Source organism: Nostoc sp. DedSLP03 (genome assembly GCF_034530815.1).
Taxonomy (GTDB): Bacteria; Cyanobacteriota; Cyanobacteriia; order Cyanobacteriales; family Nostocaceae; genus Nostoc.
Genome location: NZ_JAVRCK010000010.1, coordinates 57,672 through 115,342 on the forward strand (window position 1 = coordinate 57,672; position 57,671 = coordinate 115,342).

A 57,671-nucleotide genomic window follows, 5' to 3' on the forward strand; every position below is an offset into this window, starting at 1 on the left:
TATAAGCCCACTCACCTGCAAAGTTGTACATCCCGCAGGTATACATCACACTCAGAATATCTTTAATATAACGCTTATCTACCGCCTGTTCTTTGTTAATCGGGTTAATACCTCTGTTAGCCAGAGTAGCCGCCATCACTGCTAAGTCTTGACAATTCACCATCACAGCACACTGCTGGAAATAAAGATCCAGCGCCTCTTCAATGTTTCGGTCAATCATGCCAAAGTTGAGCATCAAATGTGCCATTGCGCGGTTGCGATGTCCTGTACTCCGTTCTGAGGTAAAAACTGAAATATCAACGAACACGTCGCGGCTAATATATCGGCGAAACATATCCAGCATCCGGTTGAGGCGTTCGGTTGGGCCAGAACCTTTGATTAAACTAGTGGTGGCGATCGCACCTGCATTTACCATTGGATTATAAGGTCGCTTCGATTGCTCATCCAAAACAATCGCGTTGAATGCATCTCCCGTCGGTTCAACGCCAACTCTAGTTAAAACATAATCCAGTCCATGATCTTCTAAGGCAAGTCCATAAGCAAACACCTTAGAAATTGACTGAATGGTAAAAAGTTGCTCGTAGTCCCCAACTTTATAAACCTGACCGTCTACTGTCACAATGCAAATGCTGAACAACTCCGGGTTTGCCTTTGCCAGTTCGGGAATGTATTTCGCTACTGCACCTTCTTGCAGAGACTTGTACTGGGAATGTAACTCGTTGAGAACAGCTTTTAATGGCGATGGTTCTATTTCTATATCTCCTGGATGTGCTTGGTTTGTCATTAGGCTGATGGCATTTCCCAAAATACTTACTATATATAGAAGAGGTGCAGCTGTACATACCTACAGTTACAAAGATTTTGTCAATAACAGCTTGCTCTCAAAAATCATACTTGAGCAATTACTGAAATTAAACGAAATGCAATGTATTTTTTATTACAAGCAATATTTGTTGTTTAAGCGATCGCAAAGTTTTATTAATTTTTAAGTTATTAATCCTGAAAAATATTTCTTTGGGTATTATCCTTTTTTTTATACTCAGCAATACGGTTACGTAAAGTTATATTTATTACCAGCATCAGTCTAGTTATGGAGAATAAAAGTAATGATTGATGTAAGTAGAAAAAACTTTGAAAAAAGATATCAGACTCAAACTAATTTGCATAATTTTTTAAGATGTAACTCAGCTCGTGACTTATTCATAGTTAAATCTAAATATTTCCTTAAATAAATGATTTTAGGTATTTATGCCGATGCTATTTAATTAAAGTTGTATTACCTTCTTATAGGAAATAGCCAATACGAATGTAATCTAGAATACACGAATAGTTGCGAGCCTTTAGGAGTGATGTGAATAGGGTATCGCTACTTTAGTGTGAAATAAACGTAAAGTTTTTTTAAGAAATTTTTGACTTACACAAAAAAGCGTTACATAGCCAAAGTCCTCTTTTGAGAAAGGTTTCGACCTTCAAATTGGAATGGGAATTTGAGAAAGTGGCCCATAGTTACGCTAAAACCCTGATCCCCAAGCTAAAAGGTTCGTGTTAGTCTGTTGCAGTTATAAAGAACAAAGTGAAAACGGAACGAGTTCGAGTTTTTCAAAAGGGAAATCACTTTCATTAGCGATCGATCCCGCAAGTTATAAAACTTTAAGTTCTACAGTCGCTTTCAAAAACGGACGCATGAATCAAAGACATTTGTGGACTATTGTTGCCCTGTTTATGGCTGTTTTGGGAGTACCCTCAGTCGGTTGCACTCAAACCACCAAAGGAAATGCGCTAGCATCCCAAAAATCACCCGCTCCTGATGTGGTTAAGGTGGGAGAGTACCAATCAACAGCAGGGAAACAAACCTTGGATGCTGTGATTACAGAAATTCATCCTCACAACATTAAAGGACGTAAGGCGGCAACCCTTTTTATCAAAAATATACCTGTTCTCACCTTTTTGAGTTCTGTATCAAATACGAATCTTGAGACTAAAAAAGTTGGTGCAATTGACAATACTGGGGGCGTACAAGGGTACGCCCTTATTGCTAGCAATTCATCAAATGCATTGAATACTGGGAACGCAACAGATGCGAGTAACCAGATTAGCTCCACTGACAACGATCCGGTTCAGATAGCTGGTGTAGTAGCAGCTAAGATCAACCAGTTGAATCGAGAAAACGTGGACGGGAGTAAGATTACCGTCAGTTGGAAAGCAGGGGAAAAATCTACTGCCAATCAAGCGCAAAACAAAAGCGTCCCTGTCCAGCAAGATGGCGATCGCTATGTAATTAAAATTAATGGCGAAGAGTTGGTCGAAATCAGCGAAGGTACGCGATTAGCAGGTAGTACCAACGATCTAGCGCAAGATGCATTGCAAGCAACCAATCGCTTGCGGAGACTATTAGGCAATGCATCTCCCCTAAAAGAGATTGCAAATTTACCAGTTCGTCAACAAATATCAATACCAAAGCTGCCTCAACAGGTTGCTGTCGGAGTAGTACAAGCCACCCTCAGAGGCATAGCTTCTTATTACGGCTATGACGGTTCTGGTAATCGCACTGCTAGCGGCCAGAGATTTAATCCAGAAGGAATGACTGCCGCTCATCGCAGTTTACCCTTTGGCACAAAAGTTCGTGTAACCAATACCCGCAATGGTCGTTCTGTAGTGCTGCGAATTAATGACCGGGGTCCATACATTCGTGGTCGAGTCATTGACGTGTCTGCCGGCGCGGCTCGAATTTTGGGAATGATGGGCAGTGGCGTAGCGCCAGTGCATATTGAAGTATTGGGGAAATAATCTAGGGACTGGGGACTGGGAATTAGGGGCTGGGGACTAGGAAAAAGTATTTTCAATCCCCAATACCCAATACCCAATACCCAATCCCCATTAGCCAATCCCAGTTCCGTATCACTTAATTCCCCTAGTTCAATCAACTCTTCCCTCTATTTCGGATATAAACTAACGGGGGAGGGATCGATAAGAACTAGGGGTATTTTTGTGCGCCTGCTGACAACAGTCGCAGCTTTACGCTGCTATTTAACTAAACGCTGCTCAGAAAACAAGCTAATTGCGATTGCTGAGGATCTGAGATTAGATGAAATGACTGGCTGGTATCAGACGGCAGTCGGTCTGGTGCCAACGATGGGAAATTTGCATCAAGGTCATTTAAGCTTGATCCAACGGGCGCGGCACGAAAATTCTACGGTGATTGTGAGTATTTTCGTCAATCCCCTGCAATTTGCTCCTAACGAGGATTATCAACGCTATCCTCGCACTTTAGAGCAAGACCAACAACTTTGCGAACAAGCTGGGGTAGATGCCATTTTTGCACCGACTCCGGAAGAAATGGCTGTTCCTCAGAAGAGTATACAAGAATCAAAGGTTACACAAGTTATCCCTCCATCTGCTATGATGACAGGCTTGTGTGGTCGTTCTCGGCAAGGTCACTTTCAGGGTGTCGCTACGATTGTTACCAAACTTTTCAATTTGGTACAGCCTGACCGTGCCTACTTTGGTGAAAAGGATGGTCAGCAACTAGCAATTATTAAACGCTTAGTAGCTGACTTAAATTTGCCAGTAGAAATTGTTGCTTGTCCAACAGTACGGGAAGCGTCGGGTCTGGCGTTCAGTTCTCGCAATCAATATTTGACTGCAACGGCAAAAGAGCAAGCAGCAGTCTTATATCGTGGCTTGCAACGAGCTGAAGCTGCATTCATTGCAGGCGATCGCAATAGCAACAAGTTGATAGCAGTGGTACAGCAAGAAGTGGCAATGGTCAGCACGGTCTCAGTGGAATATATTGAATTGGTTGAACCGACTACGTTGATGTCTTTAGAAAAAGTTGAGGAGGAAGGAATGTTGGCGATCGCAGCTCGTTTTGGTGCTACACGTTTGATTGACAATATCATATTGCGCGATCGTCAACCCATTATCGCCATTGATGGCCCAGCCGGGGCTGGAAAATCCACAGTGGCGCGGCAAGTGGCAGCAAACCTGAGTTTAGTGTATTTAGATACAGGAGCGATGTACCGTGCTGTCACTTGGTTAGTACTGCAAAAGGGTATTGCGATTGACGATGAGTGTGCGATCGCCGAATTAGCTAATCAGTGTAAAATTGAACTGATTCCCACCCAGGATTTACATTCGTCCGTGCAGGTTTGGATTGATGGTGCTGATGTTACCCAGGCAATTCGCACGATTGAGGTAACTTCTCTTGTATCTGCGATCGCAGCACAAAGCGCTGTCCGTCAAGCACTGGTTAAACAACAGCAAAGTTGGGGTAAAAGAGGTGGTTTAGTTGCTGAAGGTCGGGATATTGGTACTCACGTATTTCCCGATGCCGAAGTTAAAATCTTCTTAACTGCTTCTGTTAGCGAACGCGCCCGTCGCCGCCAGCAAGACTTTAACACCCAAGGTCAACCGGAAGTGAGTTTAGAGCAGTTGGAACACGACATCGCCGAACGTGACTGGAAAGATAGTACACGCAAGGTTTCTCCTTTGCAGAAAGCAGCAGATGCGATCGAACTTCAAACTGATGGTTTGGACGTGTCTGAAGTCACGGCACAAATCGTTAACTATTACCAACAGCGTTTATCTCAGTATTAATTGCTGCTATTTGCTGTTAGTTTTTTAGTTTCAAAGGGTGGTGAGTGATTATTCACTTACCATCCTTAAAACTGTATTTAAAAATAAATATAGATAAGTTAACTATCGGTTATTTTAATTTGAAAATTAACACTATAGTAGTAAGTGTAAATATTTATTAAATTAACTTACACTTCTTTAAAGACTAAATCATCTCGCTTTCGACTGATTTTTCAAATCGTAATTAATCTTACTAAAGATAGAAGTATTAAAGTTTTAATTGCTAAATGCTATTTAGTTATTAGCCCTTCGTTATAAGATATTAGTCATTTTTATTTATAGTCAGGAATCGCTAGCGATTTGACTTATCAACAAAGTACTTTGTTTCTGTCTTCACTTTGGTAGTAGAATGACGATGTTAAGTTTTATGTTTCACTAATCAAAGGCATAAAACCACTAAAAATAAAAGCTATTAATTTCCCAAACTTCTGCAATAGCTTACAAACTAGAAACCGGTAAAGAGAGGATTTGACACAATGGCATTTGTACAGCCCCCACTACCCTTTGAAAAAGATGCTCTAGAGCCTTTTGGCATGAAAGCTGAAACTTTTGAGTATCACTATGGCAAGCATCACAAAGCTTATGTAGACAACCTCAACAAGCTTACTGAAGGTACAGAACTTGCTGATAAGTCCCTAGAAGAAGTAATCAAAATTTCTTTCCAAGACTCCTCTAAGGTGGGAATCTTCAACAACGCTGCCCAAGTTTGGAACCACACCTTCTTCTGGAATTCTTTAAAACCACAAGGTGGTGGTACACCCACAGGTGAACTCGCAGCCAAAATCGATAAAGATTTTGGTAGCTTTGACAAATTCAAGGAAGAGTTCTCTAACGCGGCTGCAACTCAATTCGGCAGTGGGTGGTCTTGGCTGATCGATGATGGTGGTACGCTAAAGGTGATCAAAACACCAAATGCAGAAAATCCCCTAGCTCATGGTAAGAAGGCACTCTTAACCTTGGATGTTTGGGAACACGCCTACTACATCGACTATAAAAACGCCCGTCCAGCGTTCATCAAGAATTTCCTAGAAAACTTGGTCAACTGGGACTTTGCTGCTGAAAACTTGGCTAAAGCTTAATTACTTGCCAGTTTTGAACTGGCTGCGATGTCTTTTAGTTAGCTAATTTGCGGCTACGTAGTTTGTGCCAGATATCTAAAGTAGAAATAATTCACTTAACACCTTTGTCAGCAGTCACGACAGTAGTCAGTCAAGTTTAAATTGATGGGTAAATGAGTTCGTAGTAAGGACTTTAGTCCTTATTTTCTAAGCACTAAAATGCTGACTACAAACCCTGAAAACTAGCTTGACATTATACTAATGTCGTGACTGTTTTTGGTTAGGTGTTGAGGAGGATGGTAGAGAAAGCAAAATATAAAATATATGGATAGCAAAGAACTAGCGCAATACATCGAAGCAACGAATAGCATCTCTAAACCTTGGGTATTGATACAACTGCGTCTCAAAAAATTGCAAGAGCGTCGAGCCACTCTGACAAATGATGTTTATACCAAAGAATTAGAAGATATTTACCAAGACTTGATGAAATTAGGTGAATGGTGGCGCGGTATTGAAGATGAGGTATTTTAAAGTGAGGAGTTATGAGTTATGAGTTTTGCTAACTTTTAACTCCTAACTCCTAACTCTTAACTTAAAACACAACCTGATGGCTCAAGCTCTCGATCAAGTCGATTACGATACTCTCGATGCTGCAAAACGACGCTTCATCGATGCTGCAAAACGCACACTTGGCTTTGCAAGCACTTATGGCATCGTCCCCGCATCAGGTCTGGGAGCAAGTGCTAACGCTTTCAGCTTCAACCTCGCTCCATTTCTAGAGGCGGGGGCTAGAGAACTTTCGATGACACTTGTGCCGGAAGGACTAGGCACAGCAGACGATACCCGTCCTGACGATCTTTCTGAAGAAGAACTTCGACGATTCTGGTGGAATATTGGGATTAAGATCATCTCGTGTCTGACGAACGATGCCGCAACTTCAGGTATGCAGACTATACTTCTCGGTCTTTATCTGCCTTCGAGTACTCCTGAAACAATTTTTACCCCCGCTTTCCTTGATGGATTTCTTGATGGAGTAGTTGAGGGGTGCAAACGAGTCGGGTGTGTGTATCTCTCAGGGGAAACTCCTCAACTAAAAACTAAGATGATTCCAGGGCGGCTCGACATCGCCGGCTCGGTTTTTGGGGTTATGCCTGCTGGTGTCGTTCCTATTGATAGCTCGCGTCTGGATGCCGGAAATACTATTGTTCTGGTTGAAAGTTCGGGCCCCCATGAGAACGGTTTTACCCCACTGCGAAAGCTTGCTGAGTCTCTTCCTGATGGCTATAGAACAAAACTTCCGAGTGGGCAGGAGTTCTGGGAAGCGATGAATGCTGCTTCGTATCTTTACACGCCCCTTGTACAGGCGGTGCTGGGCGAAGGAATTCGTCCCACGGCGATGGAGAATATTACTGGTCATGGTTGGCAAAAGCTGATGCGATCGGTAAAGCCGCTTCGGTACGTTATCGAAACAATGCTCCCAGTACCAGAGATATTTACATTTGTTGAGAGTCATCTTGAGGGCGGGGCCGAGACGATGCTTTCGGTGTTCAATTACGGTGCAGGATTCGCATTCTATACAGAATCAAAGCAGGATGCAGAGAGAATTGTCCTACTTGCAAGAGAACATCAACTTTCGGCTGCGATCGCTGGAAGAGTTGAAGCGTCTCTTTCCCGCGAGGTAGTGATAGAACCCCTTGGAGTCACCTTGAAGGGAGATTCTTTTGGAATTGCGCGAGGGGTATAATACGGGACTTCCAAGTAAAAAAATATTCCATAGCAGAGGGACAAGGAAGACAAGGGGGACAAGGGGGACAAGGAAGAAAGAAGTCTAGTTGAGTACACAAATTGGATAATTTATTTTTTGGAGTTCCCTACAACCCAAATGTAGGCATAGCCCGTCGTAGACATCGCTAGTTTTCTCGAAGCTATTTTAGACTCACTTATGCGGTCGCTAAAATCATTATTGGTTAGAAAAAAGCTGTAATTACTGAGAAAAGTAATAGTTTTTACACACCAAATCAATTTGTATTTCCGGCTTCTTCGAGATAATTACTCTACTAAACCTTTATTTATTAAGCCATTTAACACAGATGTTATAGGCGCATTGATGAAAGTTTAGATGTAATATTTACTACTAATTGAGGTTAAAGTAGTGCAAATTACCCATGACTACTGAGATTAAGATTTGCTAACGTAGTCTTAACATATTGAAAAATTTGCTGAGAAAGCTGAGAAAGTAGCAACTGATACTAATTTTTAGTGTTGGTTCTTTCTCATCCAGAGATGTGGCATTTTGGTGTGTTAAAAAAATATGTTTTTCTTCAGAGGGGGTTATGGTTGTAAATTTGGCCCGTACTACAACTTCAGCAGAGCTTTTAAAGCAAGTATTCCGTAACATTGATGCGCATAGTTGTCCAAAGTTATTCAACTTTCACATGCACACTGTCTTCTCGGATGGCAAGTTGCAGCCGAGTGCATTGATGGAGCAGGCGATCGCTATTGGGTTAAAAGGGTTAGCCATCACCGATCATCATGGTATTATCGGCTATCAAGCGGCCCTTGCTTGGTTAGAAGATTGGAAGTGGAATAATCCTCATGTAACCACTCCTCACCTGTGGAGTGGCGTGGAAATCAATGCCAACCTTTTGAATATAGAAGTTCACATTTTGGCTTACGCTTTTGCAACAGAACATCCTAGTATGAAACCTTATCTGCAAAGAAGGCCGACTACAGGGCAAGAATATCAGGCAAGTAACGTGATTGCCGCTATTCATGAAGCTGGGGGATTGGCAGTTCTGGCTCATCCAGCTCGTTACAAGCGATCGCATTTTGACTTAATTCCAGCTGCGGCACAAAAGGGCATCGATGGTGTGGAAACTTTCTACGCCTACAATAACCCTAACCCTTGGAAACCCAGCGTATTGGAATCAGAACAAGTGCAAAAGTTGGCTGATGAATACTTTCTTTTCAATACCTGTGGTACTGATAGCCACGGTTTGAGTCTGCTACAACGCTTGTAAAGATGAATCAATTTGTTTCAATCTCCTGGTTCAATCTGCCAGGAGGTTATCTTTTTTTGGATGTTCAATATCGAGTAGTTGTAAATTTTTTATTTACAGACTCAATTAATTGAGTGACCCGTTCTTTGATTTCATCGCGGACTCTCGGAAAAATTTCTGGTTGTTCTGCTGGATCGTCTAATTGCCAGTCTTCAAATACTTCCCGCACAACCCATTCAGGCGGCAAATTCACCCCACAGCCACACAAAGAAATCACTACATCAAAGTCTTGTGCTTGGAAATCACTGAGGGGTTTGGAGTGTTGATCGGTAATGTCGATACCAATTTCTTTCATGGTTGCGATTGCTTCTGGTCTAACTTGACTTGCTTCCAACCCAGAGCTAATCACTGCAATCTTTCCCTTACCAAGAGTTTTAGCAAAACCTTCCGCCATTTGGGAACGGGCAGAATTCTTTTTGCAAACAAACATCACACGTTTCATGGTTCAACTCCTTTGAATAATTTGGCTAAATTTAAAAGATTTTCGATTCAGATGGCAGAAAATAACGTTTTTCAAACCAGAAAGCCACATTAACCAGACCAATCAATACAGGCACTTCCACTAGAGGCCCGACGACGGCGGCAAAAGCAACACCCGAATTAATGCCAAATACTGCGATCGCCACTGCGATCGCTAATTCAAAATTATTTCCTGCCGATGTAAACGCGACACTTGCGGCTCTAGAATAGTCTGTTTTAACGCGCCAAGCCATGTAAAAGCTGACCAAAAACATGATGATGAAGTAGACGATCGACGGAATTGCAATCTTCACCACATCGAAGGGGATCTGAACAATCAAATTCCCTTTCAAGCTGAACATCACGACGATTGTAAATAATAAAGCAATCAGTGTGATGGGGCTGATTTTAGGCACAAATTCCTCGTGATACCACTGTTTACTTTTCACTTTTACTAAGAAGTAACGAGTGAAAAATCCAGCTAAAAAGGGAATACCGAGATAGATAAACACACTTTTGGCAATCTCAGCAATGCTGACATTAACAACACTGCCTTGTAACCCAAACAGTGGCGGCAGTACAGTAATGAAAAACCAAGCATAAGGACTATAAAAGATGACTTGAAAGATGCTGTTAAAGGCAACCAATCCAGCCGTATATTCTGTATTGCCTCGTGCCAAGTCACTCCACACCACTACCATTGCAATACACCGGGCTAATCCAATCAAAATCAATCCCGTCATGTATTCTGGATAACCATGTAAGAAGATAGCTGCCAGAGCAAACATCAAAATTGGCCCAATAATCCAATTTTGAATTAGTGAAACACCAAGAATTTTTCCGTTGCGAAATACATCCCCTAATTCTTCATACCGCACCTTGGCTAAGGGCGGATACATCATCAAAATTAACCCGATGGCGATCGGTATATTGGTTGCTCCCACCTGGAACTGATTGATAAAGGCTTCTACTCCAGGAAAGAAATAGCCTAGACCTACACCGATCGCCATTGCTAAAAAAATCCATAAGGTTAGGAAGCGGTCAATAAAGGAGAGGCGTTTTGAAGTATTTTTGTTCATTACAATTAACCCCATACATAAATGCAGGAGCTTCGAGCAGGAATTTCAGATTATTCAATCCAACATCCAAAATTTAAAATCTAAAATTCGTGAGTTATATCAAGAGTATATCTCCATCATTTCAAAAAAAATTGATTTTTTAATGCCTATAAAACTAAAATTAGACAAAATATTACAAAAAAAATTAATGAATATTTAAGGAGCGCAGGGGGGACGAATGGTTGATATGGGGCTAAAGCGGCGGAATTCTGCTAAATACTGCTCTAAGACAGCAAACTGCGGTAGATTGAGGCTGTAGTAAATCCAGCGCCCTTCTTGACGAGCGCGAACTAAACCCGCTTCTTTCAGGGTTTTGAGGTGAAAAGACAGTTTAGATTGAGTAGTTCCCAGGTGTTCACACAGGTCACAGACGCATAGTTCTTGAGAGCGCAGCAGTTCTAATACCTTAATCCGTAGGGGGTCAGACAGGGCATGAAAGCCAGCAGCGATCGTATCAGGAGTGAAGGTGCTATTATAAGCCATCAACTTTTATTGAAGTATTTCTTTATGGTCAAGTCTTAATCATCAGTTAAAGAATACCTTAACTAAAAAGAAAAGGTCAGTCTATAGTCGATTCTTGGTGGGAATCACAATCATTGAGAAATAGGGTACCTCGGCTGGATCGACTTCATCTAGGGGGATGATGCGTTGCTGTGATGTTGATGCCCGCTCAATATATTTTGCTCGTGACGCTAGCCCTAATTTATGCAGGATATCTCGTACTTTGGTAAAGTGACGACCTAGTTTCATAATTGCGGCGGCGTCAGTCATCAGCAGATGTGTAGTCAGTTCTTCTGCTGGCAACGGGGCGGGTAAGACTGTGAGAATATCATTGTAGTAGGTGAAAGGTACACCCAAGGCTACCGGACAAGTCATCAGCGAGGAAACTCCGGGGACAACTTCTGTTTCGTATTGGTCGCATAACCGCGTGAACAGGTACATAAATGAACCATAGAAAAATGGATCGCCCTCGCACAGTACCACAACATCTCGACCTGCTGCTAGATGCTCGGCAATTGGTTCAATTTCCTGGTCATAAATAGATTTTGCCTTTTCTGGTTCCAAAGCGCGGGGGAGGTGAAATAGTACCTCGATTTGATTGCCAGGAAGATACTGCGCCACGATCGCTCTAGCAATACTTTCTTTATCTGCGGCTGATTGATAGGCTACCACAGGAGCCGCACGTAATAACCGCAGCGCTTTGAGGGTCAATAGTTCGGGATCGCCTGGGCCGACACCAATTCCATAAAGACGACCTTTGGGTTGCATATTCATTCTTCCTCCGTTGCCAGGGCGTTAACTGCTGCTGCCGCGATCGCACTTCCACCGCGCCGACCGTGTAAGGTTAAAAATGGTACATTTCTGCTATCTGCTGCCAGTGCGGCTTTTGATTCTGCTGCACCAACAAACCCCACTGGAAAGCCTAAGATAATAGCAGGTTTGGGCGCTCCTTCATCGAGCATTTCTAACAGCCTAAACAGGGCTGTGGGTGCATTCCCAATTGCGATTACTGAGCCTTCTAGGTGCGATCGCCATAATTCAAGAGCTGCCGCCGACCTGGTAGTACCCATACGCTGGGCAAGTTCTGGTACTTCTGGCTCGTTCAGGGTACAGATAACTTGATTGTTTGCAGACAACCGCCGTCTGGTAACGCCATCGGCAACCATTCGGCAATCGCACAGTATTGGCGCTCCCTCTGCCAGTGCTGCTCTTGCGGATTGTACTGCTGTTGGTGAATATCCCAAGTCAGTGACAATATCCGTCATCCCACAGGCATGAATTAGACGTACAGCAACTTTTGCTACATCTGGTGGCAACACATCTAAGTTCGCTTCTGACCGAATGATTGCGAAGGAATTACGGTAAATTTCGTTGGCATCTCGGATATAGTCGGGCATTAAATTTGGGATTTTAAATTTGAGATTTTCGATTGATTTGTTAGTTAATATAGATACTTTTTTCTCACAGAAGAATATCTAATTTAATTAACCGCAGAGGCGCAGAGAACACAGAGTCAGAGAAAGGAAGGAATCAATCATCTGCATTTATTTATGGTTCGATTTTCTAAATATTTATTAAATAACTGCTGTAATTGTGCTATTGGATATCGATTAGCAAATTCTCCAAAGGACTCATTAGAATTTAAGCGTTGAATTTTATATACATATAGCATCCGCTCTATTAATGCAGGTAGTTCGGCAAAAGTTACATATTGATATAGTTCGCGTCCGAATTTCTGATTGTTGTCACCAACATAAACGTGATAGCCTTCCACAGTTCTATTTTCAGCCTCAATGCTGACACCGAGGAGAGTAATATCACTTTTGCTGTGCTGGGCACAAGATTTTTCGCAGCCAGTGAAGTGGATATTAACTGGGTAATCGAGAGTAACGCGAGTTTTAAGATACTCTGCCAATGCCAACGCATGACTTTTAGTGTCAGTGGCAGAAGCGGCGCAACCTTTTTTTCCCGAACAGGCAACTAATCCACCTTTAATATTGGTTGCAGAAGAATCTAATCCTAATAAAGCAATTTCACTTTGGACATCAGCAACCCATTGCTGAGGAATATCTGTAAGGAGCAAATTTTGCCAAGGGGTTAGCCTGAGAGTTCCACTACCGTATTTTGCTGCTAAATCTGCTAAACCCCGCATCTGTCTACTTTCCAATCGACCAAGGGGCAAGACAACACCAATGTAAAATAAGCCTTGCTGACGTTGGGGATAAATGCCAATATGCTGATATTTCGCATCTGACCTCTCCCCCAACCCCTCTCCTACAAGGAGAGGGGAGAATTTCTCCCCCTTCCCTACGAGGGAAGGGGGTTGGGGGGTTAGGTCACTGGATAAAAGAGAAAAAGGTAAATGCTGCTCAACTTCTTGGAGATAATTTTCACAACCCAAAGTATTCAATAACTCTCTCAAACGTAGCCGCCGCTTACTCGTAGTATGACTATAAGCTAGATAGACATCCGCCAAAGCTGCTAAGACGGGCAAACATTTTTCTGGTGGTAGCAAAATTCCCGTATCGCTGGGGGGTTGACTTTTCTCGCCGACACTGAGATACAGGCGAAAGTAAACATTATCGTTAAGTAAGACAGCTACAAAGGCGATATCATTCAAGCGATCGCCCACCCGAATTATCCCACCACCATCAAAGCAAACGCTAAATTTGGCCGACAGTCCCGAAAGCGCCGGATGTGCTGCAATATAATCATCCCAACCTTGAACAAAAGGACGAGTATCGATTAATTCTTGGGGATCGATACCAGCAGTTGGACTGGTCATAATATTGCGGATTTGGTCTACAACAGTATTCTCAGAACCCAATCCCATATTTTGTAGGTACTTCAGAACCTCAGCATTTATCCCCGTACGGATTTCACGGACTTGTAGGTTAGCTCGATTAGTCACATCTAGATAGCCGCCACCGTGCTGTTCTGCTATATCTGCGATCGCACGGCACTGCTGACTACTAATAATTCCACCTGGTATTCTAACGCGAGATAATATCCCATCTGCGGCGGGAGTAGCATAAAACAAGCCAGGACAAGTGGCAAATCCAGAAACCAATTTTAGAACTCCTTCCCCGTGCAACGCAGGGATTAGACGGTGAGTGTGTCTTGAGGACATCCTGATAGTTGGCATTCTGACTTGGGTCATCCCATTACAGCTGCGGCACAGTCCCGGAATTTCACCGGAGTTTCCCAACTCTCAGCTTTAGTAATTTAGACTTTGTTGAGGTTATAGATATCAACCAGACATCATCCAGATAATTATCTTACATTACTATGGCGATAAATTTAACTGAGCTTATCCATTACCGATCGAAAGATATAGTTCTTGAAACTAATCTATAAATTGAATTTAGTCATGGCTCAGGCAGGAATGCTTGAGCCTTTTTGCTGCCAAACTTGCTTTAGAAAAAGTTAGGCGATCGCCGCTTCACGAGTAGCAACTTTGCTAAACTGATTTACTGGACGAGGTAAACCAAGATTTTCGCGCAGGGTTCGTGCTTCATACTCTGTACGGAACAGACCGCGACGTTGCAATTCAGGAATTACCAAGTCTACAAATTCGTCCAATCCTCCAGGCAACCAGGGCGGCATGATATTAAAGCCATCTGCCCCGCCATTGAGAAACCAATCTTCTAGCTGATCGGCAATTTGTTCTGGTGTGCCTAGAATCTGACGATGCCCACGCGCTCCAGCTATCCATAAATACAGTTGTCGAATCGTTAAATTCTCTCTCATGGCTAGGTCAGTCAGAAGTTGCTGACGGCTTTTACCCCCGTTAGTCTCTGGTAACTCCGGCAACGGCCCGTCCAATGGATAGCCGGATAGGTCAAATCCACCGATCATTGAGTCAAGCAAATTTAAGCCGACCACCGGATCGATCAACTCCTGAATTCGATCGAATTTGTCCTTGGCTTCTTGCTCAGTTTTGCCGATAACTGGGAATACACCTGGCATAATCTTAAGATGGTCAGGTGAGCGCCCGTATTGAGCCAGTCTCCCCTTCACATCTGTATAAAATGCCTGAGCTTCTGCCAGAGTCTGTTGGGCAGTGAAAATTACCTCCGCCGTTTGTGCAGCCAGCTCCTTACCATCCTCGGAAGATCCAGCTTGAATAATCACCGGATAACCTTGGATGGGACGCGCCACATTTAGCGGGCCGCGCACTGAAAAATGTTCGCCTTTGTGGTTGGGAACGTGCAGTTTATTTGGATCGAAGTAAATACCCGACTCCTTATCATGTAAGAAGGCGTCGTCCTCCCAACTATCCCAGAGTTTTGTGACTACTATCCACAAACTCTTTGGCACGCTGATAACGTAGGGTATGTTCCATATGCTTTTCCCGGTTGAAGTTCAACGCTTCAGCTTCAGTAGCAGAAGTTACGAGATTCCAACCGGCACGGCCGCCACTGAGATAATCTAATGATGCAAACTTGCGGGCGAGGTGGTATGGCTCGTTGTATGTAGTCGATACTGTCGCCGTCAAACCAATGTTTTCCGTCACCACAGACAAAGCCGACAACAGGGTGAGAGGCTCAAAGTGGACGAGTTTACCATTCCGGCTCAAAAGTTCGGCGTTTTGATTGCGGTCGCGCACAGCCACGCCGTCTGCAAAGAAGATCATATCAAATTTGCCACGTTCTGCCGTCTGTGCCAGCTTTTTATAATGCTGAAAGCTTAAACCAGCATTAGCTTGGGCTTCGGGGTGTCGCCATGACGCTACGTGATGACCAGTGCTGGGCAAGAATGCACCTAGTCTAAGTTGAGGTTTTTTCGTACTCATGCTTTTTTCTGTAAAATCGTAGTGTTTTTAAACGCAAAGGCACGCAAGGTAAGCGCAGAGGAACGCTGAGTTTTGCCGAATTTATGCAATGTTGTACTAAGGTGTTATGAGTTAAATCACGCTAGTTTTTTGAATTTTGAATTGCTTACACAGGTTGGGGTTTGAGTAAATCCGTTTTGGTAACAAATTCACTGAATGTACTTGCAACTTGCTGCGGTAATGCGATCGCTGGTGTTTGTAACGGCAACCTGGGAAACAGTAATTCTGCAACTCGATAAGCTTCTTCGAGGTGGGGATACCCTGAGAAAACAAAGGTATCAATTCCTAAATCGGCATATTCTAGCATCCGCGCTGCAACTGTGTCTGGATCTCCGACTAAGGCAGTCCCGGCGCCGCCACGCACTAAGCCAACACCTGCCCATAAATTGGGGCTAACTTCTAGGTTTTGGCGATTACCTTTATGCAGTTGGGCCATGCGGCGTTGTCCTTCTGATTCAGATTGAGCAAATCGCTGATGTGCAGCTGCTATGGTTTCATCATCCACATACTGAATCAGTTCGTTAGCTGCATCCCAAGCTTTTTGGGTAGTTTCGCGGACTATGACGTGCATCCGAATCCCAAAACGTACCGTTCTACCTTGTTCTGCTGCTAATCGCCGTACCTTTGCAATCTTTTCGGCAACTCGATCTGGTGGTTCACCCCAAGTTAAATACACATCAATGTGTTTGGCAGCAACTTGGAGCGCCGTATCTGAAGAACCGCCAAAATACAAGGTGGGATAAGGCTTTTGGACGGGAGGAAATTGGAGTTTAGCGCCTTGAACTTGCAAATGGCGACCACTATAGGTTACTTCTTCACCTTGCATGAGCGATCGCCAAATTGTCAAAAACTCATCTGTGAGTTCATAACGCTGGTCGTGAGCTAAGAAAATCCCATCTTTAGCAAGTTCTTTGGTGTCGCCACCAGTGACAACATTCAGAATAATTCGACCATTAGAAATCTGGTCAAAAGTAGCAGCCATTCTCACCGCCAAAGAAGGCGACATAATTGCCGGACGAAAGGCTACAAGAAACCGCAAGCGTTCCGTAACTGAAATTAAGGAAGTAGCAACAATCCAAGTATCTTGTTTTTGTCCGGTACCAATCAACATCCCGCCATAGCCCAATTTATCAACAGCTTGGGCGATTTGCTGCATATAAGGATAAGTGGCTGGTCGCCTGCCAATTGTAGTACCTAAATAACGCTCGTCTCCCTGGGTCGGCAAATACCAAAAAACTTCCATTTTCTTATCTCCTGGTGCTATTTCTGGCTAATGGTTTTCGGTGTTATAGCTGCATATTGTTCGCTAGTCAGCATCGCTTCCTTAATATTGATCGGTTTAGGAATCACTTTTTCTTTAGCAAACAAATCTGCAATCTTCTGTTGATTTTCCATAATTTCAGGCGTAATTGGTCTTATACCGTAAGTTCGCCTTCCAACCATTGTTGTTAAAATATCTCGATCAATTTTGAGATGAGGAATAATCAGTTTTACAACTTCCGATCGGTTTTTCTCACTCCATTGACCTGTGTTATCTATTTCTTCAAGAACTAATCGTACTAATTTCGGGTTTTCTGTGGCAAATTTTCGCGCCGCCATGTAATATCCGCCCTGAGTAGAAATGCCACTAGCATCTCGCAAAACACGAGCATTGGCCTTTTTTTGGGCCACGGCTAAATAAGGGTCCCAAGTTACCCAAGCATCTATTTTACCTTGAATAAAAGCATCACGAGCTTCTGAAGGGGGGAGGCTAATAGCTTGAATATCACTATATTTCAAACCAGCCTCTTCCAAAGCTTTTATTAATAAGTAATGGGAAGCAGAACCCTTTTGAAAAACTACTTTTTTCCCTTTGAGATCGGCTAAAGTCCGAATCGGTGAATTATTTTGAACAATAATCCCGCTTCCTTTACCAGCACTGGGTTTATTGCTAGCAACATAAACTAAAGATGTGCCAGCCGCTTGGGCAAATATCGGGGGAGTCTCGCCTACAGAGCCAATATCAACCCTGCCCACATTCATTGCTTCCATCAGTTGTGGCCCGGCGGCAAATTGCGCCCATTCCACGGAAATACCTAAAGGCTTGAGACGTTTTTCGATCAATCCTTTAAGTCTGAAAATATCCCCAGAACTTTGATATCCCATTCGGACAACTTTGGTTTTCAAACCAGTGGTTTTATTTGCTGAATTTGGGGTTTGGACTGAGCAACTGATTAAGGTTGTTGAGATTGTTAATAATCCAGGTAAAAGGAATAGTGAAAAACCTTGGAAAATCTTAACTTGTGGCTGTTTGAAGGCGGAAATCATGGACGTGATACTTTGTTTTTTAATTTGCTTTTGGATTTATTTGGCTAATATTTGCCTATGTTCAGTCGTAGAGGCGCACAGATAGATGTGCGCCTCTAGTGTTGTATTGCTCGTAACCTAAAGATTTAGACTTTTTGAAGCTGAAGGTTCTTTTGGAATAGTTCTTGAACATTTTTCCAAGCATCAGCAGCAGCTTCGGCATTGTAGCTGGCGCGATGATTGCAGAAAAAGCCATGCCCTGCACCGGGATAACGGAAGATAGCATGAGTAATCTGATTTTTCTTCAATTCAGCCTCAATCTGTTCTGTATGTTCTAAGGGGATTCCCTGGTCATCAAGACCAAAGAAGGCGTAAATGGGGTTTTTAATCTCTGGAGTGCGGGTGATGGTTGGTTCTCCACCGCCGGGGGTTGAGTTGGGAATACCGCCACCATAGAAGGAAGCTGTAACTTTAATATCTGGTAAAGTGGCAGCTAGATAAACGACATGACCACCAAAGCAGAAACCAATAGAGCCGATCGCATCTCCTTGTACATTTGGTAGAGTTCTTAAGTAAGCGATCGCAGCTTTAATATCACTCAATATTTCCTCTGCTGTTGTCTGCTCTTTATACCCTCTCCCTTGCTGGACATCTTCAGGAGTATATCCACCCTCAAAACCGGGAGCGGTGCGTTGAAATAAAGTCGGTGCGATCGCCACATACCCCTCTTTGGCAAATTTCTCTGCAACTTCCCGAATGTGAATATTAACCCCAAAAATTTCCTGAATCACGATAACGGCTGGGAAGGTTCCCTTTTGTGCTGGTTCAGCTAAGTAAGCATCAATTTGCAAATCCCCGTTAGGGACTTTTACTTGAGCAGTGCGAATTTCTGTGTTTGTCATCTTAGGATTAGCTTGTAATTGCTTTCAGGACGCGATGTTTTATGGTAATTTTTGTACAATACTACTTAAAATATATCGATTTGCCGTAGTTTTAAGAGTAGTATTTCACAAACAATGTGCAAAGGCAAGTCCTTTGATTTAGAGATGTAGATGAATATAAGACCATACAAACAATCTGATGCTGAATTAGTCAGTGCTTTGTGGGATGAGGTGTTTCCTAATAATCCGTCCCACAGCAGCCCAAAATTAGTAATCAGTCAGAAGCTTGCTGTACAACCTGAGTTGTTTTTCGTTACTGAGATTAACTCTGTCATTGTAGGGACTATCATGGCAGGATATGACGGGCATCGCGGTTGGCTATACACAGTTGCAGTCAGTCCTCAGTATCAACGGTAGGGTATTGGTAGCAAGTTAGTGCAGCACGCAGAGAACGTATTGATAGCGATGGGATGCCTCAAAATCAATCTCCAAGTTCGTGTCTCCAACGCAGAAGTAGTTGAGTTTTATAGAAAACTTGGCTATCTCATTGAAGAACGCATCAGTATGGGAAAGCTTGTCATATAGATGTTTGGTGAGTTTGAACAGAAAAACTTTAAAAATACGCCAGTATTACAGCAAAAGGTGATTGTAGCGCTACCAAATTTAACCCAAATTAGGAGAAAAATTTATGAAGCTTAAAGTTCATCATGTTCAAGTAACCTATCCTCTGGAAGTGGAGGATGCAATGCTGTTTTTTTATAGTAAAGTTTTAGGATTGACTGAAATTGCCAGACCTGATGTCATCAAAAATGATTCAGGAGCGTGGTACAAATTAGGAGATATTGAACTGCACGTTAGTAGAGAGAAAAACGCCAATAACCAAGCATCTAGACGGCATTTTTGTTTCCAAGTCGATAACTTGAACGCCTTTGAAGAACACCTAAAAGAGCATGGGATAGAAATTATTCCCGACCAACGACCACTTCCAGGATGCGTGCGGTTTTTCCTCCGAGATCCCGGTGGGAATCGTATAGAGATTGCAGAGTTAGTTAAGAGTACTTTTGCACAGCGACAAACAATCGATTTTATCGCCTGAAACCCTTACTGTGAAAACAATCGACACCATTCAACGTTAGCGCAGCGTCTCGTAGAGAAGTTACGACGGTTTTCAAGGTTCTGGCGAGTGGTGTCGATGAGTTCAATACATTTGGAAAAAGAGGATAGCATTTTACCTATGCTTGTCAAGATTTTGTCAATCTGAATTCTTTTTCAAATTAACAATTTTCTCCTGATGTTTCACACGCACCAATACTCACCCAAGTGCTAGAACCATCTTGCCAATGTTCTTTCTTCCAAATGGGTGCTTCATGTTTGAGCGTATCAATAGCATATTGGCAAGCTTCAAACGCCTCACTCCGATGAGGAGAACCCACAGCTACTAAAACGCTGATTTCCCCAACTTGCAAACGTCCAACACGATGATAAATCGCGACTCGATTCACATCAGACATAGATAAGCGAATATCAGCAGCAATTTGATAAAATATCCGCAACGCCATCGGTTCATAAGCTTGATACTCTAGAGCAATCACAGGTTTACCATCGGTTTGATTGCGAACCATACCACTCATCACAACCACAGCACCATTGGCTGGATCGTCGGATTTGGCATAGATTTCTTCCAGAGATAATGGTGCAAAGGTAATGGCAAAACTATCTTCGGCTCTTGGTTTAACAGCAGAGGTAAGTGTAGTTGTCATAACTGCGTTGATATTATATGGGTTTTTTCTATTGTCTCTGAAGAAAGCATTACTAGTAGTCTGCCAACCCAAAATTGTTAGATGGAGATTGGGTAAAGGTTAAAGGGACTCATGGTAAGGGATAAAAAACATGAGTCCCTTTCCCCCTTCCTCTTTCTGGGGCAGGTTTTTTTGATTAGACAAATAATTAGACAAATTTTTGGGATTTGAAAATCAAAATCATTGTCTGAGAACTTAAAACTACGTTCAATAATTGAGAACATTCTCAACTATTTATCGAAAGCCTAAAAACCTGCCCTTGAAAGGACCCCACCTTCCCCTTTTTCCGACTTATGCCAAGAAGTTTCTTATACAACGCAAGAATTATTAAAAACCCTAAATACAGTTATTAGTCATTAATCTGCACAATCTAGACGATCGCAATCATATCTACCTTTAATCTCTTGATTGAAAAAGCTGCCAATTGAGTCCGAGGAATGTAAATCTTCCCAAGTATCCTCGTCTACGCCTAAGTACTGATAAACCGCTCCACTTTGAAACTCAACTTGCAAAATCTGTTCGTCAGGATCGTAGCCTACAGCCGCCGCCATTGATGAGCTAACTGGTAACATAGCAATTGGTTCTTCTTCAAAGGGTAGTGCAGTAGTTTCAGCTATAACCTCATTGAGTTCTTGCAATCCTTCATAAGCTTGTATCGGTGCCGGAATTTCCAAAAACTCTAGTTCGTTGCCTCGGTCGAGTAACAACTGCAAATATCCATCAGAATGAGCGATCGCTACTAAACTGCTCAAGTCTACCTTAGATAGCTTCATTTATTTTGTACTCTCCTATTAGCGTAGTCGGGAGTGGTAAAGTTTTATGCAATATCAAATGCTTTTATAGTACATTTATACTAAAGCATCGCTTAAGTGTCAAGTTTTTCCTTCTAAGAGAGAATTTTAGGTATGTAGAGACGCTTTAACAAAGCAACACGCAGTGTTTTTCTCTGACATTTGGGTAAATACTTGTGATTAGGCTTAGGTGAATGAGCGTATTTGAGTCACCTAAAAAATTGCATAAATGTTCAACTCGCCTCAGTTAAGTACTTGAAAATTTCAACCATCCTTGTTGTGTCTAGACTCAGTTGAGTCTCTATTGCTGTTTGTATCACCCAATTAGCTCACCCTTTTGGGTGAGTCATATATCAACCGATCAGATGACCTGACTGAAGGAAGTTGAGATTAATAATAAAGAGGACTCTATTACTAAGAAACACCGATCGCATTTTACCTAAATATAACTTATGAAACTTACTACCTTAATAAATTCTGCACTGATTTTTGCTTCTCTTACTCTTGTACCTGGAATTGCTGGCGCTCAAACAGCTACTACTAACAACAGTGAAACAATAGCTGTTAACTCTAATAATTTATCCACGAACTCGACTTCTGCGAATTACCTCCAGCCTTTGAATCTAGTTAATTTTGCTTATCAAGGAGGTCTGCAACAACACGGTATTCCTAGCGGAGAAACGCTAGTACTTAAAACTTTGAATAGAAATATTCTTGCAAAAGATTTGGTTAAAGCTGCTGTGAATGCAAATAAATTACCATCACAAGTTTTAAACGATCAAAATTATTTAAGTGCTGTTAATTCAGAACTCAAGGTATTGCCAGATTATGCTGCTGCTGATTAATTTGGTTTTTCTTATATCTTTTGAGAAAGCTAAGTTTTTCAGTATGGTATATTTGTATGCTTGTTACTAAGGATAAATAAAAGCTTTTTATACATAGCGATCGCTGTGTATGAAAAGTATACAAGAAAGCTTGATATTGAAGAATAATTTCTCAATTTTGACATAAGTTGCACTTATCCTGTGCTAAAGCCACAGAAAATTGTATAATCGACAGCTTATGGAGCAAAAATTTCTATAGAGAATGACAGAAGTAATAAGATCCGGGGGACTAAATAATATTGAGTCCATTGAGTATGAAGAGCGGTGCTTAGAAAAAGCCAGAGAAACAGGCGATCGCAATCGGGAAGTGATTTCTTTGGCAAGTTTGGGCAATGCTTACCAGTCGCTAGGCGAGTACCACCTAGCAATTGAGTTTTATCAACAGTGGTTAGATATAGCTAAAGAAATAAACGATCGCTTAGAAGAAGCCAAATCTTTATCTGGGTTGGGTAACGCTTACCAATCACTGGGCAAATACCAGCGAGCGATTGAATTTTATCACCAGTGGTTGAGTATTACCAGGAAAATAGGCGATCGCACTGGAGAAGGTATTTGCTTGGGAAGCTTGGGTAATACTTATGAATACCTGGGTAAGTACGAGCAAGCGATAGAGCTTTACCAACAATGGTTGAGTATAACGAAGAAAACAGGCGATTGGACTGGGGAATGCATTTGCCTGGGAAGTTTGGGCAACATTTATGAATCGTTGGCATCTTACCAACTAGCAATTGAATTTTACCAACAATGGTTAGGGCTGGCGAAATTCATCAGCGATCGCAATGCTGAAGGCATGGCTTTGAGTGGATTGGGCAGTGCTTATAAAGCTTTAGGAAAGTACCAAAGGGCGTTGGAGTTTTATCAGCATTCATTAGAGATTAGAAGCGATCTTAATGACCCAAATGGGGAAGCAAATGCCTGGTTTAATTTGGGTTTGGTGTTAGAAAAAATCAATCGAGAATCAGAAGCGATGGATGCCTTTTGCAATGCTCGTGAAATTTATCGTGCAATGGGACTCGATGCCAGCCTGCAAGATTGTAACCATGCCATTGAGTTTCTTTCTCAAAATATTGCAAGCGCACCATCTACTTTCTGGTTGAGGAGATGGTTAAGTCATTTGTCGCAGTCGATTAAAACTGGTTCTAAATAAAGAGTGCTGAGTTCCGAGTTAAAAGATTCTTTCTATTGACTCAGAACTCACCAGGATACTTATTAAATACTGCAACTGAGTTCTTGCGATCGAAAGAAAGCACGGAAAACGGGTCTTTTCGATTCCCCATTTCCATCCCTGGAGTGCCTACAGGCATTTGCGGAACAGATAAACCAACAACATTTGGCTTTTCTTGAAGCAAACGTTTGATGTCGTCTGCTGGGACGTGTCCTTCAATAACATATCCATTAACAATTGCCGTGTGGCAAGATGACAAGTTATCCGGCACGTTGTATTTTTGTTTGACTGTTTCGATATCAGGCGTAGAAAAATCTGTGATTTTAAAACCCTGTGTCTTTAAGTGCTCAATCCACCCGCCACAACAGTTACAATCGGGACTGCGATATACAGTGGCATTTAGCACTGTTGATTTTGATGGTGTCTGTTGCTCCTGGATGTGACTAGTGCTGAAAACAGCTTGAGCAAGACTCATCGGAGCAGTGCTTCCCAAAATGCTCAACACCCCTAATGTTAGAACCATTATTTGCACAATGGCAGGCATCAAGATGGGAAGTAACCATTTTTGCCAGCAATAAATCAATTGTTTGTGTGACATCTGATACTTCCTAAATACAATATTGCTTCCAAAACACTCTGCGTTTAAAAACACTACGATTTTAAATAAAAATAATCTCCCTATTGCAGTATTCATGGCGTTCTGGGTTGGTTTCTTCCATAGCCCGATATTCATCTAAAACTATTATCAGCAAAGGAAAGAAGAATTACCAACGAATCTAGGCAATTCATAAGTAAATCTTATAGCTTTGATAGTTTTTTTTCTATGTAATATACGCTTTATTAAAAAATTTCCAAGATACTTTAATGGTAAAATGTTATAAAATCATGACATTAAGCAATATTTTATTAGACTTGTTAATTTAGCATTAACAGGTCTATGTAAATGTTGCTCTTAATGTCTTGAATAAATAATCCAATCGATGCCTTATCTCCAATCTGGAAAGGTACTACTGTGTGCATTGTTATCTTTAGTATATCAACCGATTTAAGATACTATTTTTGCTAACAAACTTGAGATAGATATGTTTGTTTATTTCGGTATTGATAACTAGCTACAGTATAATGTCACAACTCATATTCTCTAAGTCGATGCTTTTTTATTATTGTGGAGTTTATGAAAGGAAATTTCCCCAAAAAACGAACTAATTCTGCTTATTTAAGATTATTTAATTACAAAAATCTTCACTTGAGATTGAATAATTATTGGTTTAAGGTTAGTGGAACCTGGCGGTCATGTCCTCTAACATGTCCTATAGATAAACCTCATCACAAACATATTTTTTGGAGTTGGCTTGGTAGTTTCTTAGCAATCGCAGCAACGGCTTACCTGTCTGCGAAAACACATTCTCCTCTGCTTATGGCTCCGTTTGGTGCTACCAGTGTATTGATATTTGGTGTACCAGACAGTCCTTTGGCTCAACCCCGTAATGTGATTGGTGGTAATCTCGTAGCTGCCTTAGTCAGCCTAATTATTTTACATCTTTTCGGTTCGTCACCTTGGACAATGGGAATGGCAGTAGCAACAGCCATTGGGATGATGCAGCTGACTGGAACTCTACACCCACCTTCAGGAGCAGTTGCCTTAGTCGTGATGATGACAAAAGCTCCTTGGCAATTTCTATTAACACCTGCTTTACAAGGTTCTATTATTTTGGTGCTTTGTGCTGTGGTTTTTAATAATCTGGCACAAGAGAGGACTTATCCCAAGCATTGGCTGTAAGAAAACCTGAATCGAACCGTATTGAATTCTATTCTGGTTTTTTGTGCCAATGCCCATCATCGCCTTTTTCGTAATCGCGCTTTACTGCACTCCAAGCGACTCGAAAGGAACGTTCTTCTCCACCATATTGTTCTTGAGCGCTGTTAAATGCAGCCCGGAAAATTTCTTGGGCGTGTTTGGGTAAGTTTTCTTTGACTGAATCTGGTAAGTCTGCAATTTCTTTGTAAGGCATAACTTTTATTTCTCCAGTCTCATGTTTGTGCTTTGCTTTAGGGTGGAAAGCCATGTTTGATTCTGCCTTCATCAGTATCAAACTTTAGAAGTTTTGAAAAGTTTAAAACCTTCATCAGCAGCATATTGCTGACAGCGATCACCCGCCCGCGGCTGGCTTTTAAATAATGCAAGCGGTGTGCGTGCGATCGCTGAATTTTTAGGTAGTGTTTTCAGTTACTCAATACTGTTAACAAATGCCACAATTTTGTCCAATAATTACGAGTCTTAAATAATTCGTCATTTAATTCTTAACTACGAATTACGAATTACGAATTATTAATTACTTAAAGACGTGATGTTGTCAAAAAACTAATTGTTTGGGGCTTGAAACTCGATACACTATCCCAATAATTAACCTGGTTAATATTTACCTTCAGCAAAGCAATACCAGGTTCGTCTAGTCCTTTAGGAAACCAGGTTTGAAGTTCCGGTTTCCATAGCTCTCGCATTTTGTTGCGTTCTTTCACAAGTTGTGCTGTACCTGAGATAGAAACGTATCGCTGCTGTTCGGGTGAAGAGAAACTAATATTGACCTGCTCGTGGTGTTCAATTTCAGTCACCTTATGGGAATCAGAATAAGTAAAGAACCAGAGTATACTATCAGAGTTAATCTCACCACTCTTTGACATGGGGTAACTATGCAAGCTGCCATCATCATCGACTGTAGTAAACATACCATAATCAATATCTTTGATGAGTTCACGCAGTTTTTGAATCTGTTGCTCGCGGTCAGTAGAAGTTGCCATTGTTTGTACTTTTTTCTCTCTTTTCTCTCTATTTATCTATTTGTTGTCTAGGCTGCAATTTTTGATTACAACCAGATTTAATTTTGATAATGTTATTTAATAGTATTAACCTTTTTAGCTTAAATTGCGTGAGCCTAAAGGTGTAATTATACTAAAAGTAGCTTTTTTAGTTATATCTATAGAGATATTTGTTGAGAGTGACTATTCTATGCATGGACAATTGTTAGATATAGTCAGGTGAGTTTTGTACTTCTTTCTTTAGACAGAAATTTGATAAATTTTGCACTAAATTCAAAGTGCCTCTGTAACTTTAGGCGATAAAGTCATAAATTAGCAGACATATAGGAATCCGGTTTGATTTGGAGAATTTACTTGCGTGGATAGGGAACAGGAAAGAAGGCATAGATCCGTTTGAAAAAGTCAAATGCCCTGTGGCTTGTGAAAAACACTGAAATGAGTAACTAAACTGGTGTTTGAGAAAGCATTTAAGCCTTTTGCTTGCGGAAAACACCAAAATGAGAAAGCATTTAAGCCTTTTGCTTGCGGAAAATACCAAAATGAGAAAGCATTTAAGTCTTTTGAGAAAGCATTTAAGCCTTTTGCTTGCTGAAAACACCGAAATGAGAAAGCATTCAAGTGTTTTGAGAAAGCATTTAAGCCTTTTGAGAAAGCATTTCAGTATTTTGAGAAAGTATTTTAGTATTTTGATCGAGCAATTAGGATTTTTGATAAAGCAACCAGTAAATATACCTGACAATTAAAAATCACGGCTGTACATAGCTTGCTTCCCGTTCGCCCTTAACGTTCTGTAGACAAGGGTACAAAGCCGACGCTTAGATATTCTGCAACTGTAAAATTTTATAATATGACACAGCAATAGCGATCGCTCTCATATGGCTAAATGAACCAAGTAAATCAAAATCAAGCCTAGCTTGCTCTAGTCAGTAATAGTATATATTTTTACTTGACAGTACTCTTGCTATTCATAGCACGCTATATATCTTGTCAAAATTTATATTTATGACAATCTAGACCGGAATTATTACTAGTTGGATTGTATAAGATACTTATGATAATTTAAGCATTAACCACAATTAGAGGTGTAAGAATGGCGAGTACATCCAATGTCCAGATTACCATCGCCTTGCAAGAGCCTGATTTAGATGACGATGAACTGCAAGACGAAACGCAGAAACTATTGCAACAGATGCTGGAATTGGATGAAGTGGAAGATGCTAGTCTTTTCCGTGAAGCAAAAGCACCAGCAGACAGCAAGTCACTTACAGGTCTGGCAGTGGGTTGGCTAACAGCCCAGGTGAATGCCAAGAATATTAAAGCATTGATGGGATTTTTAGGCGATCGCCTTGGCAGCAAAACCATTGAACTAGAAATAGAGGCTAATGGCAAGAAACTGAAAGTCAAAGCCAGCAGCCAGCAAGAGTTAGAAGCAGCAATAGAGGCAGCACAGAAATTTGTAGCAGGGTAGAGTATTTCAAATGGCAAAAGTAGCATTGCTGATTGGGGTGAGTGAATATGAGCCTGGGTTAAACCCGCTACCTGCTGCTGTGAAAGATGTTGAAGCGATGCAGCAAGTGCTGTTACACCCAGAAATGGGCGGCTTTATTGAGACAGATATTATGGTGCTAAAAAATCCCCAGCGCCAAGATATGGAAGAAGCTATAGAAAATCTATTTGCCCATCGTCAAAAAGATGATTTGTTAGTTCTGTTTTTCTCTGGTCATGGCATTAAAGATGACACTGGCAGACTGTTTCTAGCAACCCGCACCACACGCAAAACTCCAAGAGGAGATTTAATTCGCTCATCAGCAGTAGCAGCCAGTGTTGTCCATGAAAGCATGAGCCGCAGCCGTTCTAAGCGACAAGTTGTCATTTTGGATAGTTGCTTTAGTGGTGCTTTTGCTGAGGGTTTATCAGCTAAGGACGACGGTACTGTAAATATCCGTGAGCAATTAGGAGGAGAGGGGCGAGCTGTTCTTACTTCATCCAGTTCAACTCAATATTCCTTTGAGCAACAGGGGTCAGACCTCTCAATTTATACCCGTTATTTGATAGAGGGAATTACAACAGGCGCAGCAGACTTAGATGAAGATGGCGTTGTCTCCATTGACGAGTTGCATGAGTATGCCAGCCGGAAGGTTAGAGAAATACAGCCGACAATGAAGCCAGAAATCTACACAAGTAGAGAAGGCTTTAAGATTCGACTTACAAAAGTTCCCCAAGGCGATCCTAAACAGAAGTATCGCAAAGAAGTAGCACGATACAGTAATCGTGGAGATGTTACTTTTGTGGGTCGCAAGATTTTGGATGCGCTCAGAAGCCGCTTAGGACTATCCGAAATGGAAGCAACTACAATTGAAGATGAGATGTTAGCAGTTGCTCGTCAGGAATTTAGACAAAAGTTACAGCAATATGAGCGGGACTTCACTGAAGCACTTCAGCAGACAGTAGCCCTAAGTGAAGATGATCTTAATGCACTAAGACAGAATCTTCAGCAAATTTTGGGGCTGAGGAATGAGGATACAATGCCAATTGAGGCGCAGGTTAAGGCAAGAATTGAAGCATATAAGCGACACCTTCAACACTACAGACAGTCGTTAGCTAAAGCAATGCGACAAGAGTATCCCCTAAGTCAACCTACTCGCCATCAATTGCAACAGATGCAGCAGGAATGGCAACTTAAGGATGAGGATTTAGCTGCAATTGAAAATCGCATTATTGCCGAGATAGAAGCATATCGACAAAAGTTACAGCAGTTTGAGCAGGCATTTACAACAGCAGTGCAGCAGGAATATCCTTTGAGCGAAGGAAACCATAACCAACTGTGGCAACAGCAGCAACTCTTAGGTCTAAAAGCTGAAGATATTCACCCAATTACAGCCCGAATTATAGCAGAGAGAGAGGTATATCAACAAAAATTGCAGCAGTATGAGCAAGTAATAACTCAAGCAATTGAGCATCAGTACCCATTCACGGAAGAGATTCGTGAAGAATTAAGGCGATATCAGCACGTTTTGGAAATTAGGGATGAAGAAGTAGCACGAATTGAAGAAAAAGTTGTTCGACAAAGAAACACAAATCAGCCTCAAATTCAGCAGTCAAATACTTATGAACCACCAGTAGCCCAATCACATTCAATTGATGTAGATAAATTTTTAGAAGAGGTAAAAGCAGATGAATTACTAACTCAGTTTTTATCAAGGCGAGTAACTCAGGTAATTCCAGAAACTAAGCCAGTCAAAACTCCTAAATTACCCTTATATTGGATAGTTCCATTACTAATTGTGGTTGCAGCAGGTTTTTTAGGATTGTTCGTCAAGCAACTGCGATCGCCATCAGGGGCCTTTCCAATTTTTTCCAATCCATTACAAACTCCAAACCCTACCATTAAAGCAACACCTACACCGCGATCGCTAGCTAATCTTTCTCCTGGTTGGGTAATTAAAACCAATAATGACATATCCTTGGGAAACAACCAATCACTCCCCCGTGGGGCTTTTTTAGAAGTTATTGAGAAAAAACCAAATCCAAATCCTGCTTCTGGCAGTTCTTTGGTGTCTATGCGAGTTTGTGCCAATAAAAGTACCCAAACTTCAGCTAATCCTAAAAACCCAGGTGTAACTACCTCAGTTCCTCCAAATTCAAAACCTTTGCCAGCAACAATATTGCTAAACTCCTCCCAAATCAACCGTTTTGGCGTTGTTTTACAATCAGACGCACCAAATCCATGTAGAACTGTCACGCAACCGCCAGTTATCGAACCATCTGACACCAGTCCAACTTAATTAAATACTGGATACAACTACGGGTTTGAGTACTGTATAATTTCAATAATTTTATTAATAACCTCTGTTAATTTTTCAAATTTTATTTGACCTGCTTGATATAAAATAATTTGTTTATCAGCAGTAAAAACTCGATTTGGTCTAATATTACTTGGCTGATTTAATTGACCGTAGCTAAAATCACTATTATCTAATTGAATGGCATAAATATCGCCAACAGCTTGGCTAGTAATTTGGCAAAGAATCAGATCATCTCCCTGAAAAGTAGCAATAACTAAAGCAGGTCTGCGTTTTGTACCAGTTAAGTCTGAAAAGGGAAATGGAACAATAACAACATCTCCTTTTACAAATCCTGCCATGCTGAATCTTCCTCTGGTCTTAACCAATCTTTTTGCAATGATGATTCACTCATAATGCTAATTTCTAAGGTTTTTTCTTTTTGGTACTTGGCTTGTAAGAACTGAACAAAATCTAAAATTTCCTGTAACAGAGGTTCAGGTAATTTTTCTAGCTCTTGTGTAATCTGTTCTTTAAGCATAATTATTTTGTTTTGTGCTTTGGCAATATCTAAAATAATATTTATCATATCTGTTTTTGAATACAAATATAAAATCAAATAAATTCTACTTTCTAAAGCTTAAAGCTAATATACTCATCCTGCACAAGGCAGAAGCAGCAAAGCTTTAATAGTGAAAGTTTATTAAGATATTGGAAGAGCGATCGCATCTCCTGACAATCGTTATTATTACATTTGCGATCGCCACTGATGACTTGTTATATACTTGTTAAAGTATTAAAAATTACGCACACAAGTATTATTACTCTAATAGGTTAAATTTATACCTTCTGAATGAGCTTCTTCAACCCATAGCAGGAGTATCACTTTCCATTCAGCGTCTACTATAAACAACTAGGAAATAAAATTGCAGTATACTGCCTTTTAAACTATGGACTGGAAGTACAGGTGGAAAAATGGTTATCGACCAAGCCGAGACGAAGCAGCAAAAACTCCTCATTTGTTAGATGAGAGCCAGTTTGAGAACGAACAAGACCGAAAGCTGGCTGAAGAAACTACAAGGAAGCATTTGGGCGTACCTGCACCAACTTTAGACGAAGATCAATCAATATTACCTCATGCAGCTCCGCCTAATGACAAAGTTTAATCCTAAGACATAGGCATTTTTTGCTTATGTCTGCTCAATACCATTATCAAGTTTAACAAAATGCAGATTTCGCAACTTTTCAATCGATTAAATAATAAAAAATTTACTCAGTTACTTACTCAGACAGTAGCTTTAGGTGTAGGTGCTATTGTTCTATTCTCAACTACTAATGCTAATGCTGCCGAGCAAGTTGTTTTAAAGTATGGTACTTTTCAGGGGCAAGTATCTGTTGAAGAATTAACTCAGTTTACAGAAACTGGCAAGACTACCCCAACATTAAGAGCTTATTTACAGGCGGCGCAACAAGACCCCGCAGTAGCTCGTAAGGCATTGAAAGCCCCAATAAAAGCTGATGCTGCCTTTTTAAATAGCTTACTAGCTAGTTGGGCAGGGCCAATTTTAGTTAACCAAATTGGTGAGGTAGTTCATCCTCCCGCAGGACAATTAGACCAGCAAGCATTGCGAAGCGCTTTAAGTACATCGATTGAACAAAATGGTGAAGTGACATTACTAGGAGCCATTCAGAATTATCCAAATACTTCTGTTGAACTTGAAGGAGATCGTCTTATTTCTGTTTATGAACGTCTCAGCAATCTTGCAGAACTCTTATAGGGTAACTTAGAGACAATGCAGTTGCGATCTGATGATTAATTTAGTATCTCAATAGTCGTAAATTTTAGTCACGATCGCAATGAAGTTAATACTGATGAGTCTATCTTAGGGTTCATACTGTGTTAATTAAAAATTCCCTAACCTAAATGTAGAGTTTAGTCTAAGAATAGGAAAGGGATTTTTATGACAACCGATGTTACTAGAGATACTAAGAAAAATGTGAATGGGTCACTGATAACAGGTGTTCTCTTGAGTATTTTAGGGGTTATTGCGATCGCAGCACCTAATTTCACCACCTTATTCACCGAAACTTGGATTGCAACGATTTTGATTTTTGCCGGATTTACAAAACTAGTTTATGCCACTCAAACCCGCCAGCAAGGAGGTTTTATTTGGAAACTTCTCTTGAGCGGGCTTTATATTGCCACCGGCATTATGCTGTTTGTTTATCCTTTTACAGGTGTACTCACACTAACTCTGTTGCTTGGTAGCTTTTTACTGGCTGAAGGTACATTCGAGTTAATTCTGGCATTCAAGTTACGTCCACAAGAAAACTGGACGTGGATACTCGGTGATGGGATTATTACGCTGGTTTTAGGCGCAATGATTTGGTTCCAGTGGCCCTTCAACGCACCTTGGCTTCTGGGTACACTAGTTGGTGTCAGCATTATTTTCACTGGCACTTCCCGCGTGATGCTGGCGTTGAATGCGCGTTCTACCTCGAATCCTACTAATGAAGCTGCAAATCCTACTTAGTAGATAAGAGTGGGAAGTGGGGGAGCAATACTGCTCGGTTAAAGGGGAAAGGGTAAGGGGAAAAGGATTGGAAGGCTCGATATAGTAAGGGATTACCAAGAAATAAATTATCCAGTCTTGTGGGGTGGACATCTTGTCCGCCCCTTTCTACGGGCGGGCGAGACGCCCACCCCACAAGAAAAGTTGTATATTTTTTTATTTGGTAGTCCCTAAGATAAGTTTTTTCCCCTTTAACATAAGTCCCTTTCCCCTTCCCTATTTCCCATTCTCAAACTTAAGTAGTCAAAGTTTACAAGACGACATTAAACATCTTACAAAAGTAGCTTTTGCTTTCCGGTTGGAGAAAGGTTAAAGGTTACTGGGTTTGGGAAAATTCCATACCTTTACCCTTTAACCCTTCCCCTTTTCCCCACTTATGCAATAAGTCTATTGCAGCAGCGATGCCTACCACTGGCTATGCCTACGCCAACAAAATTGCTAAATTAACAAAGGAAATCAAAATCAAGGCCAGCTAGCTGCAATTAACAATGGTATCTATTGCTACTCCATTCTCGGATATTCAAAACCATTGGGCACGCTCATTTATTACAGCCTTAGCCCAACGCGGTATTGTCAGTGGGTTGCCTAATGGCACTTATCGCCCCGATAATTCACTTACCCGTGCTGAATTTGCCGCTATTATTGCCAGCGCATTTGGGACAGTTTCCAAGAAGCGGCAGTATGTTTCCTTTGTTGATGTACCCACGAATTATTGGGCAGCAGCAGCCATCAAAACAGCTTACGAAAAAGCATTTATTAGCGGGTTCCCTGATAAAACTTTCCGTTCTGCTAACCGAATTACTAGGGTAGAAGTCTTAGTTTCCTTGGTAGCAGGCTTAGAAATTGCTACCAAGGTTAAACCTGACCTACTCTCAAAACTCTCACAGATTTATCAGGATTCTGTACAGATTCCTGAGTATGGTAGAAATCATGTAGCTATTGCCACCAGCGCTGGATTGGTGGTTAGTTTCCCAAATATTAAATTACTCAATCCTAATCTCGCAGCTACTCGTGCAGATGTGGCAGTGATTATTTATCAAGCCTTGGTGTATTTAGGTCAGGCAGAAAAAATTGCTTCTAGTTACTTAGTACAGCCGCCAATATTAACGCCAACTCCAACACCAACTCCAACACCAACTCCAACACCAACACCAACGCCAATACCAACACCAACGCCAATTCCAACTCCAACACCAATTCCGATACCAACACCAACGCCCACACCTATCGGCAGCGTTAGGGTAAATCATAGCCGGGAATTCCGGGGAGCATGGGTAGTATCTGTGTGGAATGGTGATTGGCCTTCCAAACCGGGACTTTCTGTTGCTCAACAAAAAGCAGAACTTACCGAGATTATTACTAAATTACAAGCGCTAAACTTCAATGCTCTGATTTTCCAGGTGCGACCAGAGGGAGATGCTTTGTATGAATCTCGATTAGAGCCTTGGAGTGCTTGGATTACAGGAACTCAGGGGAAAGCTCCAGAACCATTTTACGATCCTTTAGCGTTTGCGATCGCAGAATGTCATAAGCATAACCTTGAACTCCATGCTTGGTTTAACCCTTACCGCGCTAGCACTTCCACCGACCCAGCTAAAACAGTCCGTCCCCACATCGCAGCTACCAATCCAGAAAGCGTTTATTTGTGGAAAACACAACGCTGGATGGACCCAGGACTAAAAATAGTTCAGGATAGAGCGTATAATGTAATTCTCGATGTAGTGAAGCGCTACGATGTTGATGGCATTCACTTAGATGATTATTTCTATCCATATCCCATTGAAGGGCAGTCTTTCCCCGATGATAAAACCTATGCTGCATATAAAGCAGCTGGTGGTACACTCAGCCTTGGCGACTGGCGACGAGACAATGTTAACAAAATGGTACAGCGCCTCTGGCAAGGGATTAAAACAGCCAAACCCGACGTTAAATTTGGTATCAGTCCTTTTGGGATTTATCGCCCCGGCCAACCCGCTGGTATTACTGGATTGGATGCTTACAATGTGCTGTATGCTGACTCAAAAAAATGGTTAGAAGAAGGCTGGATTGATTATATCGCTCCTCAACTTTACTGGCGCACAGACCAACCACAACAAAGTTATCCAGCGTTGCTACAGTGGTGGACACAGGTAAACACAAAGCAAAGACACGTTTATGCTGGTAACAATTTGACAGAACCAAGCAACAAGAGTCGCGAGAGTGATGAGATTGAAAAGCAGGTAAAAATTAGTCGTAGCCAAGCTGGACGATTGTCACTGGGGAATATCTTCTTTAATCTCAGTGTTTTGACAGAAAATAGTCAGGGCATTGCTGATAAATTTCAAAGTCTGCTGTATAACAAACCTGCCTTACCACCGACTTTGCCTTGGCAGGATACAACACCACCATCTCCACCCATTGGACTACAAGTTAATAACCGTAAACTGAGTTGGCAGCCTGGAGATAATCAGCCAGTTCGTTCCTGGACACTTTATCGACTAAGTGGCGATACTTGGACAATTCAACGAATTTTATCTGCTGGCACAACATTCGCTACCGTCCAACAAGCGGGAACTTATGCCGTGTGTGCAGTAGATAGATTAGCCAATGAGAGTTTGGGAACAGTTATTACAGTTAGTTGAACAAGAGTGTTGCTCAGATTACCCACAACTTTTATGGATACAACTGACAAATAGGGGTCTGACTCTTCAAGATAAAACCAGTCTGATAATAGTGTAACTGCGGCATTAAAACCATCATCACCCGCTCAAACACTGATGCTAGAAATTTTTTGAATAAATAGCTTGCTACCCTTACGCTATCCGCTAGTTGCACAAAATTCATTCTGAATACTGGCTCCTGACTCCTGAATTCCATTTCGATAATTAACTCTTATAAGTAAAAATCTGCTTTTAACCTTTTCATAACTTAAGATTAACCAAAATTTATCCGGTATCAGCTCTAGAATTTCTGAAGTAAACATTGTACAAAAAAGCTAGGACGTACAGGATGTAAATTACATGAGTAGAAAAGCTAATAAAGTGTTTATACAGTCTGGGGTAATTCCTTACAGAGTGAACAATGGTAAAGTTGAAATCTTGCTAATTACAACTCGTGACTTTCAACACTGGGTGATTCCCAAAGGAGATATTCCTAATGGTATGAGTCCACCTGATTCCGCAGCCAAAGAGGCGTGGGAAGAAGCAGGGATAATTGGGCAAGTAGATGCAAATGAACTGGGAACTTACAAGTACCGCAAACAAGGCAAAATTTATTGCGTCAAGATGTATTTATTATCAGTTGATATGCTGAGTGAAGATTATCCAGAAGTAAGTAAAAGAAAACGGCAGTGGGTAGAAGTGAATAAAGCTATCAGACGGGTTAAGTTTAATTCACTCAAACGAATCCTTAAAAGTTTTTTCCAGGTCGAATCTCAATTTTGTTCATTACGATGTTAAGTAATAACCACAATAAATCAAACTATCTTATACAATATAAAATTAATTAAAGGTTTGGAACCGTCGATCGCAAACCTTTGTTTATTCACACCTACTTACTTAAATCCATAGCAAAGCTACCCAAGTTTTTATACCGACAATTCCATCAGCTTGCAATTTTTTAGATGTTTGAAAACTAACAATTGCATTCTTAACTGACTCAGAAAAACGCCCATCGATGGCATCAGTATATAAGCCAATATCTTTTAATTGCTGTTGTAATTGTTTTACTCTTAGCCCAGAATCTCCTAACTGCAATCCATTAAATCTATTCAAATCGGCTCGACCACTAACACCAGTTACACCAGATATATCACCTTCATATTGATGGATTAAGTATTGTCCTTGCCAAGCACCAGGAATAGTTGGGTTCCTAGTTCCGTAGTGGGCAATCCATAAAGGATAACTAGCAAAATCAGATGGATTGCCAAGTTGTTCCCAAAAACTGGGGAAGGTATAAACAATTGGTTTGATTGGTTTTTTTGTTTGTTGCAAAAGGGCTTTTTCCACCTCTGCTAACCACTGTTTGGCTGCATTAATTACAGCTTGACTATTTACTTTGTCAGTTATCTCTATATCTATGACTGGTGGTAAGTCTCCCGGTTCTAATTTGCCCAATGTTTTTAAGAATTCCTTTGCTTGCTGAACCGGGTCAGATGTATGGGGGTGAAAGAAATGATAAGCACCGCGAATTAGACCAACAGCTTTCATGGTTTGCCAGTGATGAGCAAAAGCAGAATCTTTAATGCTAGCTCCTTCTGTAGCTTTGACAAACGCAAAAGTTTTACCAGAGTTTTTTACTGCCGTCCAATCGACTCTGCCATCTTGATCGGCAACATCAATTCCTTCCATAAAATTTTTAACCTTTTTGATGAGTACAATCCTGAACTTATCAGAGGCTTTGATTAAATTTATGCTTTTTCTGGGTATTTGAGTAAATTACAGAAATTTACTAGGGTTGAGTGTTAACGGCTTGTACTCGAGTCACTCTAACTTTGCCTGTACAAGGCTTGATTTGTTCTGTAAGGGTAAAGTGCTCGTAAGCATTAGGAGGTGTGATTTGAATTTTACTAGACATTGGGCAGTTTTGATCTGGGGAACTAATGTGGTTGTAAGCTATCTGAAATGAGGCTTGTTTTCCAGGAGCTAGAGTTACTTGTTGTCGAGGTTGCTTACTCGAAAAGTAAGTGTCCTTGGAGCGAATAACTTTAATCCCCTGCAAAGGTTGATCTTTTGCATCCAGTAGTCCCAATCCCGGATAACCGTAGAGGGTGCAAGGAGATGAGCCGTTATTGGTGAAGGCGTAGGTAAGTGCAACATTCCCAACGCCAGCATCTTCGGAAATTCGGCGCACTGACAATTGACTAGTTTCACAGCGCGTCGGATTTGTGGCAGTAGTGGCTTCAGGGGTAGAATGCTCTATAGGTTTTGCAGTCGGTGTAGGTGTTGAACTCAACACAGCTTCTTTCGTCGGCTGTTCAGTGCTTGCTGGCAAAGCTTGCGGCTGTTTTGTAACAGAGGAAGAACCGACACAGCCAGTTGTCATTGCAGTTAGGAGCAACAACATACTGCTTTCCACAATTAGAATTCGCATATCTTCTTTTTTTGTAGTGAACTACTTACACTGATGCTTCACAGACAGTATAAGTTTCCAAATTTACAAGGGTTATGCACGTCCGCTCCAATGACTTGTTCTGCTGCATCATTACATAACGAATTCAACAGCTTATCCATCTTTTCGGGCAACGTGAACAGCAGAAAGAAACGAGAGGTTTACACTGTCTCCAAAGTTCCTTAGCTTTTCCCGCAATTGTGCAAATAGCAACTCCTTCGCCTTTGGCTCCAGTCTGCTCATGGTACTTAATAGCTTAAAGAAGTCATCGATGCTGTACGTCACCTCACACGCGATTTGCTCAGTCACTAATTTCTTAAAATAACCAGAGTCTAGAATGTCTTGTTCAAACCCTCTCAAAATTTCCGCTTGAATTTCTGCACCTTCATAGCGGACAAGTGAGGGAGCATAAACTTGATACACTTCCTCAATCGCTTGGTAAACTTCATATTTCAGTTCAGGTCTGAGATTCCATAGTAGGATGAGAAAGCCGTTGTCGCGTAATGCCGTCGCTGCCTTAGCATAGCGAATTTCTGACGGTATCCAGTGAAAGGCATTAGCAGATAGAACGGCATTGAACTGTTTTGCTTCCAGTTCCCACTCCTCAAATGAGGTGTTGTGGATTGCAACGTTTGGATAGGTTGCACAGTTGCGTTGTGCCAAACGATAAAAATCTTGGTTTGGCTCAATACACGTCATTGAAAAACCAAATTGAGCATAAGCTACTGTCGCATTTCCTGGACCACAACCGACTTCAAGAATCGATGCATCTGAGTCAAGTTGGGCTAAAACGACAGACCGCTCAATCAGTTGCTTTGGATATTGTGGTCTAGCGTTGTAATAAATATTAGCTACGGGAGAATACCAATTCCTTCGCTGTTCTAAATCTATAGAAGCTCTGGCATTTATTTCTTGTTTAGAGTTTTGCATAAGCTAGTTTTATTAGCTATTCAAGCGAATTAAATATTATCTGTTGCTTCAATCAAAGCACTGCAAATTCCTGGTTCACTCATCGAATGTCCGGCATCAGGAACCACTATAAATTCTGCTTCTGGCCAAGCACGATGTAATTCCCAAGCTGATATCATTGGGCAGACTACATCATAGCGTCCCTGAACAATTACAGCCGGAATATGGCGGATACAGTCTACATTTAAGAGTAATTGATCTTCTGTTTCCAAAAATCCCTTATTCATAAAGTAATGGCATTCAATACGTGCGAAAGCGGAAGCAAATTCACTCTCGCCAAACTTTTGCATGAGTTCAGGATCGAAGAAAAGTCTACTAGTACTAGCTTCCCAAATTGACCAAGCACGCGCTGCTGTTAATTGAATTTCTAAATCTGGATTGGTCAAACGTTTGTAATATGCTGCGATTAAATCATCACGTTCATCTATGGGAATTGGTTTGAGATATTCTTCCCAAGCATCAGGAAAAATATAGCTAGCACCCTCTTGGTAAAACCAGCGCAACTCTTTTTGCCTCAGCATGAAGATCCCACGCAGAATTAATCCTGTGCAGCGAGAGGGATGGGTTTGACTGTAAGCTAACGACAAAGTGCTACCCCAACTACCACCAAAGACCGCCCACTTTTCTATACCTAAATGTTGGCGCAGTTTTTCGATATCACTAACTAAATCCCAAGTGGTGTTTTCTCGTAATTCAGCATGGGGAGTACTTTGACCACAACCGCGCTGGTCAAACATTACTAACCGCCATTTTTCTGGGTGGAAATATTGCCGATAAAAAGCTGGACATCCGCCACCAGGGCCCCCATGCAGCAAAACGATGGGTTGACCTTGGGGGTTTCCTGACTCTTCAAAATGGATAGTATGAAGGTCGGAAACTTGTAAACTACCTTCTAAGTAAGGCTCGATCGCTGGGTAAAGTTCTCGCATTTTCGATATTTTATCAGTAATGTTGTGATGGCGATCGCTATGTCTTGGTGAAACAACTTCGCTTCTCCCAATTTTGGGAGAAGGGGGATTTACGTTAGAGGTTTAATTTTTTCACCTTGGAACTGGTACTTGATTAATTACCGACGCAATTACCGCATCCATTTGTAAACCATCCAGCATCGCTTCTGGTTTTAAGATGAGACGATGACGTAGCAACGGTGATGCAACTGCTTTTACATCATCTGGCGTTACAAAATCTCTTCCCGCTAACCACGCTAATGCTTGAGATGTCTGCAACCAAGCACCGGTAGCGCGGGGTGATGCACCCAAAGTTAAATCAGGATATTGGCGCGATATTGTCACCAATGCCAACAAATAATCTACGATCGCTTCTGATACTTTAACTTCTTTGACTGCTTGTCGTGCTTGCAAAATGTCGGCTACTGTTGCGATTGGTTTCAAACGGCTAATATCTAAACGTCGTGCTGCAAAACCCGCCTGACGATTGAGTAACATTTGCTTTTCAGCAGCTTTATCGGGGTAATCTACCATCAGCTTAAATAAAAATCTGTCTAACTGGGCCTCTGGTAAAGGATAAGTACCCTCAAATTCCAGGGGGTTTTGGGTTGCAATTACCCAAAATAAATCTGGTAAAGGCAAACTTTCACCATCCAGTGTTACCTGCATTTCTTCCATTGCTTCTAGCAGCGCCGCTTGTGTCTTGGGTGGAGTACGGTTGATTTCGTCTGCTAGCAATACTTCAGTAAATATTGGCCCTTTTTTCAAAGTGAAATTGCGGCTATTCAAGTCAAAAATATTAGTACCAGTAATATCTGAAGGTAAAACATCTGGTGTTAATTGAATCCGGCGAAAATCTCCTTGAATTAACTGCGCCAACACTTTTACGAGTAGAGTTTTCCCAGTTCCCGGCACTCCTTCTAAAATTACGTGCCCACCCGCTAGCAGTGCTACTAAGAGTTGCTGTATTAAGCTAGATTGTCCGACAATTATTTGATTAAGACCTTGACCAAGACGAATTAAAATAGGATGTGTTTCACTCATATTTTTTATTGATAAATAACCAACGCAGAGTACAATTCCAAAAAAAGGGTTGCATATTTGCGGGATAATTTTACTATTTTTGTGAGATGGGCATCTTGCCCGTCCCTTGTATTTCTGGGCGGGCAGGATGCCCACCCCACATGAATCATCCCTGAATTCAGCATCGCCCAAAAAAATAATTACGAATTACGAATTACGAATTACGAATTAATCTAATGCTTCGCCATTTTCCCAACCAGCTTAACAGGTCTCGTTCACTGATGGGTTTTTTGCGAGATTGTAGCTTTAAAACTGCATCTAGTTCGGCTGCACTTGCACCTGTTTTTTCCATCCAGAAATCGATCAAGGCTTGACGTTCTAATAGTATTTGCCCTAATCCCAAGGCTTTTTGGAGTTCTAGTTGTTCTTGTTTACCCACCATTTCAACAACAAAGTCGGTGGTATCAGCTTTCTGCAACACCCCAGCTAAAGCTTGGATGTATGCTTCGCTATTATCTACAACTGGTGTATCTAAAGCTACTGGTTTACCAAAGCGGCGATTCTGCGCCCAAACTAGCACTAATAGCAGGATACCTACCTGGATCGATATTGGCAGTAAAGGAGTTTTAGCAAAAAAGCTAAATAAATCTCCTTCGTTTTCTTTCTTCCTGACATCGGCATCTTTATAGCCGTGGATGTATTCATCGACTAAGACTGTGTTACTTTTTTCAGTAACTAAACTAGCTAAATACTTGAAATTACTTAAATAATCTTGATAGGCGTTGGCAGCTAAATAAGGAGTGGTAGAAAAAATCACCTTTCCTTTTTTGTAATTTTCTTTCCAGACAACAGCACCAAAGCGATCGCCTAAATTAACTTGCTGAGAGTTAGCTTTTTTATATCGTCTACGTGTATCAATTTTAATATCACCTTCAGGAGATTTTTGCATAGTGCTAAACTCCGCTTCTGTAACCCGCGCCTTTGCACCCAAAATTACCAAAGTATTCCCTTTCTCTACCCATTCCCGCTCTTGACTATCTAGTGTGGTTTCTCTAGGATAGCCGCCTACTTGTAGCAGAGTAACTGGGCTGTTCTCTGGCTGAATATCACTAAAAGGCTTTTGCCAACGCTTGATAGAAATTCCCTGTTGTTGCATAAAAGCGTACCAAGCACCATAGCCATCAGAGTTACGGTTATAGGTAGAGCCAGCGTTAATTTTAGTATTATTGGGAGCCGCAAACAAACTAAGTAAAACGATCGCAGCGAGTGCGATCGCTCCCATCCAAGCAAGGCGATTTGGACGTTTCATTTTCGACTTTCATAGCCTTTGAATATCACTGTTAATACTTACTTATTTTTCAGGCAAAGTCAAAAATATAATTAACTTTATCAATACTTTGTCCTTTAGGACACGCTACACAAACACTAATTTACGAGGATCGGCTAAGTTGAATCGAGACAACCACCAAGATTTCTCTTTCATTCCTTCCAACGGGTTATGTTCATATCCGTATCGATATTGGTTGATGTGGAGTGCTTATATTAACTAAAGCAAATGAGCTTTATATAAATTAAGTATAAAATTAGACATATTTGCCGAGGCTGGTACTGTGCGCGTCAAGGATATTAATCCTGGCACAAGTGGCTCTATTCCGCAATATCTGACGAATGTCAACGGCACATTGTACTTCAGTGCTACCGACGGCAGTGGGGGTTATGAACTGTGGAAGAGTGATGGCACTGAAGCTGGTACTGTCGGTGTTAAGGATATTTATAGTGGTACAAGTAGTTCTTCCCCTAAATATCTGACAAATATCAACGGCACACTTTACTTTGTTGCCAGCGACACCAGTGGTGGTGAGGAATTGTGGAAGAGTGATGGCACCCAGGCTGGTACTGTGCGCGTCAAAGATATTTATCCTAGTACGGCTGGCTCTAGTCCGACCTTTCTAACGAATGTCAATGGGACATTGTACTTCGTTGCTCGTGACAGCAGTAGTGGCTATGAACTCTGGAAGAGTGATGGTACTGAAGCTGGTACTGTCCGTGTCAAGGATATTTATACTGGCACAGGTAGCTCTAACCCAGCATATCTAACAAATGTCAACGGCACACTGTACTTCAAAGCAACCGACAGCACTGGGGGCACTGAACTTTGGAAGAGTGATGGCACCGAAGCTGGTACTGTCCGCGTCAAGGATATTGTCTCTGGTACAGGTAGCTCTCACCCACAAAATCTGACGAATGTCAACGGTATGCTGTATTTTGTTGCCACTGATAGCACTGGAGGTTATGAACTGTGGAAGAGTGATGGTACTCAGGCTGGTACCGTCCGCGTTAAGGATATTTATACTGGCACGGGTAGCTCTAACCCAACATATCTAACGAATGTCAACGGCACGTTGTACTTTGTTGCCACCGACAGCAGTGGGGGCAATGAACTGTGGAAGAGTGATGGCACTGAGGCTGGTACTGTCCGCGTTAACGATATCTACCCTGGCTTACCTGGCTCTAATCCCACCAACCTAACTTACGTTGATGGCAAACTCTACTTTGTTGCTGACAATGGTAACACTGGGCTGGAACTTTTTAAGCTTGACCTCAACAGTACGCCCACTGACATGAGTCTAAGTGCCAGTAGTGTTAACGAGAATGTTCCTGGCAACACAGTAATTGGCAACTTTAGTACCGTTGATGCCGATGGAGACAACACCCACACCTACACCCTAGTTTCGGGTACAGACACCAACGATAACAGCGCCTTCACGATTGTCGGTAACCAGTTACGTATCAACGCTTCACCCGACTACGAAACCAAGAATAGCTACAACATCCGTGTACGTACCACAGATGAGGGTGGTTTATTCTACGAAAAAGCGATCGCAATCGTAGTCAATAATATTAACGATGCCCCAAAAGCGTTAGGTACTATTGCTGACCAAACAGCGACAGAAGATGCGATCTTCAACTTTACCGTACCAACAACCACCTTCAGCGATGTCGATGCAGGCGACACCCTGACCTATACTGCTAGCCTCAGTAACGGCAATCCATTACCTACCTGGTTAAGCTTTAATCCAACCACGCGCACTTTTAGCGGCACGCCATTAAATCAAAATGTGGGCAACCTCAGCCTCAAAGTTACCGCAACTGATAAGGATGGAGCTAGCGCCAGTAGTGTGTTTGATTTGGCGATCGCTAATACCAATGATGCTCCGGTTGTGAGTAATGCGATCGCAGACCAAACAGCTACAGAAGACATTGCCTTTAGCTTTGTGGTGCCAGCAAATACCTTCAGTGATGTGGATGCGGGAGATAATCTCGTTTACACCGCAACTTTGGAAAATGGTAATCCACTTCCTGTTTGGTTAACTTTCAACGGCACTACCTTTAGTGGTACTCCCACAAATAACAACGTTGGTAGCCTCAACATCAAAGTTATAGCCAGTGATGGAACGGCAACTGTCAGCGATATCTTTGCATTAACAGTGGCTAATACGATTAGTCAATTTCCGAATGAAATTACTGGTACTTCAGTTGCAGATAACCTGACTGGTACGGCGAACAAGGATATTATCTCAGGATTGCTAGGCAATGACACGCTCAACGCACTAGGTGATAACGACACCCTCGATGGCGGCGATGGAAATGATTTCTTAGATAGTGGTACAGGAGATGACAGTCTCATTGGTGGTAAAGGCAATGACACTTATACTGTGGACAGCATCGGCGACACTATTATTGAATCTGCCAGTGCAGGCACAGATTTAGTCAAGTCTTCTGTGAGTTGGGTGTTGGGAGCTAATCTGGAGAACTTAACCCTAACTGGAAGCACAGCAATCAATGGTACTGGTAACAGCCTTAATAACATCTTAATTGGGAATACTGCCGCTAACACTTTGAATGGAGTTGATGGCAATGATAGCCTGATTGGTGATGACGGCAATGATACCTTGTTGGGTGGTGCAGGCAATGACACCTTAGATGGAGGTTTGGGAGCAGATAGTCTCAATGGTGGAATCGGCAATGACACTTACATCGTAGACAACCTCAACGATGCGATTACTGAAGCTTTAAATGCAGGCACAGATTTAGTTAAGTCTTCGGTGAGTTGGGTGTTGGTAGATAACCTGGAAAATTTGACCCTAACTGGAAGCTTGGCAATCAATGGTACTGGTAACAGCCTTAATAACATCTTAATTGGGAATACTGCCGCTAACACTTTGAATGGAGTTGATGGCAATGATAGCCTGATTGGTAGTGACGGCAATGATACCTTGTTGGGTGGTGCAGGCAATGACACCTTGGATAGTGGAGTTGGCAATGACAGCTTAGATGGTGGAGTCGGCGATGATATTTACATCATAGACAGCCTTAGTGATACTGTTACTGAAGGCTTAGATGCAGGCACAGATTTAGTTAAATCTTCGGTGAGTTGGGTGTTGGGAAATAACCTAGAGAACTTGATTCTGACTGGAACTTCAGCAATCAATGGTACTGGTAACAACCTTAATAACATTCTCACAGGAAATAGTGCCGCTAATATTTTGAATGGAGTTGATGGCAACGATAGCCTAATTGGTGGTTCTGGCAATGACACCTTGTTGGGTGGTGCGGGTGACGATAGCTTAGATGGAGGTGCGGGAATTGATAGTCTTGACGGTGGAGTTGGCAATGACATTTATACTGTAGACAACCTTAGCGATACTGTTACTGAAGGTTTAAATGCAGGCACAGATTTAGTTAAGTCTTCAGTGAGTTGGGTGTTGGGAAATAACCTAGAAAACTTGACCCTGAGTGGAACTTCAGCAATCAATGGTACTGGTAACAGCCTTAATAACATCCTGACGGGAAATACTGGCGCTAACATCTTGAATGGAGTTGATGGCAACGATCGCCTTTTTGGTAACTCAGGCAATGACACCTTGCTTGGTGGTGCAGGTGACGATGTACTCGCTGGTGGAGTTGGTCGAGATATGTTGACTGGTGGAATTGGTCGAGATAGCTTCAACCTGGCTGATACTCGCACTGGAGGCTATGACACTATTACTGATTTTACTGTTGGAGATGATACTATCTTCGTTTCTAAGACAGAATTTGCACTGAGCCAATCTCAGGATACGGTACTGGATTCAAGCTTATTCCGACTTGGGACTAGTGCGACAATTGCAGGCGATCGCTTTATCTACGATCGAACTACAGGGAACCTATTCTTTGATAAAGATGGGGTTGGTAGTGCTGCACAAGTTCAGATAGCCCAGTTCTCGAATCAGGTAGCGCTTACTAGTGCAAATATTACTGTCATTGCCTAACGAAAGCGAACTAAGTAATACCATGTTCGCTTAATCACTTATTAAACCCGAAGAACCCCACCCCGCCAAAGCTGTGCTTTGTCTCCCCTCCCCGCTCTTCGGGAGGGGTTGGGGGTGGGGTGCAATGACTATGGGAATCGTAACTAATTATGCGGACATGATATAAAATCCTCGCGATCGCTGACACATTGCTAAGGGCAGAGGAAATTATCATTTTCGGTAATACAAAAGGTTAAACTCGTTGTAGTTATCATGCTGAACATGGCAACTACAACGATAATCAAAAGCTACCTAAACCTTCTTTGCACGAGGGTTTAACGGGGATATTATGGCTATTTAACACACATAACATCACTCAATTGCACAAGCGATCGCTCCCATCCAAGCAAGGCGATTTGGACGTTTCATTTTCGACTTTCATTGCCTTTGAATATTACTCAAGTAAAGCAAAATATACTTGCTTTAGGCAAAATATACTTGCTTTAGTTTTTCAACGCGATCGCCTGTTTGATGAATGCTTCTAAATTTTGGGTAGCAGTGGGATTATCAAACAGAACCTTGCTTGAGAGTTTTAGGGCTTCACGAACTGAGTATCGCCAATCAATATCTCCGGCTAATCGCACTGCAATTTGAATATATTGCGAGGTATCATCTGCAATTGTCTGTGTTACAGCGATCGCTTGCAAAAAACCATAAGAATGACGCCCCCGCATAAACTCACCAGGACAAGTGATGATTGGTAAATGACAGGCGATCGCATCCAGTGTTGTGTTACCACCCGCCCAGTCGAAGGTATCTAAATAAATGTCTGTCAAAGAAAGCAAGTCAAAGTAATCATCACGCGGTAGGACAGGAGAGAATACACAATAGTCAAGACTATCTAAACCGACAGCCGCAAATGCCCGTTTCAGACGTTCTTGAGAAATCCCAGAGCGAAGGAACATAAACTGAGCATTGGGAACTTGACGGGCAATTTCTGCATAAACGTAATCGTACTGCGGTAAATATTTATAAGCAGCTTGACTAGAAATGTAGACGATCGCATCTTCTCGTAATCCAAAAAATAATCGGTTGCGGCTAACTGAGTCAACTTCGATCGTCGGATAGGAAATCCCAACACCAGGCAAACGTACAAGGCTTTCGGTATAGTGATATTGGCCATTCACAGGCTCCATCAGTTCGCTAGATAAAAAATAGTCAATGGTGGGCAATCCAGAAGTTACAGGTTGCCCCCAAGCCATACATTGAATCGGTGCTAAACGCAGTCCAGCAATGCATAATGTGGTGGCATCCATTCCTAATTCTGGAAAAATTAACACATCAAGGCGATCGTCAATAACTTGCTGACAAATCTGTTCTAAATTATTCGGCAAATGATAAAACTTCGTACTATGAGAATGAAATAATTGAGTAGCAGCATCAATTTGATGCCCGATGTGATATGAATAAATTTCAAAATTTTGATTATCTGCATATTTAAGCCAGTTTAAGAACAAAACTGTTCCACTCCAACTACATAAAAAATAGGAAAGATAGCCAATTTTAATTCTTCGATTGTTACTAATAGAAGAAATTGGATGCACCTGACTCCATTGCGGATAATTTGCCGCCATAATTTTGTGAACTAGCTGTCCATATTGCTGCTGTAATACCAGGTCATTTTTTGCCTGATATGCAAGAAAAAAGTTTGTATGATGGCTGATTCCCATGAAAGCTTTTTTCTGTTCATCTGGGCTATTCATGGTTATTTCTTGAATCAATTTTTTCAGCCCATCTTGAAACCAGGCTCGATAGGTATCAATTTCTTGAGGAGTATGATAAGTTTCTGGCAGCATCAGATAGCTCAACATCTTAAATACGTAGTTTTCAGGAAACTTCTCTGTAACCTGTTGAGCGAAGTTACGAGCTTCTAGATAGTTCTGGCTTTGCTTTAGACGAATAATCAGCCAGTAATAGAGTTCTTCTGCTTGAGGGCAATTGCTAATACCATTTTGCAATGTTGTAATAGCCGCTGGCATCTGACCAGTTTTATACAAAACATCACTTAACTTCAAATAATATTTAATTTGGTGCGGACAACTAGATAAATACTTGCTGTAATATGAGATAGCGTTTTCAGGTGATTCACTATCTGCGAAATAGTCACCCCATCTGTGCCAAGATTCTAGCCGAGACGCTTCATAAATAGTTGGCTGTTCAATTTCTGACAAATCACATTTAGGAATTTGTGCAATTTCTGGCTGCTGGATAATGTAGCAATCTTCGCGATCAATTGGGATACAAAAATTAATTAATGATTTAATAATAGACCATTCTTCGGTAGTTAACTGACCCGTCAGCCCTACATTCAGGTCTTCCGAGACAGCTTCTTCTAAACTAAGTTTCAGAACTGTCTCAAAAAGTAATGAGTTAGCATTATCTTGTAGTTCATTCGCTAAACTTTGGCTGTAAATTAGTAGTGTTATATCTTGTCTAGCTGGATGTGTGAAAAGAGTTCTGAGAACATTCGTTAAGTCTTCTGCGATCGCAGTTTCTAAATTAGACCAGTCAGGAAAGATAATCAAATTAATATTTCTTAATTCATTAATTAACATAGCGTTGCAATTACTAATGATATGATTGTCTATTAAACTCGAAAAATCCTGCATCTGGCTGCATTATCGCTTATGTTTTAAAAAAGAAGATTGTTCGTGCTATTTGAGCGGTGTTTATGGACGAAAATGAAAAACGAATCCTTGACTCATGGCAGATGAATGCTAAATTATGGACACAAGCAGTTCGTAATAAACAAATTGAAAGCCGTGCGATCGCCACAGATGCCGCTATAGTTAAAGCGATAACCCAACTTAATCCCAGAACATTCTTAGATATTGGATGCGGTGAGGGATGGTTGTCTCGACAGCTTTTTTCTTTAGGAATTGATGGCTGGGGTGTTGATTTTTGCGCCGATCTCATTGAGACAGCAAAGGATAGTGGTGATTCTCGCTTTGTTGTCTGTTCGTACTCGGATCTTGCATCACAAAGATTTAGCACAATTAACTATTTCTCTTGCTTGATTTGCAACTTTTCAATTCTAGGCGAATGCGCTCTTGATGAGATCGCTAAGGCAGGTCATACCCTGTTAGAAAACAAAGGCAAAATAATCATTCAAACACTTCATCCAATAATTGCTTGCGGTGACTCTACATATTCCAATGGGTGGCGCGAAACTTCATGGCAACCAAATGCAGATCAACCCTTTTACCCTGCTCCTTGGTATTTCAGAACCCTGGAATCATGGATCAACGAATTCCAGATTTTGAATTACCGATTGCTAAATTTATATGAGCCATCTGATCCCAAGACAAATAAACCGATTTCCATTATTTTTGTCTTTGAACGGGAGTTCGGCTATCCAAGTGCTGCGTTTGGCGCTTTTAGGAGCAAGCTGTTTTCAAGGGGTCAAGAAGTCTAAGTGATCTCCACCCTTAGAGCGTAGATCCTCTGGAGAGCCTTGGAGTTGCAACCTACCTTGATCCATTAACACAATCCAATCAGCACGATTAATCACTCTGGGGCGGTGGCTAATCAGAATAGTGGTTTTGTCCTGCCGATGAGATAGGAGCCTACCTAGTACTTGCGCCTCACTCACTGGATCGAGTCCAGCCGTTGATTCATCCAAAATTAGGATTGGCGGATCAGTAACTATCGCTCTGGCGATCGCCAGTCGTTGGCGTTGCCCGCCAGAAATATTTGAGCCAAATTCACCTAAGACGGTTTGATATTTGTCGGGGAGTTTACTGATAAAGTCGTCAGCCTCGGCAATTTGGCAAGCATTGACAATTTGCTCAAAGGTGACGTGCGGAGAACCTAAGCGAAAGTTTTCAATAATTGAGCGACTCCAAAAGTGGGGTTCTTGGGGAACAAGAACGATTTGTCGCCGGAGGCTATCTAAGGATAAATCTTGCAGGTTATATAGTCCAATACGAATATTGCCAGACTGTATTGGATACAAACTCGCAATCACTTTAGCAAGGGTACTTTTACCACAGCCTGATTTACCAATCAGGGCAATTACTTTACCGCCAGGGAGTGTAATAGAAAAATTTTCTAATAACTCAGTTCTGCCAGGGTAGTGAAAGTTTAGATTTGTGCAAGTGATGTCAGCATTGCCAGGAAGTGTAGCCAAGGGCTTTTGGGTATCGCCTTGATTTTCCGGTGTGGAGTCAATAACTTCTATTAAACGCTGGATAGCAGTTTGAGTCCGTGTAAATCTATCCACAAGTCCGATTAAAGTACCTATAAAGGCTAGAAAATTAGCGTTCATAGCGTTAAAGGCAAGCAGTTGACCGATACTCAATTCCTTGCTAATAACCAACATGCTACCAAACCAGAGTAAGGCAACGCTGCCAATACCAGAAACTAATCCAGAGAAGGTGTTGTTGATAATGCCAATTTGAATCGTGCGGAATGTTTGATTCGCTAGGCGACCGAATTGACTCTGGAATTCTTGCCAGAATTGGGGAGCGGCGGTCGTGGTTTTTAGTGTTAATGCACCTTTAAAGCTTTCAACGAGAACGCCTTGGTTTTCTGCTGCCAAGACCAATACACTACGAACTTTTTGCTGAAGTGTAGGCTGGAAAACAACCGTGGATACTGTCATCACAGCGGCGATCGCGATGGCAACTAGCGTCAGTTTCACACTGTAGAACAGCATGAAACCAAAAGAAACAGCCCCAGTAAAAAACTGAGCAGGTAAACTCACGACCAATTGTGAGACTAACTGATTAATCTGTTGAATATCTCGCAGTCGGCTCACGACTTCGCCACTGCGACGGGCTTCATAGTATGTTAGCGGCAATCGCAGGATTTGTCGTCCAAATTCCAGAACTAGCCCTAACTCAATTTTTTGGGCAAAATTGGCAATCAGGTTAGAGTTAACGAGTCTGAGACTACTGCTGATAAGGTTCATGATCACAACAGTGACTGCTACAGCGTTGAGCAGCCCTGTATCACCTCGAACTAGCACTTCATCTGTCAGGATTTGGATCAGGAAAGGGTAAGCTAAAGATAGCAGACCAATAACTTGGGCGCCGAGCATAGCCTGAAAGACTATAGCTCGATAAGGCCATACGCGCTTGAGAAATCCCCCAAAACCGCTAACTTGCTCGTCGTTTTGAGTATAAAAGCGGATCGAGTCTGGCTCCAGTAAAAGCATCACCCAATTTTTCCAGCCCTCCATCAACTCCTTTCTGGAGAGATAACGGATGTCCGTGGCTGGATCAGCAATTACATATTTCCTGCCCCGCTGCCCGTACAAAACAACCCAGTGGTTGCCTTTCCAGTGAATGATCGCTGGCAGTGGCGCTTCCTTAATCCGGTCTACTATTTCAGTTGATGCTCTGACTGTGCGAGCATTGAAACCTAGTGCCTCTGCTCCCTGTTGCAGACCCAGCAATGTTGTTCCTAGTTGCCCAGTGCCTACCGCTTCCCGGATGCGGTTGATGGTAAAAGTACGGTCATAATGTTTGGCAATGGCAGCCAGACAAGCAGCTCCGCAATCTTCTTCACTATGCTGTCGCACAACCTGATATTTCATTTGAACTAAAACTGTTTGTTTTCCTTTCAAAATCACTTGTTGCTTCAAGCAACCTTAGTCAGTGGCCGGAAGTAATATCAATGACAAAACTGGAGCGATGGTGCCATTTTGACAGATTTATTTTGAGCTTAAAAACATGGTCTATCTAAATAGTGTTAACTCTGTTTAGAGAGAAAAATAGCTGAAGACTTTTTAACTTTTAACTGAGCTAGCCTTCAGCGAATTCTATATTTAACTAACCATTTTGAACAGATTTTTTCAGATAAAAAACAGGGGTTGGCTAATTTGTGGCAACCCCTTTAAGAAAGAAATCGTTGAAAGCTTTCATTTTTAGCTAAGCTAGCCTTCAAGGAGTTCTCTATTTAACTAACTAGTTTGAGCTCAATTCTAGTAATGACAGTTAACTTCTAATATTAAGAAGTCACCTAATGTATCCGAGGCAGAACTAATCTTCTCCAGCAAACGCGGAACTACCTCCCTCAGAGACAGATTCTGAATTATCGCCGTCCACGGTAGCAACGTTGCTAACGCCACCATTGGTTTCAGTAAAACCTTGGTTACTTACAGCCCGGGTGAAGAAAGTACCAAAAGCAAATGCAGAGCGGCCGCCTACAAGACTGGTTGCTTCACAAGCTGAGAGTTCAGTAAAAAGTGAATTTGCCATTGTTTTTGTCCTCTTAACTAAGTTGAACTAACGTCAATTACCTGGAATGAAAAATTCATTCCATCAATCTTTGACTTCTTAGAGAATATCAATAGTTTCACTGAATACAACCCTTATTTTATTAAGAAATATGTTCAGAAAATTTTTATTAATTTTGAGTACTGCTAAGTATTTATACAGGGTTAACTTTCATAAGATTTTTCTGTAAGTTAACGTAATACTTCATCTAATTTGTAGCTAACTAATTTTACAGTCAGTATTATTACTAGTAAAACTAGTGTTATTTTACTTAATTTATACATACTATTCTACTGGGTGAATAAGTTATTTATATGATGTAATTTTACTATTACAAAACTTACATGTTGACAGAAACAATTAAATGTGAATATGGATTTTCAGCCATTCAAGTTTGATTTTTTCACCATTAGCCAGCGATCGCTACTGATCTAAAGCTAGTAGCCAATAGCCTAAAACAACGGATTTTCGTTGGTACACATCATAGTTATTTTGTAGAGTGTGTAAGTCCTAATAAATACTAGGTTTTAATATTCTTTAAAAGAAAAAAATACTAGGTTTTAATATTCTTTAAAAGAAAAAGTTTTTTATTATTTATATTATTTTTTATATATAAGATTTTTAGATTAAATGTCAGACAAAGATGTGCTGTAGTCATTTTTCTAAGGTTCACAATTTTTTGTATTTTCAAGAGCGTACCTCGAAGAATTGCATAGTGAGGTCTTGAATTAATAGCCCGGATTTCTCACCAGCAATTCTCATTTTGAAAACAAAAGAAGATAAAGTCCTCTACCCCTTCTAACTGTTGAGCTATCAGGGTGGTTTCATACAAGCAGAGAAAAACTAAAACTGGGTTTCAAAGCCTCTTGACCTTTCGGGGAGAGGAATGGAAGTGGGGTAAAAGCCATGCCACAAAATGAGAAATCAAGACTTATCTATTTTTCTTTTTTCGTATGAAACCACCCTGCTTCTAACTGTTGAGCTACCAGTCTGGCAAACAACCCTGATTGGGCAATCAATTCTGAAAAATTACCTACCTGTACGACATGACCAGCGTCAATCACATAGATGCGATCGGCATTACGAATCGTGCTGAGGCGATGGGCAATCACTACTCTGGTAGCATTTAACTTAGCTAAACTTTCAGTCACAATTGCCTGGGTGCGATTGTCTAGGGCGCTGGTCGCCTCATCCATCAAGATAATTTTAGGCTTGGAAACAAGCGATCGCGCAATCAATAATCTTTGCCGTTGTCCACCGGAAAGATTACTCCCACCCTCAGCGACGATCGTATGCATCCCCATTGGCATTTGCTTGATATCATCAGCAAAACCTGCCATTTGTGCGGCTGACCAAGCTTCTTCTAGGGAAACTAAAGCTCCAGCGGTGATGTTATCAAAAACCGAGCCTGTACCGATTTTACCATTTTGCAGTACCACTCCTAACTGTCTTCGCACAGCTTGGAGTTCCATCTCTGCTAAATCTTTGCCATCATAATAGATGCTCCCTGTCAATGGAGTTTCAAAGCCCAATAACAACCGCAATATCGTTGATTTTCCACTTCCAGAAGACCCAACGATCGCAACAAATTCCCCTGGTTCGGCATGGAGGCTGACATCATTGAGGATTAAGCTGCCATTTTCCGAGTAGCGAAAGCTGACACGATTTAGGGCAATGCGACCGCTTAATTTACCGGGGTTAACCTTGGTTGAATCATATTCCGGCTGCGATCGCCAAATCGGTTTTGCTCGTTCCCAGATTGGTACAATACTCCAAATTTCCGATACAGTATTGCTCAGGTCAATTACTCCTTTGATAAAAATCGTCAAAGCATAGTTAAAAGCAACAAATGTACCCAGTGTGAGGCGTGTCTGCATCAACAGCATGGCAAACCCAAACAGCAGTATCGAACTTACCAAAGGAAGTGCTTCGTTAAATACAGAAATACCATCTTTAATCTCTTGCCAACTCGCCTTCAGTCGGATCTGCTGGCTGTACTTTTTTGCCCAAGCTGCAAATGCGCGTTCTTCTGCCATTGTCACTCGCAGTTTGGCAACACCGTTGATTAGTTGTACCGTGAGTCCCTGAATTGCACCATTGAGTTCTTGCTCTTTTTTCGATTTCTTTACCAAGAGGAAACTTGCAACAGTCGTAACCACAGTGGCAAATATTGCTAAACCCACGCCCACAAACGCTAGTTGCCAACTGTAAATAAACATCAGCACCAAGTTAAATAGGGCAAAAACTCCACTCAACAACGTTCTTTGGGTAGCACCGCTAAGTTTTTGATGAATTTCCCTCACCGCCATGACGCGGTTAACCAAATCTCCAGAAGTATACTGACGAAAAAAGCTAGGACTTAATCTGAGTAACCGATCCCAAATGGCTGGCTGTAATATGCTATCAGTGGCGCTTTCAACTCGTAGGGTAATAATGCTTTGGGCAACTTGAAAAGCTAACTGTGCAAAGGCGACTGCAAACATCACCAATCCGATCTGCCAAAGCATTGCGCGATCGCTATCTGGAATGGCATTATTGATTAAAATTGCTGTTGCTTGTGGTGCAACCATTCCCAATATTGTGCCTAGTAGCCCTACCACTAAAATACTGGCAATGTCTTTTTCATAACCCTTAACCCCAAACCGCAGTAAATCAATGGCTTTGAGCGCAACTTGGGGTAACGGTCGATACAGAACGTAGGCTAATGGTGACAGTGTTTTTGCTATTGATTCATTTACAGATATTCGAGTCCGCGCTACGGGGTCAAAGATGACATAATCTCGATTAGCTGTAGGTAACAACGCCACTGGCCGTTCCAACTGAGTATAAGCTAACATCGCGCCTTGGTCTTGATCCCACCAGCCATCTGCTAAAGTTATCCGGCGGATACGAATTTGCGATGCTTGTGCGATCGCGGCTACAGGGTCTTTAATAGAATTCAAATCCTCTGCTGGTGGACGAATCTCTATTCCCAGCGATCGCCCAACTGCCCCAAATGCTACCAATAAGGGCGGCCCTTCCTGAGAAAAAACTGCCTCCTGCTGTGGCTGCAATACTGTTGCTAAGTCAGAGAGTGCCCCCTCTATTACTTGCTGATTAAATTGTTCGCGTTCCTGAAACTGCCGGAATTCTACCTCTGCTTCTTTATTTGCCAGCAAACTGAAGTAGTGAAAGAAATAAGTATGCAAACTGGCTAAACCTGCCAAAACTTCCTCGGAATTTTCTAAATCTGCCGTTGTTAACACTTGTCCGATAACTGCATCTTCTGCCTCCAGCCACATATCACTCGTGAGTGGAAACGCTGGCGAGGTAGAATTCAACGTTAATTCCTCAACTCCCATCCAGTGAGTATTGCCTTGCTGCAACTTCACCCATAGAAGTGTTTGCTGCCTTCCCTGTAGCGTCTCACCAGGCGATAATGAAAAATCCCGCCCTAATGTCTGCACAAGGTTTAATGGCGTAGTCAAAACTGTCTGCTGGGCGCTAAGAGATTGTCCTAAATGATTTACCCAACCTTCTAAAAGTTCTATGGCTTGAGAGTCAGCCGCCGCGATTCCCTTAACCAAATCAACCATTGACATCTGGCATAATTGGGTAGGTTCGATTGCGATCGCGACAAAATTCCATTGGCTTTGTGCGATTACTTCCGGTAACAAAACTTCACCAGCGTTGACATGAAACAGATAGCGGCGATGCTCCTTTGGTAAACTGTTCTGAAAAGTTGCAAACACTGCTAATGTTCCAGACTGCACTATCCAGAAACATTCTGGATCGTTCAACAGTAATGGTTCGTTTGCTTGAAAGGAGTATGGTTTGGAAAGAGGATTCACTTAAGGTAAATCGATGTGAGTTCGACGATTGGAAAAAGATATAAGAAAAACTATTGTATCCCGGCTGAATGTAACACAGATTTTTTGTGATGATATTACTTTAGAGGACATCAGCCTAAGGGACTTCCAAATAAAAAATAATTAATTGCTCAATCAGCAGGGAAAGCAGGGCAAGAAAAATCTGATAATCGTCTTGGATGGAAAAATTGAGTAATTTAACGTGTGCCTCCGTGGGAGACTCACGTAAATTTATAATTGCTGAAGAAGATTTGCCTTTGATGTCGCTTGAATAAGGAAAATGATAGAGTTAAAGGCGATCGCATAGCGAAAAATGTAAATAAGATATGGCTGACCAAAAAGATAAAGCTCAAGAAAAAAACCGCCTTGAACAGCTTCAAGAAGAACAAGGCAACACCGATCCTAAACACTCAGGCGGTGCTGGCGCTTCTGGTGGCAACTCAGGTGCAGGTAAATCTGGCACATCAAAAATTTCTGCCACTGGTACACCTGATGATATCGAAAAAATTGATTAAGAGTAAAGCTGATTTTGACGATGAGTCAAGGTTTAACTGCCTCGGCAATCATTAGCAACTCAACAATAGTGGATTGAATACCTGATTATTAGACATCTTGCAAAAGTAACTTTTGCCTTGATGTTGGGGAAAGGTTAAAGGTTAAAGGGTAACAGAAAATTCCATACCTTTACCCTTTACCCCCGCCCCTTATCCCCAGAGGGGGCCCTACCTTCCCCTTTTCCCTACAATGCCAAGAAGTCCATTATGTTTCTGCTGAGTGAAGTAGGCGAACATAAGTTCCGCCTTGCTGCCATAATTCCTCATGAGTGCCACGCTGCACGATTTTACCTTGCTCTAGCACAATAATTTCATGGCAATCGCGGATTGTGCTGAGGCGGTGGGCTACTACAATACACGAACAACCACGCTGTTGCAAGTTACGGTTAATAATCAACTCGGTTTCTGCATCCAAGGCGCTGGTTGCTTCATCTAATACTAAGACTGTGGGATTTCTCACCAAAGCGCGGGCAATTTCTAAACGCTGGCGTTGTCCACCACTAATATTCATACCGCCTTCAATTAACTCAAAGTCATATTTCCCAGGCATAGATGCGATCGCATCATGAATCGCTGCATCTTGGCAAGCCTGCACCAAATCGGCTTCTGGTATAGTTGAATCCCAAAGAGTGATGTTTTCTCGCACAGTCCCGGCAAATAAAAAGATATCCTGTTCAACCATTGCCAACCAGTTAGCCAGAACAGAACGCTTAATTTGCGATCGCTCTACACCATCAAAGCAGATTTCCCCATCCCAAGGTTGATAAAGCCCGCAAATTAATTTAGCAACTGTGGATTTACCAGAACCACTTCCCCCCACAAGCGCTATTCTTTGCCCTGGCTTGACAGTCAAGCTCAAATTCTCAATCAAGGGAGGTTCTACACGACTATAGCCAAAAGTGACATTCCGTAACTCAACGTGACCCTGTAATTGCCAGAGAGATGAGAAAGTAATTTCTCCCCCTGCCTCCCCTGCGTCCCCTGCCTCCCCTGCTTTCCACTTCCCCTCCACTTCCAAATCAACGGGA

The 57,671-nt window shown here is 41.7% G+C and carries 50 protein-coding genes, 2 pseudogenes and 1 riboswitch (2 of these 53 cut by a window edge); of the genes and pseudogenes, 22 read left to right on the forward strand and 30 right to left on the reverse strand.

Features of this window, described 5'->3' with window-relative positions; all coding sequences use genetic code 11:
- Positions 1 to 784 carry the 5' portion of a glutaminase A gene (gene glsA, locus RM368_RS07140; RefSeq protein ID WP_322693432.1) on the reverse strand. It extends 200 nt beyond the left edge of the window, so 784 of the gene's 984 nt are visible here — the first part of the coding sequence; its start codon is at positions 782 to 784; its stop codon lies beyond the left edge, outside the window.
- A gap of 899 nt (positions 785 to 1,683) precedes the next feature.
- Here glsA and RM368_RS07145 point away from each other — a divergent pair.
- From RM368_RS07145 to RM368_RS07160, 4 genes are all read left to right on the forward strand, one after another.
- On the forward strand, positions 1,684 to 2,787 hold the full coding sequence (locus tag RM368_RS07145; protein ID WP_322693433.1) for a septal ring lytic transglycosylase RlpA family protein: 1,104 nt from the start codon (positions 1,684 to 1,686) through the stop codon (positions 2,785 to 2,787).
- Positions 2,788 to 2,988: 201 nt separating this feature from the next.
- A complete protein-coding gene (locus RM368_RS07150; RefSeq protein WP_322693434.1) occupies positions 2,989 to 4,596 on the forward strand; it encodes a bifunctional pantoate--beta-alanine ligase/(d)CMP kinase in 1,608 nt (535 codons plus the stop codon).
- A 515-nt stretch (positions 4,597 to 5,111) separates the two neighbouring features.
- Positions 5,112 to 5,714: a superoxide dismutase gene (locus RM368_RS07155; protein WP_094350617.1), complete on the forward strand. Its 603-nt coding sequence runs from the start codon at positions 5,112 to 5,114 to the stop codon at positions 5,712 to 5,714.
- Positions 5,715 to 6,017: 303 nt separating this feature from the next.
- Positions 6,018 to 6,224, forward strand: coding sequence for a hypothetical protein (locus RM368_RS07160; RefSeq protein WP_322680752.1), 207 nt, complete (start codon positions 6,018 to 6,020; stop codon positions 6,222 to 6,224).
- 174 nt (positions 6,225 to 6,398) lie between these two features.
- Here RM368_RS07160 and RM368_RS07165 read toward each other — a convergent pair whose 3' ends face one another.
- Positions 6,399 to 6,602, reverse strand: coding sequence for a hypothetical protein (locus RM368_RS07165; RefSeq protein WP_322693435.1), 204 nt, complete (start codon positions 6,600 to 6,602; stop codon positions 6,399 to 6,401).
- A 34-nt stretch (positions 6,603 to 6,636) separates the two neighbouring features.
- Here RM368_RS07165 and RM368_RS07170 point away from each other — a divergent pair, with 34 nt between their 5' ends.
- Complete coding sequence (locus RM368_RS07170) at positions 6,637 to 7,437, forward strand: phosphoribosylformylglycinamidine cyclo-ligase (protein WP_322693436.1); 801 nt, start codon at positions 6,637 to 6,639, stop codon at positions 7,435 to 7,437.
- Between the two features lie 589 nt (positions 7,438 to 8,026).
- Entirely contained in the window at positions 8,027 to 8,713 is a 687-nt protein-coding gene (locus RM368_RS07175) for a PHP domain-containing protein (protein ID WP_322693437.1), read from the forward strand.
- 64 nt (positions 8,714 to 8,777) lie between these two features.
- Here the strand turns inward: RM368_RS07175 and arsC are convergent, their stop codons facing one another.
- The 10 genes and pseudogenes from arsC to RM368_RS07225 all read right to left on the reverse strand — a co-directional run bounded on the left by arsC (position 8,778) and on the right by RM368_RS07225 (position 18,852).
- Complete coding sequence (gene arsC, locus RM368_RS07180) at positions 8,778 to 9,194, reverse strand: arsenate reductase, glutathione/glutaredoxin type (RefSeq protein ID WP_322693438.1); 417 nt, start codon at positions 9,192 to 9,194, stop codon at positions 8,778 to 8,780.
- 31 nt (positions 9,195 to 9,225) lie between these two features.
- Complete coding sequence (arsB, locus tag RM368_RS07185) at positions 9,226 to 10,290, reverse strand: ACR3 family arsenite efflux transporter (protein WP_322693439.1); 1,065 nt, start codon at positions 10,288 to 10,290, stop codon at positions 9,226 to 9,228.
- Positions 10,291 to 10,485: 195 nt separating this feature from the next.
- The gene (locus tag RM368_RS07190; RefSeq protein WP_322693440.1) at positions 10,486 to 10,812 is read right to left on the reverse strand and encodes a metalloregulator ArsR/SmtB family transcription factor; all 327 of its coding nucleotides are present in this window, start codon (positions 10,810 to 10,812) and stop codon (positions 10,486 to 10,488) included.
- 81 nt (positions 10,813 to 10,893) lie between these two features.
- Complete coding sequence (locus tag RM368_RS07195; RefSeq protein ID WP_322693490.1) at positions 10,894 to 11,598, reverse strand: precorrin-2 C(20)-methyltransferase; 705 nt, start codon at positions 11,596 to 11,598, stop codon at positions 10,894 to 10,896.
- A 2-nt stretch (positions 11,599 to 11,600) separates the two neighbouring features.
- Positions 11,601 to 12,227 carry a precorrin-8X methylmutase gene (locus tag RM368_RS07200; protein ID WP_322693441.1) on the reverse strand — a complete coding sequence of 209 codons (627 nt, stop codon included), beginning with the start codon at positions 12,225 to 12,227 and terminating at the stop codon, positions 11,601 to 11,603.
- 137 nt (positions 12,228 to 12,364) lie between these two features.
- Positions 12,365 to 13,975 (reverse strand): precorrin-3B synthase, encoded by a 1,611-nt coding sequence (cobG, locus tag RM368_RS07205; RefSeq protein ID WP_322693491.1) that lies wholly within the window; start codon positions 13,973 to 13,975, stop codon positions 12,365 to 12,367.
- Positions 13,949 to 14,080: riboswitch (cobalamin riboswitch) on the reverse strand. (Overlaps the previous gene by 27 nt.)
- Positions 14,081 to 14,256: 176 nt before the next feature.
- Positions 14,257 to 15,625 (reverse strand): annotated as a pseudogene (locus RM368_RS07210) (LLM class flavin-dependent oxidoreductase).
- A gap of 145 nt (positions 15,626 to 15,770) precedes the next feature.
- Positions 15,771 to 16,907, reverse strand: coding sequence for an FMNH2-dependent alkanesulfonate monooxygenase (gene ssuD, locus RM368_RS07215; protein ID WP_322693442.1), 1,137 nt, complete (start codon positions 16,905 to 16,907; stop codon positions 15,771 to 15,773).
- Positions 16,908 to 16,924: 17 nt separating this feature from the next.
- Positions 16,925 to 17,971: a sulfonate ABC transporter substrate-binding protein gene (locus RM368_RS07220; protein ID WP_322693443.1), complete on the reverse strand. Its 1,047-nt coding sequence runs from the start codon at positions 17,969 to 17,971 to the stop codon at positions 16,925 to 16,927.
- A 125-nt stretch (positions 17,972 to 18,096) separates the two neighbouring features.
- Complete coding sequence (locus RM368_RS07225) at positions 18,097 to 18,852, reverse strand: dienelactone hydrolase family protein (RefSeq protein ID WP_322693444.1); 756 nt, start codon at positions 18,850 to 18,852, stop codon at positions 18,097 to 18,099.
- A gap of 150 nt (positions 18,853 to 19,002) precedes the next feature.
- On the opposite strand from RM368_RS07225, the pseudogene RM368_RS07230 reads away from it, so the two are divergent.
- Positions 19,003 to 19,416 (forward strand): annotated as a pseudogene (locus RM368_RS07230) (GNAT family acetyltransferase).
- A 103-nt stretch (positions 19,417 to 19,519) separates the two neighbouring features.
- A complete protein-coding gene (locus tag RM368_RS07235; protein ID WP_322693445.1) occupies positions 19,520 to 19,927 on the forward strand; it encodes a VOC family protein in 408 nt (135 codons plus the stop codon).
- Between the two features lie 178 nt (positions 19,928 to 20,105).
- On the opposite strand, the gene RM368_RS07240 is transcribed toward RM368_RS07235, so the two are convergent.
- Both RM368_RS07240 and RM368_RS07245 read right to left on the reverse strand, forming a co-directional pair.
- Positions 20,106 to 20,591: a molybdenum cofactor biosynthesis protein MoaE gene (locus tag RM368_RS07240; RefSeq protein ID WP_322693446.1), complete on the reverse strand. Its 486-nt coding sequence runs from the start codon at positions 20,589 to 20,591 to the stop codon at positions 20,106 to 20,108.
- A gap of 395 nt (positions 20,592 to 20,986) precedes the next feature.
- Positions 20,987 to 21,403 (reverse strand): KTSC domain-containing protein, encoded by a 417-nt coding sequence (locus tag RM368_RS07245; RefSeq protein WP_322671449.1) that lies wholly within the window; start codon positions 21,401 to 21,403, stop codon positions 20,987 to 20,989.
- 470 nt (positions 21,404 to 21,873) lie between these two features.
- Here RM368_RS07245 and RM368_RS07250 point away from each other — a divergent pair, with 470 nt between their 5' ends.
- A complete protein-coding gene (locus RM368_RS07250) occupies positions 21,874 to 22,266 on the forward strand; it encodes a hypothetical protein (protein ID WP_322693447.1) in 393 nt (130 codons plus the stop codon).
- A gap of 241 nt (positions 22,267 to 22,507) precedes the next feature.
- Positions 22,508 to 23,452, forward strand: coding sequence for a tetratricopeptide repeat protein (locus RM368_RS07255; protein ID WP_322693448.1), 945 nt, complete (start codon positions 22,508 to 22,510; stop codon positions 23,450 to 23,452).
- A 40-nt stretch (positions 23,453 to 23,492) separates the two neighbouring features.
- On the opposite strand, the gene RM368_RS07260 is transcribed toward RM368_RS07255, so the two are convergent.
- The gene (locus tag RM368_RS07260) at positions 23,493 to 24,068 is read right to left on the reverse strand and encodes a DUF411 domain-containing protein (RefSeq protein ID WP_322693449.1); all 576 of its coding nucleotides are present in this window, start codon (positions 24,066 to 24,068) and stop codon (positions 23,493 to 23,495) included.
- 576 nt (positions 24,069 to 24,644) lie between these two features.
- On the opposite strand from RM368_RS07260, the gene RM368_RS07265 reads away from it, so the two are divergent.
- Positions 24,645 to 25,250: an HPP family protein gene (locus RM368_RS07265; RefSeq protein ID WP_322693450.1), complete on the forward strand. Its 606-nt coding sequence runs from the start codon at positions 24,645 to 24,647 to the stop codon at positions 25,248 to 25,250.
- Between the two features lie 28 nt (positions 25,251 to 25,278).
- On the opposite strand, the gene RM368_RS07270 is transcribed toward RM368_RS07265, so the two are convergent.
- The gene (locus RM368_RS07270; protein ID WP_322693451.1) at positions 25,279 to 25,482 is read right to left on the reverse strand and encodes a ChaB family protein; all 204 of its coding nucleotides are present in this window, start codon (positions 25,480 to 25,482) and stop codon (positions 25,279 to 25,281) included.
- 325 nt (positions 25,483 to 25,807) lie between these two features.
- On the reverse strand, positions 25,808 to 26,269 hold the full coding sequence (locus RM368_RS07275) for a pyridoxamine 5'-phosphate oxidase family protein (protein WP_322671443.1): 462 nt from the start codon (positions 26,267 to 26,269) through the stop codon (positions 25,808 to 25,810).
- A 515-nt stretch (positions 26,270 to 26,784) separates the two neighbouring features.
- Between RM368_RS07275 and RM368_RS07280 the strand changes: the two genes are divergently transcribed.
- The 3 genes from RM368_RS07280 (at position 26,785) to RM368_RS07290 (ending at position 30,072) form a co-directional block, all read left to right on the forward strand.
- Entirely contained in the window at positions 26,785 to 27,030 is a 246-nt protein-coding gene (locus RM368_RS07280) for a hypothetical protein (RefSeq protein WP_322693452.1), read from the forward strand.
- Positions 27,031 to 27,377: 347 nt separating this feature from the next.
- Complete coding sequence (locus RM368_RS07285; protein ID WP_322693453.1) at positions 27,378 to 27,755, forward strand: hypothetical protein; 378 nt, start codon at positions 27,378 to 27,380, stop codon at positions 27,753 to 27,755.
- A gap of 10 nt (positions 27,756 to 27,765) precedes the next feature.
- The gene (locus tag RM368_RS07290) at positions 27,766 to 30,072 is read left to right on the forward strand and encodes a caspase family protein (protein WP_322693454.1); all 2,307 of its coding nucleotides are present in this window, start codon (positions 27,766 to 27,768) and stop codon (positions 30,070 to 30,072) included.
- Between the two features lie 17 nt (positions 30,073 to 30,089).
- On the opposite strand, the gene RM368_RS07295 is transcribed toward RM368_RS07290, so the two are convergent.
- Positions 30,090 to 30,431 (reverse strand): type II toxin-antitoxin system PemK/MazF family toxin, encoded by a 342-nt coding sequence (locus RM368_RS07295; RefSeq protein ID WP_322693455.1) that lies wholly within the window; start codon positions 30,429 to 30,431, stop codon positions 30,090 to 30,092.
- The gene (locus RM368_RS07300; RefSeq protein ID WP_322693456.1) at positions 30,416 to 30,658 is read right to left on the reverse strand and encodes a DUF2281 domain-containing protein; all 243 of its coding nucleotides are present in this window, start codon (positions 30,656 to 30,658) and stop codon (positions 30,416 to 30,418) included. The genes RM368_RS07295 and RM368_RS07300 overlap by 16 nt, the downstream gene beginning before the upstream one ends.
- Positions 30,659 to 31,019: 361 nt before the next feature.
- Here RM368_RS07300 and RM368_RS07305 point away from each other — a divergent pair, with 361 nt between their 5' ends.
- The 5 genes from RM368_RS07305 to RM368_RS07325 all read left to right on the forward strand — a co-directional run bounded on the left by RM368_RS07305 (position 31,020) and on the right by RM368_RS07325 (position 36,079).
- A complete protein-coding gene (locus RM368_RS07305) occupies positions 31,020 to 31,235 on the forward strand; it encodes a bromodomain-containing protein (protein WP_322693457.1) in 216 nt (71 codons plus the stop codon).
- Between the two features lie 60 nt (positions 31,236 to 31,295).
- Positions 31,296 to 31,847: an alpha/beta hydrolase gene (locus tag RM368_RS07310; RefSeq protein ID WP_322693458.1), complete on the forward strand. Its 552-nt coding sequence runs from the start codon at positions 31,296 to 31,298 to the stop codon at positions 31,845 to 31,847.
- A gap of 183 nt (positions 31,848 to 32,030) precedes the next feature.
- A complete protein-coding gene (locus tag RM368_RS07315) occupies positions 32,031 to 32,603 on the forward strand; it encodes an HdeD family acid-resistance protein (RefSeq protein ID WP_322693459.1) in 573 nt (190 codons plus the stop codon).
- A gap of 527 nt (positions 32,604 to 33,130) precedes the next feature.
- Positions 33,131 to 35,263 (forward strand): glycoside hydrolase family 10 protein, encoded by a 2,133-nt coding sequence (locus RM368_RS07320; protein WP_322693460.1) that lies wholly within the window; start codon positions 33,131 to 33,133, stop codon positions 35,261 to 35,263.
- A gap of 378 nt (positions 35,264 to 35,641) precedes the next feature.
- Entirely contained in the window at positions 35,642 to 36,079 is a 438-nt protein-coding gene (locus RM368_RS07325) for an NUDIX hydrolase (protein ID WP_322693461.1), read from the forward strand.
- A gap of 99 nt (positions 36,080 to 36,178) precedes the next feature.
- On the opposite strand, the gene RM368_RS07330 is transcribed toward RM368_RS07325, so the two are convergent.
- From RM368_RS07330 to RM368_RS07355, 6 genes are all read right to left on the reverse strand, one after another.
- Positions 36,179 to 36,970 (reverse strand): GH25 family lysozyme, encoded by a 792-nt coding sequence (locus RM368_RS07330; protein WP_322693462.1) that lies wholly within the window; start codon positions 36,968 to 36,970, stop codon positions 36,179 to 36,181.
- Positions 36,971 to 37,070: 100 nt separating this feature from the next.
- The gene (locus RM368_RS07335; protein ID WP_322693463.1) at positions 37,071 to 37,712 is read right to left on the reverse strand and encodes a DUF4232 domain-containing protein; all 642 of its coding nucleotides are present in this window, start codon (positions 37,710 to 37,712) and stop codon (positions 37,071 to 37,073) included.
- 132 nt (positions 37,713 to 37,844) lie between these two features.
- Positions 37,845 to 38,660: a class I SAM-dependent methyltransferase gene (locus RM368_RS07340; protein WP_322693464.1), complete on the reverse strand. Its 816-nt coding sequence runs from the start codon at positions 38,658 to 38,660 to the stop codon at positions 37,845 to 37,847.
- A gap of 29 nt (positions 38,661 to 38,689) precedes the next feature.
- Positions 38,690 to 39,628 (reverse strand): prolyl aminopeptidase, encoded by a 939-nt coding sequence (gene pip, locus RM368_RS07345; RefSeq protein WP_322693465.1) that lies wholly within the window; start codon positions 39,626 to 39,628, stop codon positions 38,690 to 38,692.
- A 111-nt stretch (positions 39,629 to 39,739) separates the two neighbouring features.
- Entirely contained in the window at positions 39,740 to 40,690 is a 951-nt protein-coding gene (locus RM368_RS07350; RefSeq protein WP_322693466.1) for a MoxR family ATPase, read from the reverse strand.
- A 193-nt stretch (positions 40,691 to 40,883) separates the two neighbouring features.
- Positions 40,884 to 41,978 (reverse strand): DUF4350 domain-containing protein, encoded by a 1,095-nt coding sequence (locus tag RM368_RS07355; protein ID WP_322693467.1) that lies wholly within the window; start codon positions 41,976 to 41,978, stop codon positions 40,884 to 40,886.
- A 301-nt stretch (positions 41,979 to 42,279) separates the two neighbouring features.
- Between RM368_RS07355 and RM368_RS07360 the strand changes: the two genes are divergently transcribed.
- The gene (locus RM368_RS07360; RefSeq protein WP_322693468.1) at positions 42,280 to 45,981 is read left to right on the forward strand and encodes an ELWxxDGT repeat protein; all 3,702 of its coding nucleotides are present in this window, start codon (positions 42,280 to 42,282) and stop codon (positions 45,979 to 45,981) included.
- Between the two features lie 482 nt (positions 45,982 to 46,463).
- On the opposite strand, the gene RM368_RS07365 is transcribed toward RM368_RS07360, so the two are convergent.
- On the reverse strand, positions 46,464 to 48,575 hold the full coding sequence (locus RM368_RS07365; RefSeq protein ID WP_322693469.1) for a glycosyl transferase family 1: 2,112 nt from the start codon (positions 48,573 to 48,575) through the stop codon (positions 46,464 to 46,466).
- A gap of 116 nt (positions 48,576 to 48,691) precedes the next feature.
- On the opposite strand from RM368_RS07365, the gene RM368_RS07370 reads away from it, so the two are divergent.
- Positions 48,692 to 49,435, forward strand: coding sequence for a class I SAM-dependent methyltransferase (locus RM368_RS07370; protein ID WP_322693470.1), 744 nt, complete (start codon positions 48,692 to 48,694; stop codon positions 49,433 to 49,435).
- Here RM368_RS07370 and RM368_RS07375 read toward each other — a convergent pair.
- The 3 genes from RM368_RS07375 to RM368_RS07385 all read right to left on the reverse strand — a co-directional run bounded on the left by RM368_RS07375 (position 49,415) and on the right by RM368_RS07385 (position 56,071).
- Entirely contained in the window at positions 49,415 to 51,559 is a 2,145-nt protein-coding gene (locus tag RM368_RS07375) for a peptidase domain-containing ABC transporter (protein WP_322693471.1), read from the reverse strand. The two genes, RM368_RS07370 and RM368_RS07375, sit on opposite strands and share 21 nt — an antisense overlap.
- A gap of 445 nt (positions 51,560 to 52,004) precedes the next feature.
- The gene (locus RM368_RS07380) at positions 52,005 to 52,223 is read right to left on the reverse strand and encodes a hypothetical protein (protein WP_322684661.1); all 219 of its coding nucleotides are present in this window, start codon (positions 52,221 to 52,223) and stop codon (positions 52,005 to 52,007) included.
- Positions 52,224 to 53,176: 953 nt separating this feature from the next.
- On the reverse strand, positions 53,177 to 56,071 hold the full coding sequence (locus RM368_RS07385; protein ID WP_322693472.1) for an NHLP bacteriocin export ABC transporter permease/ATPase subunit: 2,895 nt from the start codon (positions 56,069 to 56,071) through the stop codon (positions 53,177 to 53,179).
- 344 nt (positions 56,072 to 56,415) lie between these two features.
- On the opposite strand from RM368_RS07385, the gene RM368_RS07390 reads away from it, so the two are divergent.
- A complete protein-coding gene (locus RM368_RS07390; protein WP_322693473.1) occupies positions 56,416 to 56,604 on the forward strand; it encodes a hypothetical protein in 189 nt (62 codons plus the stop codon).
- Between the two features lie 244 nt (positions 56,605 to 56,848).
- Here RM368_RS07390 and RM368_RS07395 read toward each other — a convergent pair whose 3' ends face one another.
- Positions 56,849 to 57,671, reverse strand: partial view of an NHLP family bacteriocin export ABC transporter peptidase/permease/ATPase subunit gene (locus RM368_RS07395; RefSeq protein WP_322693474.1) — the 3' portion only. The gene runs 1,397 nt beyond the window's last position; only the last 823 of its 2,220 coding nucleotides appear in the window; its start codon lies off the right edge, out of view; the stop codon is at positions 56,849 to 56,851.

Coding starts and splice junctions, on each gene's coding strand:
- RM368_RS07145 (WP_322693433.1), top strand. CDS start 1,684: ATGAATCAAAGACATTTGTGGACTATTGTTGCCCTGTTTATGGCTGTT.
- RM368_RS07155 (WP_094350617.1), top strand. CDS start 5,112: ATGGCATTTGTACAGCCCCCACTACCCTTTGAAAAAGATGCTCTAGAG.
- RM368_RS07160 (WP_322680752.1), top strand. CDS start 6,018: ATGGATAGCAAAGAACTAGCGCAATACATCGAAGCAACGAATAGCATC.
- RM368_RS07165 (WP_322693435.1), bottom strand. CDS start 6,602: ATGATCTTAATCCCAATATTCCACCAGAATCGTCGAAGTTCTTCTTCA.
- RM368_RS07170 (WP_322693436.1), top strand. CDS start 6,637: ATGCAGACTATACTTCTCGGTCTTTATCTGCCTTCGAGTACTCCTGAA.
- RM368_RS07175 (WP_322693437.1), top strand. CDS start 8,027: ATGGTTGTAAATTTGGCCCGTACTACAACTTCAGCAGAGCTTTTAAAG.
- arsC (WP_322693438.1), bottom strand. CDS start 9,194: ATGAAACGTGTGATGTTTGTTTGCAAAAAGAATTCTGCCCGTTCCCAA.
- arsB (WP_322693439.1), bottom strand. CDS start 10,290: ATGAACAAAAATACTTCAAAACGCCTCTCCTTTATTGACCGCTTCCTA.
- RM368_RS07190 (WP_322693440.1), bottom strand. CDS start 10,812: ATGGCTTATAATAGCACCTTCACTCCTGATACGATCGCTGCTGGCTTT.
- RM368_RS07195 (WP_322693490.1), bottom strand. CDS start 11,598: ATGCAACCCAAAGGTCGTCTTTATGGAATTGGTGTCGGCCCAGGCGAT.
- RM368_RS07200 (WP_322693441.1), bottom strand. CDS start 12,227: ATGCCCGACTATATCCGAGATGCCAACGAAATTTACCGTAATTCCTTC.
- cobG (WP_322693491.1), bottom strand. CDS start 13,975: ATGCCAACTATCAGGATGTCCTCAAGACACACTCACCGTCTAATCCCT.
- ssuD (WP_322693442.1), bottom strand. CDS start 16,907: ATGGAAGTTTTTTGGTATTTGCCGACCCAGGGAGACGAGCGTTATTTA.
- RM368_RS07220 (WP_322693443.1), bottom strand. CDS start 17,971: ATGATTTCCGCCTTCAAACAGCCACAAGTTAAGATTTTCCAAGGTTTT.
- RM368_RS07225 (WP_322693444.1), bottom strand. CDS start 18,852: ATGACAAACACAGAAATTCGCACTGCTCAAGTAAAAGTCCCTAACGGG.
- RM368_RS07235 (WP_322693445.1), top strand. CDS start 19,520: ATGAAGCTTAAAGTTCATCATGTTCAAGTAACCTATCCTCTGGAAGTG.
- RM368_RS07240 (WP_322693446.1), bottom strand. CDS start 20,591: ATGACAACTACACTTACCTCTGCTGTTAAACCAAGAGCCGAAGATAGT.
- RM368_RS07245 (WP_322671449.1), bottom strand. CDS start 21,403: ATGAAGCTATCTAAGGTAGACTTGAGCAGTTTAGTAGCGATCGCTCAT.
- RM368_RS07250 (WP_322693447.1), top strand. CDS start 21,874: ATGAAACTTACTACCTTAATAAATTCTGCACTGATTTTTGCTTCTCTT.
- RM368_RS07255 (WP_322693448.1), top strand. CDS start 22,508: ATGACAGAAGTAATAAGATCCGGGGGACTAAATAATATTGAGTCCATT.
- RM368_RS07260 (WP_322693449.1), bottom strand. CDS start 24,068: ATGTCACACAAACAATTGATTTATTGCTGGCAAAAATGGTTACTTCCC.
- RM368_RS07265 (WP_322693450.1), top strand. CDS start 24,645: ATGAAAGGAAATTTCCCCAAAAAACGAACTAATTCTGCTTATTTAAGA.
- RM368_RS07270 (WP_322693451.1), bottom strand. CDS start 25,482: ATGCCTTACAAAGAAATTGCAGACTTACCAGATTCAGTCAAAGAAAAC.
- RM368_RS07275 (WP_322671443.1), bottom strand. CDS start 26,269: ATGGCAACTTCTACTGACCGCGAGCAACAGATTCAAAAACTGCGTGAA.
- RM368_RS07280 (WP_322693452.1), top strand. CDS start 26,785: ATGAGAAAGCATTTAAGCCTTTTGCTTGCGGAAAATACCAAAATGAGA.
- RM368_RS07285 (WP_322693453.1), top strand. CDS start 27,378: ATGGCGAGTACATCCAATGTCCAGATTACCATCGCCTTGCAAGAGCCT.
- RM368_RS07290 (WP_322693454.1), top strand. CDS start 27,766: ATGGCAAAAGTAGCATTGCTGATTGGGGTGAGTGAATATGAGCCTGGG.
- RM368_RS07295 (WP_322693455.1), bottom strand. CDS start 30,431: ATGGCAGGATTTGTAAAAGGAGATGTTGTTATTGTTCCATTTCCCTTT.
- RM368_RS07300 (WP_322693456.1), bottom strand. CDS start 30,658: ATGATAAATATTATTTTAGATATTGCCAAAGCACAAAACAAAATAATT.
- RM368_RS07305 (WP_322693457.1), top strand. CDS start 31,020: ATGGACTGGAAGTACAGGTGGAAAAATGGTTATCGACCAAGCCGAGAC.
- RM368_RS07310 (WP_322693458.1), top strand. CDS start 31,296: ATGCAGATTTCGCAACTTTTCAATCGATTAAATAATAAAAAATTTACT.
- RM368_RS07315 (WP_322693459.1), top strand. CDS start 32,031: ATGACAACCGATGTTACTAGAGATACTAAGAAAAATGTGAATGGGTCA.
- RM368_RS07320 (WP_322693460.1), top strand. CDS start 33,131: ATGGTATCTATTGCTACTCCATTCTCGGATATTCAAAACCATTGGGCA.
- RM368_RS07325 (WP_322693461.1), top strand. CDS start 35,642: ATGAGTAGAAAAGCTAATAAAGTGTTTATACAGTCTGGGGTAATTCCT.
- RM368_RS07330 (WP_322693462.1), bottom strand. CDS start 36,970: ATGGAAGGAATTGATGTTGCCGATCAAGATGGCAGAGTCGATTGGACG.
- RM368_RS07335 (WP_322693463.1), bottom strand. CDS start 37,712: ATGCGAATTCTAATTGTGGAAAGCAGTATGTTGTTGCTCCTAACTGCA.
- RM368_RS07340 (WP_322693464.1), bottom strand. CDS start 38,660: ATGCAAAACTCTAAACAAGAAATAAATGCCAGAGCTTCTATAGATTTA.
- pip (WP_322693465.1), bottom strand. CDS start 39,628: ATGCGAGAACTTTACCCAGCGATCGAGCCTTACTTAGAAGGTAGTTTA.
- RM368_RS07350 (WP_322693466.1), bottom strand. CDS start 40,690: ATGAGTGAAACACATCCTATTTTAATTCGTCTTGGTCAAGGTCTTAAT.
- RM368_RS07355 (WP_322693467.1), bottom strand. CDS start 41,978: ATGAAACGTCCAAATCGCCTTGCTTGGATGGGAGCGATCGCACTCGCT.
- RM368_RS07365 (WP_322693469.1), bottom strand. CDS start 48,575: ATGTTAATTAATGAATTAAGAAATATTAATTTGATTATCTTTCCTGAC.
- RM368_RS07370 (WP_322693470.1), top strand. CDS start 48,692: ATGGACGAAAATGAAAAACGAATCCTTGACTCATGGCAGATGAATGCT.
- RM368_RS07375 (WP_322693471.1), bottom strand. CDS start 51,559: ATGAAATATCAGGTTGTGCGACAGCATAGTGAAGAAGATTGCGGAGCT.
- RM368_RS07380 (WP_322684661.1), bottom strand. CDS start 52,223: ATGGCAAATTCACTTTTTACTGAACTCTCAGCTTGTGAAGCAACCAGT.
- RM368_RS07390 (WP_322693473.1), top strand. CDS start 56,416: ATGGCTGACCAAAAAGATAAAGCTCAAGAAAAAAACCGCCTTGAACAG.